Origin of the sequence: Aeromonas sp. CU5, from assembly GCF_002586745.1 — a bacterium.
Lineage (GTDB): Bacteria > Pseudomonadota > Gammaproteobacteria > Enterobacterales > Aeromonadaceae > Aeromonas > Aeromonas sobria.
In genome coordinates this window covers 3,805,001-3,861,694 of record NZ_CP023817.1, presented here as the reverse complement: position 1 = coordinate 3,861,694, position 56,694 = coordinate 3,805,001, and the positions used below count along the sequence as shown (strand labels likewise).

Below are 56,694 nucleotides of genomic sequence, written 5' to 3'. Positions count from 1 at the left end.
CTGGCGATGCAGACCGCCGCCAGCCATGTGGAGGGCGATCTGCAGCTGCAGTGGCAGGCGGCAGGCAAGACCACCTTGCCGCTGCGGGGCAAGCTGATGGTCTGCCTCGGCGATCAGCACGGTTCGGCACTGGTGCGCTATGGCCACCGCTTTGCCCAGCGTCGCCAACTGCCCTGGCTGGTGGTGCATATAGACAGCAATGGCCGCCGCTCTGCCGACGTGGAGCAGGCGCTGGCGCTCGCCTCCCACCTCGGCGCCAAGGTGCTGACCCTCTCCAGCCCGGCGGTCGCCAACACCCTGTTGGAGACCGCCGAACAGCAGCAGGTCTCCCAGCTGCTGCTCGGCAAACCCCACAAGGCGCCGTGGCGCCGCTCGCTGGTGCAACACCTGCTCAAGCAGGCGCAGGGGCTCGAAATCACTCTGGTCGATACCGAGAAACACAAGCCCAAAGTGGGGATGCACGCCCCGACGCCGAAGGATATCCACCACAGCCTGCTGGCGGTGGTGATCATGGGCATCACCTCAGCCGCCGCCTGGGGGCTCTCCTACTGGCTGCCGCCCGCCGCTCTGCCGCTGCTGTTCGTACTGGGGGTGCTGGCGACCGCCCTCACCACCAGTCTGGTGCCCGCGACGCTGGCGGCGGTGCTGGGCTTTATCGCCCACAATCTGCTCTTTACCGCCCCCTACTTCTCCCTGAGCGTCGCCAACCACAGCGACCTGCTCACCCTGTTTGTGCTGCTTATCGTCGGCATGACGGCGGGACGGCTCGCCTCCCGCCAGCGGCAACAGCTGATCGGCCTGCGCGAGACCCAGCAGCTGGGCAATGCATTGCTCTCCCTCAGTCAGGGGCTGGCCACTGCCAGCAGCCCGGAGGAGGTGCTCAGACAAGGCGCCCAGGCCATTTCGCTGGCGCTCGGTCAGCCGACCGTGGTGATCGACAAAGAGTTCAACGATCGGCTCGGCAACGAGAAGCACAGACCTGGGCAAACCGATAAGGCGGCCATCGACTGGTGTCTGGCCCAGAAGCAGAGCGCCGGTGCCCATACCGCGACCCTCAATGCCGCCGAGGCCCAGTATCACCACCTCAGCGACGATCTGGTGATCGGCATCAACCTCAGCAATCCGCTCTCCTCCTCCGCCGAACACCAGTTACAGGCGCTGCTCACCGACATTCGTGCGGCACTGGCGCGGATCGATCTCAACGAACGGCTGGCCGACAGCCAGCTGCAGGCCGAGACCGATCGGATGCGGGCGGCCCTGCTCTCCTCGGTCTCCCACGATTTGAAGACCCCGCTGGCCACCATCATGGGGGCTGGCAGTACCCTGCTGGAATATGGTGACCGGATCCCAGCCGATGATCGCAACGAACTGCTCCATTCGGTGCAGGAGGAGGCGCGCCGCCTCCACAGCTACGTGCAGAATCTGCTGGATATGACCCGCATCGGCTCCCCCGACTTCCAGCTGAAACGGGACTGGGTCGATCTGGCGGATCTGGTGGAGAGCGCCCGCAAGCGGCTCGACTCCTCCTGGCGCCAGCACAAGCTACTGATCCATTTCGATCAGCATGTGCCTCAACTCTATGTGCACGGCGCCCTGATCGAGCAGGTGCTGGTCAATATCCTCGACAACGCCTCCCGCTACTCACCGGCTGGCACCCCCATCGAGTTCAAGGTGATGCTGGCCGAGCCCGATCTCATCATCGACATCATCGATATCGGGGTCGGTATCGCCGAGTCGGATCGGGAGAAGATCTTCAATCTCTTCTACACCCAGCCGGTGGGCGATTGCGGCAGCCGTGGCACCGGGCTTGGCCTCGCCATTTCCCGCGCTATGATAGAGGCCCACGGCGGCAAGATTTGGGCCTTCTCCGGCCCCAATGGCAACGGCACCTGCATGCGCATCTCCCTGCCGCTAGCCCTCAATTCACCGGAGGTCTGATGGCTGACCGCCCGATCGGGAGCACACTCCTGTCACTCAGCCCCTCCCACCATTCGCCTCTGGAGGTTCGATGGCGCACATTCTGGTCATAGATGATGAAGCGGCGATCCGTCGCTTTCTGCGGATCAGCCTGATTGCCGAGGGGCATCAGGTGAGTGAGGCGGTAGGGGTCAATGAAGGGCTGGAGCAGTATCGCCACCTCAACCCCGACCTGGTGATCCTCGATCTCGGCCTGCCGGACGGCGATGGCATTCAGGTGTTGCAGGCCATTCGCGAGCACCACCCCAATCCGGTGCTGGTGCTGTCGGCCCGCGATTCGGAGCAGGAGAAGGTGCGGCTGCTGGATGCGGGAGCCAACGACTACATGAGCAAGCCGTTCGGCATCGGCGAGATGATGGCCCGCATCCGCGTGCTCTTGCGCCAGCGGGCCGGCGTCAGCAGCGGCGAGCGACGCCACTTCCCTCAATGCGGCCTGACGCTGGATATCAGCAGCCACAAGGTGACCATGAAGGAGGAGGAGATCCCCCTCTCCCGCAAGGAGTTCGCCCTGCTGCAGGCGCTGGTGTGCCACCCCGGCAAGCTGGTGATGCAGACCCAGCTGCTCAACGACATCTGGGGACCGAGCCACAAGGAGGACACCCACTACCTGCGCATCGTCATCGCCAGCCTGCGCAAAAAGCTAGGGGATAACCCCCAGCAACCGACGCTTATCGAGACCGAATCTGGTATCGGCTACCGCTTTGTCGGCAACTGATGTTTCACGTGGAACGACGCCCGCAGCAAATCAGTGCCAATAGACCGCAGCCACTGAGCAACAGGCCGAGATCCTGCAATCCGGCCGCCACCGCCAACCCCAGACTGAGCAGCAGGTAGTAGCCAAGCCCGAACAGGGCGCCAGCACTGCCTGCCACTTCGCGATAGGCCAACAGCGCCTGGCTCAGCACATTGGGGATCGCCACCCCATAGGCCACCACAATCCCCATCATGGGCAACAGGAACCAGAGGTTGGTCTGACTCGCCCAGACCAGCAGCCCGGCAACCAGCGCCAGAACGCAAGCCAGCCTGACCAGAGAGGACGGCAGCCACCCTCTCCCCAGCAGATGCTTGTTGAGCAGGCTGCCGAGCAGGGTCGCCAGCGCCAACAAGATCCCCGAGTAACCAAACTCGCTGGTGCTCAATCCCAATCCGGAAAACAGGAAGGGGGCCAGACTGTAGTAGCCAAACAGCATGGTGTTGAACAGCGCGACCAGCACGGCACTGCGCCAGAGCCCGCCATCCTTCATCATCCGGCACGCCAGCGGCCAAAGCGGGACTCGCTGGGTGGTGGCCGGGCGGGTTTCCGGCAGTTGCCAGCAGGCCACCAGTAGCAAGCCAACCGCCAGCACCAGCAAACCACTGAACACCCCGAGATAGCCAAACCAGCTCGCCAGCTGGCCGCCACTGAGCAGCCCCAGCACCGGGCTGAGTGAGAGTGCTATGCCCATCACCGAGAAGACCCGCGCCAGATCGCTACTCTGATAGCTGTCGCGCAGCATGGTCTGGGTCACCACGGATCCCACCGCGGCACCAAAGGCCGAGATAACCCGGGCCAGCAACAGGGTTTCAAACTGATCAGCCAGCAGTGCCAGCAGGGTGCCGACGCCATAGGTGAGCAGACCTGCCAGCATGGCGGGGCGCCGCCCGATCAGATCGCAGAGCCGTCCCCAGCAGACCACCCCCACCGCAAACGCCAGAAAATAGACCGACAGGGTCTGGGATGCCTGCCCCTCGCTCACCTGAAACTGGCTGGCGATGTGGGTCAGCACCGGGCTGTAGATAGTCTCCACGATCTGGGGAAACATCATCAATCCCACCACCAGCCAGAGCGGTGGCAACTTGTTGTTCATGACAAACCTCCTTCATAAGAGGTCGCCATTCTAGAGAGATGCCGATTGTCCGATTACAATAAGCAGGACTATAAACATCAAAAATCGGACATATGGCCTTTATTCTTCCCGATCACCCTTTTGACCCCGACCAGCTGACGGGCAGCGTGATCGGCATTGCTTCCGCCCTCGGCTGGCACGACTCGGGTTTGCATCAGCATCAGCGCCATCAGCTGCTGTTCGCCCAATCTGGCTGCATGACCATGGAGCTGGAAGGTCGGGTCTGCCTGCTGCCGCCCACCCGCGCCGCCTGGCTGCCAGCAGGCACTTCCCACCGGATCTTGATGCGCGGTGTCGTTGCCTACCGATCCCTCTACTTCCAGCCGCACCCCGAGTTGCCCAGCACGGTGGAGGTGCTGGCGGTCAATCCGCTGCTGCACGAACTAATCGAACGGATGGCGATCTGGCAGTGGGATAAACCGCAAGAGCAGCAGCAACGGACGGTAGGACTGTTTATGGAGGAGTTGGGGCTGGCGCCACGGGAGTCGTGGCAGTTGCCGCTGCCGACCGATCCCAGACTGAGCGACTGGCTACAGCAGTTGAAACGGGGAGATGCCCTGCCCGATCGGCTCAACCGGCTGGCCGAACGGGTAGGTGCCAGTGACAAGACCATTGGCCGCATCTTCATGCGGGAGACCGGCATGAGCTATCAGGCGTGGCGTCAGCAGTGGCGGCTGTTGCGCGCCATGGAGTTGCTGGCAGAAAGCGAGCCCATCAGCCGGATTGCCGCTGCGCTGGAGTTCTCCAGCGACAGCGCCTTCATCAGCTTCTTCAAACAACATACGGGGCAGACTCCCCTGCGCTATCTCAGCTCTCGGGGTGAGTCGCCACCGCCTGACTCGCCTCCACCACCAGGGTATCCAGCGCCAGCGGCTTGAGGTTGTACAGCGCATCCTGCACCACGGCATGGGATGCCTGTTGCAGCTCGCTCTGTACATCCTGCTCCAGCTGGGCACTCTCCTGCTCGGGCCGCGGGTTCTCGTTGGCCATCACGTTCAGGCTCAGGGCACTCACAATCAGGGTGGCGATCAGGCTTTTCATCTGGTTTGCTCCGGTATGGTTGAGATGACCAGATAGCTATTCCAATTGTTGTGCCACTCTTCACAAATCACATAACATGATGATTTTGTTTAAATTCACCATCTTTCGATACCAAATTGAGTCGCAAAATGCATCCTGCTCGGTCATTTTTAAACCAACAGTTGGTACTTTTAACCACGCTTAATTTTTGCACCATGTTCCACGTGGAACGTCCCGTTATTTTGATCGACACCCGCTTTTAAACTGAGCTATGGTGCTACATCTTCGTAACTGACTCTGGATCTGTCACCGAATGGAATTTTCCTTGTTCGGCGAGAAGTTCACTCGCCACGCCGGTATTACCCAACTCATGGATGACCTCAATCAGGGGCTGACCAATCCGGACGCCATCATGCTGGGGGGCGGCAATCCTGCCCCCATCCCCGCCATGCTGGAACGCTTTCAGGCCGAGGCCAAGAGCCTGCTCGACAACGGCGAGCTGGTCAAAGCGATGGCCAACTACGACGGCCCCCAGGGCAAAGACAGGTTCACCAAGGCGCTGGCCGCCCTGCTCAGCAAGGAGCTGGGATGGGATATCACGTCCCGCAATATCGCCCTGACCAACGGCAGCCAGAATGCCTTTTTCTATCTGTTCAACCTGCTGGCCGGCGAATTTGCCGATGGCCGCAAGAAGAAGGTGCTGTTCCCGCTCGCTCCCGAATACATCGGCTATGCCGACTCGGCGCTGGCGGACGACTACTTCGTGGCCTACAAGCCCACCATCGAGAAACTGCCTGATGGCCAGTTCAAATACCACGTGGATTTCGAGAGCCTGCAGGTGGGTGACGACATCGGGGTGATCTGTGTCTCTCGCCCGACCAACCCCACCGGTAATGTGCTGACCGACGAAGAGATCGAACACCTCGATCAGATCGCCCGCGACAAGGGCATTCCGCTGCTGATCGACAACGCCTACGGCGTCCCCTTCCCGGGCATCATCTTCAGCGAAGCCAAACCGTTCTGGAACGCCAACACTATCCTCTGCATGAGCCTCTCCAAGCTGGGATTGCCGGGCACCCGCTGCGGCATCGTCATCGCCGACGAGAAGATCATTCAGGCCATCACCAACCTGAGCGGCATCATCAATCTGGCGCCGGGCAGTCTGGGACCCGCCATCACCATCCCGATGATCGAGAGCGGCGATATCATCACTCTCAGCGAACAGGTGGTGAAACCCTTCTATCAGCAAAAGGCCGAGCTGGCGGTACAACTGCTGCGCGAAGCGATCCCCGACCCGCGCTTCCATATCCACAAGCCGGAAGGTGCTCTCTTCCTCTGGCTCTGGTTTGAAGGCTTGCCGATCCACTGTCAGGAACTCTATGAGCGACTGAAGGCGAAGAACCTGCTGATCGTGCCGGGGCACTACTTCTTCCCCGGCATCGATGACCCCGAGTGGCGCCACACTCAGGAGTGCATCCGCCTCAACTACTCCCAGAGCGAGGAGCTGGTGCGCCGCGGCATCGCCATTCTGGCCGACGAGATAAACGCCCTCTACGCTGGTTAATCCAATCCGGCGATACAAAAACAACAAAGGCCTGCAGATGCAGGCCTTTGTTGTTTATCGCGATCCGGTTTGCTTAACCGGGCAACGCCAGTTGCTCGGGTTTACCGATGGGGATAGCGCGGGGCTTGAGCGCCTCCGGCAGTTCGCGGGCCAGATCGATGGTCAGCAGACCATGCTCCAGCTTGGCGCCCTGCACCTCCACATGCTGGCTCAGCTTGAAGGCGAGCTCGAAGTCACGCTCGGCAATCCCCTGATGGAGGAACTGACGCTCACCGGCCGCGGCCTTGCGCCCCTTCACCTTAAGGGTGCCGTTTTCGGTCTCCAGCTCCAGCTCTTCGCGCTCGAAGCCAGCCACGGCGACTGTGATGCGATAGCCATCCTGATCGCGCTTTTCAATGTTGTACGGGGGGTAAGCGGCGGTCTTCTGCTCGAACAGACCTTCCAGCTCACGGGCCATCCGCTCGAAGCCGACGGCGTTGGAATAGAGATGAGAAAAATCGAGGTTACGCATAATCCTATCCTTCTAATAAGCAACAGGTTCAACTCTCCACAGGCCCGTCATCGGCACCCGGGAAATTTTAAAATCACAGTGAATTCAGGCTATCAGCCGTTGATCTCAATCTTGCGCGGCTTCATCGCCTCGGGGACTTCACGCACCAGCTCGATGTGCAGCAAGCCGTTTTTCAGGTCGGCCCCTTTCACCCGCACATAGTCGGCCAGCTGGAAGCGGCGCTCGAAACCACGTTCGGCGATCCCCTGATAGAGATAGTTGCGCCCGGTGTCGGCCTGCTTGTTGCCCTTCACCGTCAGCAGATTTTCCTGGAAGCTCAGCTCCAGCTCTTCCTGGGTAAAACCCGCCACCGCCATGCTGATGCGGTAGTCGCTGTCACCCAGCTGCTCGATGTTGTAGGGGGGATAACCGGCATTGCCATTGCTGGCCGCAGATTCAATGAGATTGGCCAGACGATCGAAACCAATGGCAGAACGATAGAGCGGAGAAAAGTCGATAGAACGCATAGTATTACCCTCTTGTGAGCGATAACGGATTGTTTGCCCTCCTTATGGACGGGCGCCTGGTCGAAACCTCTGTCGAGCGTTCCGGCCTTGTTACCTATATAGGGGCTCACTTTTTCCTTTCAAGGGGATTTTTTCAAATTTTTTAAATGGTCGCACTTATCACCCTATTGGCCCAATAGTGATGATAATCGACCCGTGGGCCACTGATGGCAACTCGCTCCGCACCCCATAATTGGTTGCATATCCACCAGCCAACATGGAGCCACCCCATGAAAATTACCCAGGTTCGCAACGCCACCCTGCTGCTCGACTATGCCGGCACCCGCTTTCTGATAGATCCCATGCTCTCGGCCAAGGGAGCCTTCCCCGGCTTTGAGGGCACCGCCAACAGCCAGCTGCGCAATCCGCTGGTCGAGCTGCCGCTATCGATCGATGAGCTGGTCGATGTGGATGCCGTTATCGTCACCCACGATCATCCTGACCACTGGGATGACGCCGCCAGAGCCCTGATCCCCAAGCATCTGCCGCTCTTGGTACAACATCAGAAAGATGCCGATGCCATTCGTGCCAGTGGTTTTGAGGATGTGCGCCTGCTGAGCGAACAGCCCGAATTTGCCGGCATTCGCCTGCAGCAGACCAGTGGTCAGCATGGCAACGATCAGCTGATGGCGGTGCTGGGCGAGCGCATGGGAGAGGTGTGCGGCGTGGTCTTCTCCCACCCCGATGAACAGAGCCTCTATCTGGCCGGTGATACCATCTGGCATCCCCGGGTCGAGCAAGCCCTGCAACAGCATCAGCCCGAGGTCGTCATCCTCAACTGCGGCGATGCACAGGTGCCCGGGCTCGGTTCCATCATCATGGGCAAGGAAGATGTCGCCGCCGTTTATCAGGCCGCACCGCAAGCCACGCTGATCGCCAGTCATATGGAGGCGGTCAACCACGCCCTGCTGTCACGCCAGGAGCTACGCGACTATCTGACGGAACGGGGCATGGTGGATCGGGTACAGGTGCCACAAGATGGCGAGGCGATATCGCTGTGATCCACAAGAGGGCCATGCCAGACATGGCCCTTCGGCTTTCACTGCCGAACGCTTATGATGAGAGTCCTGCGCGCAGAGAGGAGCCAACATAATGCCCACCCCGATCGTTGCCGTGGTGACCTTCGATCACTTCAGCCCTTTTCACTGCGCCGTCCCCTGCCTCATCTTCGGCGATATCCTGCCGGGCCAGCCGCTGTTCGAGCTCAAGATCTGCTGCGGTGATGGCAACCATCATTCACGCTCGGCTCAAGGCTTCACCATTCAGGCTCCCCATGGGCTGGAGGTGCTGGCCGAGGCGGAGATCATCATTATTCCCTTCTGGCACGACCCGGCTGCACGACCACCCGCAGCGCTGCTCGATGCCCTGATTGCCGCCAGAGCCAGAGGTGCCCGACTGGTCGGACTCTGTCTCGGCACCTATGTGCTCGCCTACGCCGGACTGCTCAGTGGTCGCAAGGCTTCCACCCACTGGGAGTACGAACAGGATTTCTGCCGCCGCTTTCCCTGCGTGCAGCTCGATACCAACGCCCTCTATGTGGATGACGAAGGGCTGGTCACCTCGGCAGGCACCGCCGCCGGACTGGACTGCTGCCTCTATCTGGTACGCCAGTACCACGGCTCAGCCATCGCCAACAAGGTGGCGCGGCGGCTGGTGATCCCACCCCACCGGGAAGGGGGTCAGGCCCAATTCATCGAGCAGCCGGTGCCCGCCTCCACCCGCGATGCCCGGATGAACCAGTTGCTCGACCACCTGCGAGCCCATCTGGCAGAGCCTCACACCCTGGACACTCTGGCAGATCACACCCTGATGAGTCGACGCACCTTTACCCGCCGTTTTCATCAGGCAACCGGCCTCTCGGTGGGTGAATGGCTGCTGGCGGAGCGGCTCAGGCGCAGTCAGGAGCTGCTGGAGGTAAGCGGCCATTCCATCGATCGCATTGCCGAGCTGGTTGGCTTCAAGAGTGCCACCTCCCTGCGCAATCACTTCCGTGCCCGCTTTGCCATCTCCCCCAGCGAGTGGCGACGCTCTTTTCGTGGTAGTCGGGCAACATAATCAGGCTCCACGTTTCACGTGGAACATGCTTTCAATTCCCCCAAAAACAAAAAAGCCGCTCACAAGGAGCGGCTTTTTACTATCTGTCTGACTGCGTCGATTAGACGTCGAGGTTGGCTACGCGCAGGGCGTTGGTCTCGATAAAGTCACGACGGGGCTCAACGGCATCACCCATCAGGGTGGAGAAGAGCTGGTCAGCACCGACGGCGTCGTCGATGGTGACGCGCAGCATGCGACGGGCTTCCGGATCCATGGTGGTTTCCCACAGCTGGTCCGGGTTCATCTCACCCAGCCCTTTATAGCGCTGGATGTAGATGCCGCGCTTGCCTTCGCTCATCAGCCAGTCGACCGCTTCCACGAAGTTGGCAACCGGCTTGACCTTCTCGCCGCGCTTGATAAAACCACCATCCTCAATCAGGTTGGCGATCTCTTTACCCAGCGAAACCAGTTGACGGTACTCGGAAGATTGCAGGAATTCGTAGCTGATCGGGTATTCACGATCAACACCGTGCTGACGTACCACGGCGTGCGGCACGAACAGACTGCGCTCTTCGTCGCGGCGAACCTGGATCTGGTACTGGATACCGTGATTGCTCTCGTTGAGCACGGCTTCCATGCTCTGGCACCAGGCCAGCAGATCGCTCTCGTTGGCCAGCAGTGCTTCGTGCAACTCAGGCTGATAAATCAGCTGGGTCAGTACGGCAATCGGGGCACGACGGGACATGCGAGTGATCAGATGAGAGACCGCGCGGTGCTGGTTGACCAGACGCTCCAGCGCCTCGCCACCGATAGCCGGGGCCGACTCGTTGACGTGCAGGGTTGCACCATCAAGCGCCATTGAGGTCTGATACTGCAGCAGCGCATCTTCATCTTTCAGATACTGCTCCTGCTTGCCCTTCTTGACCTTGTAGAGCGGCGGCTGGGCGATAAAGACGTAACCACGCTCGATGATTTCCGGCATCTGGCGATAGAAGAAGGTCAGCAGCAGGGTACGGATGTGAGCACCATCGACGTCCGCATCGGTCATGATGATGATGTTATGGTAGCGCAGCTTGTCCGGGTTGTACTCGTCGCGACCGATACCGCAGCCCAGTGCGGTGATCAGGGTGCCCACCTCTTGCGAGGAGATCATCTTGTCGAAACGGGCCTTCTCTACGTTCAGGATCTTGCCCTTGAGCGGCAGGATGGCCTGGTTTTTACGGTTGCGACCCTGCTTGGCGGAACCGCCAGCAGAGTCTCCTTCCACTATGTAGAGTTCGGAAAGAGCCGGGTCTTTCTCCTGACAGTCAGCCAGTTTGCCGGGCAGGCCAGCGATATCCAGCGCACCTTTGCGGCGAGTAAGTTCGCGAGCCTTGCGGGCCGCTTCACGGGCACGGGCCGCATCGATGATCTTGTTGACCACGATCTTGGCATCGCTCGGGTTTTCCAGCAGAAATTCACCCAGTTTCTCGCCCATCGCCTGCTCAACTGCAGTCTTCACTTCGGACGAAACCAGCTTGTCCTTGGTCTGGGAGGAGAACTTGGGGTCCGGCACCTTGACGGAGATAACGGCAATCAGACCTTCACGTACGTCGTCGCCACTGGCGGCAGACTTGGCCTTCTTGCTGTAGTCCTCTTTGTCCATATAGGTGTTCAGAGTACGGGTCAGCGCGGTACGGAAGCCCACCAGGTGAGTACCACCATCCCGCTGCGGAATGTTGTTGGTGAAGCAGTAGACCCCTTCCTGATAGGCGTCGTTCCACTGCATCGCCACTTCCACGCCAATACCATCGTGCTCGGTGGTGAAGTGAAATACCTTCGGATGGATCGGGGTCTTGTTCTGGTTCAGGTATTCAACGAACGCCTTGATGCCGCCCTCGTAGCAGAAATGCACCTCACGGCCATCACGCTCGTCATGCAGACGAATGGAGACACCGGAGTTGAGGAAGGAGAGCTCACGCAGGCGCTTGGCCAGGATTTCGTAGTGATACAGGGTATCGGTAAAGATGGTCGGGCTCGGCCAGAAGCGTACCTCGGTACCCGTACCTGAGCTGTCACCGATCTGCTTGAGTGGCGCCTGCGGCTCACCCAGGTGATAGGTCTGCTCGTAAACATGACCGTTACGACGAATGGTCAGCAACAGCTTGTCAGAGAGGGCGTTAACCACGGAGATACCCACACCGTGCAGGCCACCGGATACTTTATAAGAGTTGTCATCGAACTTACCGCCAGCGTGCAGCACGGTCATGATAACTTCGGCGGCGGAACGGCCCTCCTCTTCATGCATGTCTACCGGGATGCCCCGGCCATTGTCACGCACAGAGACAGAACCATCGGAATGGATCTTGACCAAAATATCGGTGCAGTAACCAGCGAGCGCTTCGTCAATGGAGTTATCGACCACTTCGAACACCATGTGGTGCAGACCCGAGCCATCATCCGTATCGCCGATATACATCCCCGGGCGCTTGCGGACCGCATCCAGGCCCTTCAGTACCTTGATATTCGAGGAGTCGTAAGTATTCTCAGTCATAGCTTACTCTCTGCCTTCTCTAACGTTTCGGAGACCTTGCCTTGTTCCACGTGGAACAACTTGCAGTCATTCGCATCCATCATGTCTGCGAGCTGACCGGTGTCGATGGCGGTGATAAACACCTGGGACGCACACTGCTTCAGCCTTGCGGCCAGCAAGCGGCGCTTGTCGACATCCAGTTCAGAGGCAAAATCGTCAATTAAAAAAATACAGCCACGGCTGCTATGTTGATTCAAATAGAGCCCTTGAGCCAAGCGCATGGCGCAGACCAGCAACTTCAGTTGACCCCGGGACAAAATATCTTGAGCGGGCACCCCGCTCGCCTTGAGGCGGACATCGGCCTTCTGTGGCCCGACGCCGGTATAGCCCAGCGCCCGATCCCGCTCAAACCCCGCCTCCAGCAACTCATTGAGGGGAGTATCTTTCTCCCAGCCCCGATAAAAACCGAGACTGATATCGAATTCCGGCAGAAAATCCGCCGTCATCTCCTTGATCAGGGGCGTAATGGCCTGACAATAACTGGCGCGAAACTCGGCCAGTTCACCCCCGAGCCGCACCAGCTCCTGATCCCAGAACGCCAGCTGGCGATACTGGGTGCTCTGGCGCAGCAGCGCATTGCGCTGTTTCAACAGCCGCCGAACTCGTCCCCAGAGGGAAAAAAAGGTCGGTTCCTGATGGAAGACGCCCCAATCGAGCCAGGCACGACGGGCTTGAGGCCCGCCAGTCAGCAGGTTGAAGCCATCGGGATGGATCAACTGCACCGGCAACAACTCGGCAAGGTCGGCCAGACGTTGCGCCTGAGTACCGGCAATCTTGAGTTGGGTCTCGCCACTCTTGTCCTTGGCAAGGCCAATGGGAACCTGACGCCCCTCCAGTTCGCACTGGGCAAACAGGGTGAAGGCTCGCTCCCCCTGACGGATAACCCGTCCGGTCAAATGAGTGCGAAAGGAACGCCCCAAGCCAAGGTAGTGGATAGCTTCCAGCACGCTGGTCTTGCCGCTGCCATTGCGCCCGACCAGTATATTGAGGCCGGGCGACAGCTTGAGACTGGCTTGCTGGATATTGCGAAAGTCGCTGAGCTGGAGTTTGACCAGAGACACGACTAGATCCGCATCGGCATCACCACGTACTGAGCATCCTGATGTTCAAAATCCTCAATAATGGCACTGCTGATCGAATCGCTCAGGCTAATCCGGATTTGGTCACATTTTAACGTATTCAGCACGTCGAGCACATAAGAGACGTTAAAGCCGATCTCCATCTCGCCAGCGGCATATTGTACGTCAAGCAGCTCTTCGGCTTCTTCCTGTTCCGGGTTGTTGGCGGTGATACGCAGCAGGTTTTCCTGCAGATTGAGACGCACCCCACGGAATTTCTCGTTAGAGAGGATTGCTGCACGGGCAAACGCCTGGCGCAGATCCTCACGACCGGCGATCAAGGCTTTGTCACTGTTGCGCGGAATAACCCGGCGCCAGTCAGGGAAGCGACCATCCACCAGCTTGGAGGTAAAGATGAAGCCATCGAGGGCAGCACGCAGATTGCTGCGGCCGATCTGCAGCCGTACCGGCTTGTCGTCAGCTTCCAGCAAGCGCACCAGCTCCAGCACCCCTTTACGGGGCAGGATAACTTGATGATCGGGTAGCGATTCTGCAACCACCTCACGGCGGCAAGTGGCCAGACGGTGACCGTCGGTTGCCACGGTACGCAAACCGTGCCCCTCGCTCTCGAACAACATGCCATTCAGGTAATAACGCACATCCTGACTGGCCATGGAGAACTGGGTGGCGTCGATCAGCTTTTTCAGTTCCAGCTGGCTGATATCGAACTCGAGCACGGATTCCCAATCCTCGATGTTCGGATACTCGGTCGCTGGCAGGGTCGAGAGGTTGAAGCGGGAACGACCTGATCGGATGATCAGGCGCTCACCTTCGGTATTGAAGCGGATCTCGGCACCTTCTGGCAAACCACGGCAGATATCCAGCAGCTTGCGCGCTGGCACCGTGGTGCGGCCATCCTGGCTGTCACTATTGAGATAGACCTGACCGATCATCTCAACTTCGAGGTCGGTCCCGGTCAACGACAGCAGACCGTTGCTGACATCAAGCAGCACGTTGCCGAGGATCGGCAGGGTCGGTCGGCCACCCAGAGCACCGGACACCAGTTGCAGAGGACGTAACAGGGCCTCACGGCTAATTTCGAGCTGCATCTGTGCTCTCCGTTGTTATTGGGAGGAAAGGGTTCGGATCAGGTTGGAATATTCACACTGCATCTGTCCACTCCGTGCTGTTATCAGGACGAAAGAGTACGGATCAGGTTGGAATAGTCCTCCTTGATGTCGTGACTCTCCTCCTTCAGCTGCTCAATCTTGCGGCAGGCATGAAGAACGGTAGTATGGTCACGGCCACCAAAGGCATCACCTATCTCCGGCAAACTGTGGTTGGTCAGCTCTTTGGCCAGCGCCATCGCCAACTGGCGTGGGCGGGCAACCGAGCGGGAACGACGCTTGGAGAGCAGATCCGCCAGCTTGATCTTGTAATACTCCGCCACCGTCTTTTGAATATTGTCGATGGTGACCAGCTTCTCCTGCAGTGCCAGCAGATCACGCAGCGCTTCGCGCACGAAATCGATATTGATGGCACGGCCGGTAAAGTTGGCGTTGGCGATCACCCGGTTGAGGGCGCCTTCCAGTTCACGGACGTTGGATCGCAGACGTTTGGCGATAAAGAACGCCACTTCATCCGGCAAATGGACCTGGTTCTCGTCCGCCTTGCGCATCAGGATCGCGACGCGGGTCTCCAGCTCCGGTGGTTCGATCGCTACAGTCAGGCCCCAGCCAAAGCGGGACTTGAGACGATCCTCAACACCGTTGATCTCCTTCGGATAGCGATCCGAGGTCAGGATGATCTGCTGATTACCTTCAAGCAACGCATTGAAAGTATGGAAGAACTCCTCCTGGGAGCGCTCCTTGTTGGCGAAGAACTGGATGTCATCGATGAGCAAGGCGTCGACACTGCGGTAATAACGCTTGAACTCTTCAATGGCGTTATTTTGCAGCGCTTTTACCATGTCCTGAACAAACCGCTCGGAGTGCATATAGATGACTTTTGCATCTTTTTTGCCCTCTTTGATCGCATTACCAACCGCGTGCAACAGGTGGGTTTTACCCAGACCAGTACCGCCATAGAGGAACAGCGGGTTGTATGCACCACCCGGATTGTCCGCTACCTGACGGGCAGCCGCACGCGCCAACTGGTTAGACTTACCCTCGACGAAATTCTCGAAGGTATAGTTCACGTTGGTGTTGCTCTTGTGGTTCGGCTCGGGCTTGGTTTCAGCCTTGCGTTCCCAGCTCTTCTGCAAGTTATTCACAGGCGCGGCACCCTGTACTGGCGCTCTGGCGACAGGGACAGGATGAGGACGATTGCCTATATCAAAACGCAGGGCGGGGCCGTCGACCCCATAGAGTTCATTGATGATGCCATTAACCCGGATGAGATACTTGTCTCGTACCCAGTCCAGAACAAAGCGATTCGGTGCATACAGGGTCAGAGTATTGTCACTCAACTCCGCTTGAAGCGGCCGGATCCACATGCTGAATTCTGCCGAGGGCAACTCATCTTGCAGCCGGTTTAGGCACTGCTGCCATAGCGAAGCAGTCACTCTAAGCTCCTGTCGATTGATTAACTAAAGACCGGCTATTCTACGTTTTTAGCGATCTGATCTCCAGCCATCGCCCGGTGGATCCAGCAAATAAGATCCTTGACTTTCAAGGATCCCACGGCTTTGGATCAGATTTCATCCCCAAAGTTACCCACAGCTTGATCCACTATCCAGATTGGCGGATCGCCCCCATCTCTTCTCGTTATTTAATATAACTAAATGTCATTTATTAATTAGGTTTTATTCCAATAGCATGCGTTGCAACGTAGTGATTACAACTACAAATACAAGACATTGAGAGCGAGAAACACCATGAGCAGATCCATCAAACTGATTTCCGGCGCAGCCATCCTGCTGGCCACCCTGTCTGGTCAAGCGATAGCCCAGGAGACCATCAAGGTCGGCATGTCCGGCAAGTATTTTCCGTTCACCTTCGTCAAGCAGGACAAGCTGCAGGGCTTTGAGGTGGATATGTGGAACCAGATCGGTGAGCGTACCGGTTACAAGGTCGAATTCGTGACCGCCAGCTTCTCTGGCCTGTTCGGCATGCTGGAAACCGGTCGCATCGACACCATCTCCAACCAGATCACTATCACTGACGAGCGCAAGGCCAAATACGCCTTCTCCCAACCCTACGTCTATGACGGCGCCCAGATAGTGGTTCGCAAGGGCAACAGCACCATCCACGGCATTCAGGATCTGGCTGGCAAGAAGGTTGCCGTTAACCTGGGTTCCAACTTCGAAGAGCTGCTGCGCAAGAACGATCCAGCCAAGAAAATCGATATCCGTACCTATGATTCCAACTTCGAACAAGATGTCGCGCTGGGCCGTATCGATGCCTTCGTGATGGACCGCGTCTCCACCGCCCAGTTGATCAAGGAATCCAAGCTGCCACTGCAACAGGCCGGCGCACCGTTCGAAACCATCGAGAACGCCCTGCCCTTCCTGAAAACCCCGGAGAAACAGGCTGTGCTAAACAAGGTCGACGGTGCCCTGACCGCCATGCGTAAGGATGGCTCCCTGCGTCAGATCTCCGAAAAATGGTTCGCCTCCGACATCACCGACAAATAAATGATGGAATTTGATCTCGAATACACGCTGGGGCTGTTTCCCATCCTGCTCAAGTATCTGGGCACCACGATGGAGATGGCACTGTGGGGATTCGTGCTGGCACTCGTGCTGTCGCTGGCTCTGGCGATAGTGCGGGTGTTTCGCATCCCCGTCATTCACTGGCTGGCAATGCTCTATATCTCGTTCTTTCGGGGTACACCGCTGCTGGTCCAGCTATTCCTGCTCTATTACGGGCTACCGCAGCTGTTCCCAATCTTCGTGGGGATGGATGCCTTTACTGCCGCTATCGTCGGCCTGACCCTGCACTTCGCCGCCTACATGGCCGAGTCGATCCGGGCCGCCATCCTCGGCATTCACAAAAGTCAGATGGAAGCGGCGCTCAGTATCGGCATGAGTCGCTATCAGGCGATGCAGCGGATCATCCTGCCACAAGCAGCACGTATCGCCACCCCATCGCTGATGAACTACTTCATCGACATGATCAAGAGCACCTCACTGGCATTCACCCTGGGGGTGGCCGAGATCATGGGCAAGGCACAGATGGAGGCCTCCTCCTCCTTCAAGTTCTTCGAGAGCTTTATGGCGGTGGCGCTGGTCTACTGGGGGGTTGTTATTATCTTTACCCGCTTGCAGCATCTGCTGGAAGTTCGCCTGAATAGGGCCTACTAACGGAGGTCAGCGATGATCAAACTCACCGGCCTCACCAAGGCTTATAACGGCAATCAGGTACTTAACAGCATCGATCTGGAGGTGAAAAAAGGGGAAATTGTCGTCATCATCGGCCCCTCCGGCACCGGCAAATCGACCCTGCTGCGCTGCCTGAACCTGCTGGAGACCCCGGATGCGGGCACCCTGGCCATCGACGACCTTGCGCTGAATCTGGCCAAAGCCAGCGAGCAACAGGCAATCGAGTTGCGCAAGCGCACCTCCTTCGTGTTCCAGAACTACGCCCTGTTTGCCAACAAGACGGCGCTGGACAACATTGCCGAAGGGCTGATCACCGTCTGGAAGCAACCGAAGGCAGAAGCACGCGCCACCGCGCTCGGCATCCTCAAAGAGATAGGTCTTGCCGACAAGCAGGATGCCTATCCGGCGTCACTGTCCGGCGGTCAACAACAACGGGTCGGCATTGGCCGCGCCATGGCCGCCCACTCCAAAGTGATTCTGTTCGATGAGCCCACCTCCGCCCTAGACCCCGAGTGGGTAGACGAGGTGCTGGGGCTGATGAAAGCATTGGCTCGTCGACACCAGACCATGGTGGTGGTGACCCATGAGATTGAATTTGCTCGCGATATTGCTGATCGAGTGATCTTCATGGAAGGGGGGAGGATCGTCGAACAGGGGCCGCCAGATCAGATATTGGTTGATCCCAAGGATCCCCGCACCCGGGAGTTCTTGCGAAAAGTTCTGAAATAGCCCCCGCTTTCGCAGCTTGACCACCTTTTTTATTGAAGGATCCCTTGTTTAACCCCGGGTTGCCAGTATAATCCGGAGCCCTCGATCCTCTGGATCCTTACACTCGGCAGTGGCCTTTCAAGACCATCGCAGGATGAGAGGGAACGGCGGATTGACTAAAAGCCGAACTCTGTTTAGAATTCGGCCTCTTTTGCTAGTCGTCACACGCTATAGCTGGCGCGTCGGCTAAGTGTGACATCAAAACTGTACAGAAATACGGAATCGAATCATGAAACGTACTTTTCAACCGTCCAACCTGAAGCGCAAGCGCTCTCACGGTTTCCGCGCCCGCATGGCAACTGCCAACGGTCGTAAAGTTCTGGCCGCTCGTCGTGCCAAGGGTCGTGCCCGCCTGGTAGTCTAATGCCTACCCAGCACACCTTCTCTCGGGAGTTACGTCTGTTAACTCCCGAACACTTCAAACGCGTTTTCGCTGAGCCTGTCCGGGCTGCTTCCCCGCAAATTACGCTTCTCGCCTGCCCCAATTCACTCGAACACTCTCGTCTTGGTCTCGCTGTGCCCAAAAAAGCACTCAAGCGTGCCGTCTGGCGTAACCGTGTCAAACGGGTGGTCCGGGAAAGTTTCCGCCTCCAACAACATAAGCTGCCCGCTATCGATATCGTGGTGATCGCCAAGGCTGGTGTGAAAGAGATGGATAACGAGGAACTGTTCAAGTTACTGGAAAAGCTATGGCGCACTCTGTCACGCCGTTGCAATGGGTAGCTATCAAACTGATACGCCTGTATCAGCTAATCATTAGCCCTCTGCTCGGGCCGCGCTGCCGTTTTACTCCAACTTGTTCCCAATTTGCGATAGAAGCCATCCGACTTCACGGTTTCATAAAAGGCGTTTGGCTAGCTAGCAAACGTCTATTAAAATGCCACCCCTTATCCGAGGGTGGTTATGACCCGGTTCCGCAACCAAAGCGAAGAAACTGAAGACTATGGAATCACAACGCAATCTACTTCTGATCGGTTTGCTGTTCGTGAGCTTTTTGCTCTGGCAACAGTGGGAGTCCGACAAGGCTCCGAAGCCGGCCCCGATTACCGTGGCCCAAACCGAACATTTCGTACCTGAAGCCGGTCAAACCGGTGACATTCCTCAGGTTTCCGAGCAAGCCAACGCGACTGCCGCACGCAAGCTGATCACCGTCTCCTCTGACGTGCTCAAACTGACCCTGGATACCCAGGGTGGCGATATCGTCTCTGCCGAACTGCTGGCCCACAAGCTGGAAGAAGGTAAAGAGCCGTCATTCGTGCTGCTGACCAATGTGCCTGATCGCCTCTATGTCGCCCAAAGCGGCCTGGTGGGTCGTGATGGTCCTGACAGTCAACCTCAGGGCCGTCCTACCTATGACGCCGCCCAGACCAGCTATCAGCTGGCCGATGGTCAGGATCAAGTCGTCGTACCGATGACCTGGACCGACAGCAAGGGCGTGCTCTTCACTAAAGAATTCGTGCTCAAGCGTGGCGACTATGCCATTGGTGTTGATTACAAAATCGACAACAAATCTGCCGAGCCGGTTCAGGTGCAGTTCTATGGTCAGCTGAAGCAGACCGTAGCAACCCCGAAAGACCAGGAAGGTCATGCCATGGTAGCGAGTGCTTACCGTGGTGGTGCTTTCTCCAGCGAAGAGACTCGCTACAAGAAATACACCTTCGACGAAATGAAGGATGCCGACCTGAACAAGACCACCAAGGGTGGTTGGGTCGCCATGCTGCAACACTACTTCGTCTCCGCCTGGGCACCCAATGCCGACGATACCAACAGCTTCTACAGCCGCGTGACCCCTGGCACAGGCCAGGCCATCATTGGCTATAAAGCGCCCTTGGTAGACGTGGCCGCTGGCCAACAGGCCGAAGTGACCAGCAAGCTGTGGGTCGGTCCCAAGCTGCAAGACCAGATGGCCAAGGTGGCTAACCACCTCGACCTGACCGTCGACTACGGCTGGCTGTGGTTCATCGCCCAGCCACTGCACTGGCTGCTGACCGTGTTCCACGGCTTCGTCCAGAACTGGGGTGTGGCCATCATCATGCTGACCATGCTGGTGCGCGGTATCATGTTCCCGCTGACCAAAGCCCAGTACACCTCCATGGCCAAGATGCGCATGCTGCAGCCCAAGATTGCAGCCCTGCGTGAGCGCTTCGGCGAAGATCGCCAGAAGATGTCTCAAGGCATGATGGAGCTGTACAAGAAGGAGAAGGTCAACCCGCTGGGTGGCTGTCTGCCGATCCTGGTACAGATGCCGATCTTCATCGCCCTCTACTGGGCCTTGATGGAATCCGTCGAGCTGCGCCATGCGCCGTTTGCCCTGTGGATCTCTGACTTGTCAGTGAAGGACCCCTTCTTCGTGCTGCCAATCCTCATGGGTGCCTCCATGTGGTATCTGCAGAAGATGAGCCCGACCACTGTCACCGATCCGATGCAACAGAAAGTGATGCAGTTCATGCCGATCATCTTCACTTTCATGTTTCTCTGGTTCCCGGCTGGCCTGACTCTGTACTGGTTGGTGAGCAACGTCATCTCCATTACCCAGCAGACCATCATCTATCGTCAGCTGGAGAAGAAAGGCCTGCACACTCGCAATTGATGCGCAGCTAATCTTCCCGTGATGACAAAAGAGGCGGCCTTCGGGCCGCCTTTTTTATTACAATGTCTCCCACTACGTTTTCCTATCAGCGAACAAACGAGCCAAGCAAGATGACAACAGATACGATCGTGGCCCAAGCCACCGCGCCAGGCCGTGGCGGCGTTGGCATAGTCCGGGTCTCCGGCCCCGCCGCCGAACAGGTCGCCGAGATAATGCTCGGCAAGCTCCCGCGGGTGCGCTACGCCGAATATCTGCCGTTCAAGGATGAGCAAGGCCAGGTACTGGATCAGGGCATCGCCCTGCTGTTCAAAGCCCCCAACAGCTTCACCGGCGAGGATGTGCTGGAGCTGCAGGGGCACGGGGGTCCCGTCATCATGGACATGCTGATCCGCCGCATTCTGCAGATCGATGGCATTCGCCCTGCCCGTCCCGGCGAGTTCAGCGAACGCGCCTTCATCAATGACAAGCTGGATCTGGCCCAGGCCGAGGCCATCGCCGACCTGATCGAAGCCTCCAGCGAACAGGCCGCACGCAGCGCCATGCACTCCCTGCAGGGGCAGTTCTCCAGCAAAATTCAATTGCTGGTCGAGAGCCTGATCCGGCTGCGCATCTATGTGGAAGCGGCCATCGACTTTCCCGATGAGGAGATCGACTTCCTCTCCGACGGCAAGGTTGCGGGCGATCTCTACGCCATCATGGCCGAGCTGGATGGGGTACGCGGGGAAGCCAAGCAGGGCGCCCTGCTGCGGGAAGGGATGAAGGTGGTGATCGCCGGTCGCCCTAACGCCGGTAAATCGAGCCTGCTCAACGCCCTGGCAGGCCGCGAGTCCGCCATTGTCACCGAGATCGCCGGTACCACCCGCGACGTGCTGCGCGAACACATCCACCTCGATGGTATGCCGCTGCACATCATCGACACCGCCGGTCTGCGCGACACGCAAGATCAGGTGGAAAAGATCGGCATAGAGCGCGCCTGGGCAGAGATAGAACAAGCCGATCGCGTGCTGTTTATGGTGGATGGCACTACCACTGACGCCATCGACCCGCGGGAGATTTGGCCGGAATTTGTTGATCGGTTGCCAAAAAACATCGGCCTCACCGTCATTCGCAACAAGGCCGACCTGACTGGCGAGGAGCTGGCACCGAGTCAGGAGCTAGGTCACGCCGTCTACCGCATCTCCGCCAAGACCGAGCTGGGGCTGCCCGCCCTGCGTGAGCACCTGAAAGCCTGCATGGGCTTCCAGGGCAATACCGAGGGGGGCTTTATGGCCCGCCGCCGCCATCTGGATGCGCTGGAGCGCGCCGCCGAGCGGCTACTGATCGCCAAAGACCAGCTGGAAATCTATGTCGCCGGGGAACTGGTGGCCGAAGAGCTGCGCCTCGCGCAGGAGTCCCTCTCCGAGATCACCGGCGAATTCAGCTCCGACGATCTGCTGGGCCGCATCTTCTCCAGCTTCTGCATCGGCAAGTAAGTCGGTTCGGCAGACAACAAAAAGCCCGGGATGAACCCGGGCTTTTTGTTGTCTGTTTTTTGTCCGCACACCTAGAGACGGCGCAGACACCACATGAAGTAAGCGCCACCTAACAGGGTGGAGACCAGACCGACCGGCACCTCCTTCGGGAAGAGGACCTGCTGGCCGACCCAGTCCGCCGATACCATCAACAGGGCGCCGGAAGCGGCAGCCCCGAGCAGGTGCCAGCGTGCCCGCACCAGCCCCATCAGCTTGGCCATGTGTGGCGCCAGCAGACCGACGAACGAGAGCGGCCCCACCACTAGGGTGGCACTGGCAGTGAGCACGGCCACCAGCAGCAGGATGGCGAGCTGGGCACGGTTGAGGCGAATGCCCAGCGCGGTCGCCATCGCAGCTCCCATCGGCAGCAGATCGAGCCAGCGGCTGACAAGCAGGCAGGCGGCCAGCATCAACAGCACCAGCCCCACCAACCCATAGGCCACCGGCAGGGTGACGTAATAGGTGGAACCGGACATCCAGGAGAGCAGTTGCTGCACCCGCATGTCACCGTTGGCCAGCGCGATGGCCTGCAGCGGCTCAAACAGTGCCGTGATGGCAATACCTGAGAGCAGGATCCGCTCCGGCTGGAAGCCGTGCTTGCGATTGACTACCACCAGCAGCAACAGGCAGCCGAAGGCACCGAGCAAGCCACCGGCCAGCATCAGCGGCAGGGGCAACGCGGGCAGCAGCAGCGCTGTGGTAATCACCCCCATAAAGGTGCCGCCACTCACCCCCAGCAGCTCCGGGCTCGCCATCGGGTTGTTGCTGACGCGCTGCAACAGGGTACCCGCCAGCGCCAGCAGCACACCGGCCGCTCCCGCCGCTAGTGCGCGCGGCAGCCGCCACTCCAGCTGGGCCTGCCAGCGGAGCCAGCTTGGCCAGCTCCAGCCCGTCATCCCCTGACCAAACAGCAGGGAGGCGACCATGGCCAGCAGCAGCCCAACCAGCAACAGGCCGACAAGGCGAGCCGGAGCCGGATGGCGGGCCACCAGCAGAGCGGAGTTTGCCTTCGGCGCACCCGACTTGATGCCAAGGCGCGGAATAAGCCAGAGCAGCAGCGGCGCGCCCAGCAGGGCGGTCATGGCGCCGGTGGGGATCAAGACTGGCCAGAAGCGGCTCAGGCTCTGCAGCAGCAGATCGGTGGCCGCCAGCAGCAGGGCGCCGAGGATCGGTGCCCACAATAGCCGTTGGCCAAGCTGGCGGATCCCGAGCAGCCGCACCATGGCGGGGGCGGCCAGCCCGATAAAGCCGATCAGCCCGACCACGCTCACCACGCAAGCGGTGACAAATACCGCCAGCCCGAGTCCGGCAAAACGCAGATGCTGAAGGGATACACCCAGACTACGGGCGCTGGCATCATCCAACTCCAGCACTGCAAGCGGGCGTACCAGCACAGCGGCCAGCGCAGCGGCTGCCAGCAGGCGAGGCAACAGGTAACTCACCCCGCTCCAGCTGTTCTGCACCAAAGAGCCACTGCCCCACACCAGCAAGCCTTTCAGCTCCTCCTGAAAGAACAGCAAGAGCCCCATGCTGATGGCCGCCAGATAGAGGTTGATCACCAGCCCGGCAAAGACGATGACCACCGGATTGAGCTGACGACGCCAGGCCAGGGCGAACACCAGCGCCATTGCAAGGCTGCCACCGGCCATGGCGATCCACTCCCGCCCCAACAGCAGCCAGGAGGGGGCAAACAGGGTCACCATCATCAATGCCAGTTGGGCACCGGAGGCCACCCCAAGCGTGGTGGGTGACGCGAGCGGGTTGCGCAGCACCTGCTGCATCAGGGTACCCGCCAGCCCGAGTGCAGCTCCAGCCAGCAGGGTGACCACCAAACGGGGCAGCCAGCTGAAATGCACCACCGCTTGGCTGACATCATCCAGATTGGGGGCGAAGAGGCTCTGCCACCAGAGCGCACCGGGCAGCTGGCGAGCCAGCTCCCAACACGCGAGCGAGAGGGTCAACCCCAGCAGGATCGAGACCGGCCGCAGCAGCGGCGATGTGAGCAGTCGCTTCATCGGCTCGCCTCCATACGCTCGACATCTTGCAGCAATGCATCGCTGAGCAGACTGGCGAAACGGCGGGCGGCCAATACGCCGCCAAAACTCCAGACCGCAGGCAGATGCAGCACGGGGGCTTGGCGTACCAGCGGCAGATGCTGCCACAGCCCAGGCTCCTGCAGCCGTTCGCTCACTCCGACCGGGATGGGATCGACCACCACCAGCCGCGCGGTTGGCAAGGTCATAAACTGCTCGATGCTGACCACCGAGAAACCCCAGTCATTGGTCTGATTCTGCCAGCCATTGCGCAGCCCGAGCCGCGTCATCACCGCATCGAACAGGCTGTGGCGACCAAACACCCGCACATGGCGCTCATCGATAAACTGCACCACCAGCAGGGGCGGCAGATCCGCAGGCAATCTGGCCTTCATACTGGCCAGTTCCTGATCCAGCCCGGCCAGCAGCCGTTCGCCCTCGGAGGTTTTGCCCACCATACGGGCGAGGGTCAGGGTCACATCGTGCAGCCGCTGCCACAGATCGGTTTGCCCATCATAGAGGGCAATAGTGCTCACCGGTGCAATGCGGGAAAGAGTTGGTGCCAGCGGAGCCGCTAGCGGCGAGATGAGGATGCGATCGGGTTTGAGCTCCGCCAGCAGCTCGCGGTTGGGCTGGGTGCGCAGGCCGATATCCACCACCCCGGCGGGCAGCCGTGGCTCGCCGACCCATGCCTGATAGGGACCAGCATCCCCCACAGCCAGCGGTGTCACCCCGAGTGCCAGCAGGGTCTCGGCTATGGTCCAGTCGACGGTAGCGATACGGGGTAGCGGCACAGAAGCGATCGGGGATGTGTCGGCCTGCGCCGCAAGTGGCAGCAGGCTAATAAGGCAGGGTGCCATCTTCTTCAATAAACGGTTCAAGAGAGCCCCCCGGTCAGACGATGGCGATGGGATGAGCATGAGCCGGGTGGCGAATGACCTCCATCGGGATGCCATAAATGGCGTTCAGGGTCTCGCTGGTCATGATCCCCTCAGGTTCGCCGTGGATGAGCAGGCGGCCAGAGTGGAGCGCCACCAACCGATCACAGAAGCGGGAGGCCATATTGATGTCGTGAATGACGATGATGACCCCAAGGTTTAGCTGACGGCTCAACTGCTTGACGAGCGTGAGCACCTCCACCTGATGGGCCACATCCAGCGCGGCCAGCGGCTCGTCCAGCAGGATGAAGCGGCTCTCCTGGGCCAGCAGCATCGCCAGCCAGACCCGCCCCCGCTCGCCGCCGGAGAGGGTATCCACCAGCCGATCGGCAAAGCGTTCGGTATGGGTAAGGGCGATGGCCCGATCGACCTGAAGGTGATCCTCCGCCCCCATCCGGCCCAACAGGCCGCGCCAGGGGTAGCGGCCCATCTCCACCAGCTCCCGCCCGAGCAGATTCTCGGCGCTCGGCAGATGCTGGGGCAGATAGGCTACCTGACGGGCAAACTCCCGGTTGCCCCAGTCGGGCAGCGGTTTGCCATCGAACAGGATCTCGCCGTCGCTCAGGGGTTGCTGGCGAGCCAGCAGCTTGAGCAGGGTAGATTTGCCGGAACCATTGTGGCCGATGAGGCCATAGACCTGTCCCTGCTCGAAACGCAGGTCGGTGGGGTGCAGCAGCGTGCGGTCATTGACCGTGAAGCTGGCTGATTTCATCTCGAACATAAGCAATTCCTGTGCTGGCTTGCCGCCAGTCTCATCGGTGCCGGCATCAAGCCGGCACCTCGCAATCCAGATGGGCGATCGCATCGCGGCTCACTGCGGCACGGCGCACGCCGATCAGTTCAGTGAGCTGGCCCTGACGCATCTCCAGCAGGCGATCGGCCAGCGGGAAGTAGTGATCGTCGTGGCTGATGGCGATCACCGTCTTGCCCATCTCCCTGAGGCGTGGCAACAGCAGCTGATAGAAGATGCGGCGGAACTGGGGATCCTGATCTGCGGCCCACTCGTCAAACAGCATCACCTCGCGCTGCTCGGCTAGCGCCAGCAGCAGAGCAACCCGCTTGCGCTGCCCCTGAGAGAGTTCTATATCGGCAATAAAGCCATCCTCGATGGTGAGCTTGCTGCCCATCTGCAGCCGCTCCAGCCACTCGGCGACCAGCTCATCCTTGGGTTCCGGCCCCAGCAGGTGCTGGAACAGGTGATAGTCGGTGAAGATGGCGGAGAAGAGCGCCAGATAGCCGTTGCGATCGGTGATCGGCTCGCCATCCAGCAGGATCCGGCCCGATACCGGCTGATAGAGGCCGGTCAGCAGCATGGCCAGCGTCGACTTGCCGGATCCATTGCCGCCGATGATGAATATCTGCTCACCTTTTCCGATGACCAGATCGATGGGGCCGACGGCAAAGCCGCCCTCCCCCTGATAGTGAAAGCTCACCCGCTCCAGCTCGATACGCTGCCAGGGGCGGATGGCGGGCGGCAGCGGAAAGTCCGCGTCCGGCTCTGCCAGATTGAGGGCGGCGATCTTGTCGAACGCCACCTGAGCGGCAAGCAGGGTCGGCAGGGCGCCAATCCCCTGCAACAGCGGGGTGCGCAGGAACAGCAAGGTCAGCGCAAAGGTAGCCGCCACATTGGTGTTGGCCCAGCCAAGGCCGTTGGCCAGAAAGAAAACCAGGCCGATGGCCCCCAGCATCATGATATTCGACCAGTTCACCGCGCTCAGGTGATAGGTGTCGGCGCGGATGATCTGCTGGCGGTAGTCACGGGCATTCTGCTCATAGAGCTGGTGGTAGACGAAGTGGGCCCGCTCGCGGTTGAGTGCCAGCTCCTTGCTGCCGGCGATGATGGCCTGATAGTTCTGATAGAGCCGATCTTCGGCCTGACGCATTTGGGAGAGATGGCGATAAACACGGTTCACCAGCAGCCAGCCCACCACCATAGTGACGGTAACCCAGAGCGCGGTAACCCCGAGCAACGCAGGAGAGAGCCAGCCGAGGTAAAGGGCAGAACCCAGCGTGAGCACCAGCCCCTGCACCAGCTCCGGCAGACGCACGAAGGCGATGGTGATCTGGCCGATATCGCTGGAGAGAGAGGCCAGCAGCGGCCCCTGACCAATCTGGCGGATGCGGGCGACATCGGTATCCAGCAGTTGCTTGAGCAGACGGCTACGTAACCGGTAGACAAAATGGTGACCGATAGTGGTCAGGGCCAGCTGAGAGCCGAGCGTGATCACCAGCAGCAGCACTATCAGGCCGACCAGCTGACCGAGGATCGGCAGCGGATCACCTATAGATTCGATAAGAGACTGATTAATAAAAGCAATGACGCCAATCCCGCTGACGGCACTGAGCAGACTGAGCAGGGTAATGGCGATAAAGGGCCAACGATATTGGCGATAAACCAGAGACAAGAGTTCCATGACAGGCCGCTATGCAGAGAAATGTTCAGATCAATGAACGGGGAAAAGGGGGCGAAGGCCAAGGCCCTCGCCCGCCCTCTGTTACCAGCGGTAGTTGATGCTGCCCACTACGCTGCGCGGCTCGCCGTAGTAGCAGTAATAGTCACAACTGGCCACGTAGGTTTCACCCAGCAGGTTGTTGACGTTGAGCTGGGCACGCCAGTTCTTGGCAAAGTCATACCCGATCATCGCATCCCAGACGGTATGGGCTGGCACCTCGGCAGAGCCGTAGATGGGGGTATAGTCCGCATTCACGGCGCCAATACCCACGCTGGAACCGATATAACGCACACCGGTACCCAGCTCCAGACCCGAAGCCACCCCTTGCTGCACCTTGTAGTTACCCCAGAAGGAGGCCTGGTGGCGCGGGATCAGGCTGGCACGGCGATCGCCACTGCCGGTGTCGTTGGTTTTGGCATCGGTGTAGGTATAAGCAGCGGTCAGACGCAGCGCATCTGTCACCTGCACGCTCCCTTCCAGCTCAACCCCCTGAGAGGTCACTTCACCCGCCTGGGTCTGCTGGCCGGAACCGGTAGAGACCAGCGAGTTGGTCTGGGCCAGATCGAACAGCGCCAGATTGATGTAACCGTCGAGGAAGGCAGGCGCATACTTCACGCCGGTCTCGTAGAGCTTGCCCTTGAGCGGCTTGTAGGAGTTTCGGGTGTTAGGATCGATCCCCGGCAGCACCTCGAACGACTCGGCATAGGCAAAGTAGGGAGAGAGGCCGTTGTCAGCCAGATACATCAGGCTGCCCGAGAGGGAGAGCTCGTGATCGTACTGGCGCTCGTCCTTGCTGGTATTGGTGTTGTGGGTCTCCACATAGTCGAAACGGCCACCGCCAGTCAGCAACCAGCGGTCGTCCCAGCGGATCTGGTGCTGGGCATAGAGGCCGCTCTGGCCCTTGGCGCTCTTCTGGTGAGTAGCAGTCGAATCGTCAAAACCGGGGAAGCCGCTGTAATCCGGGTTCATGGTATTGATGGAGCCCATGGCGTAATTGTCGGCCTCGACACCTTCATTGACATGGCGCTGCAGATCCACCCCCAGCAACAAGGTTTGCTCGGTGCTGTCGGTGTTCCAGTAGCCCACCATCAGGTTATCCATGGTGGCACTCTTGGTATTGCCATCGCGGTAAACCAGACCGCGGTAGGCGGTCGTGCCTTCATAGGTCGGGAAGATATAGGTCTGGCGCAGCAGCAGATCGTTGTAGTTGAAGCGGACGTTCTGCTTGAACTCCCAGGTCTGGTTGAGCTGGTGGGCCAACTCGTAACCGGTGGAGATCTGGGTATTTCGATTGCGATCGTAATCCGGCTGGCTCAGGTTGGTGGAGGGATCGATCTGGCCACCCGAGGTGTTCAGGGTGCCATAGACCGGGAAGAAGCCGTTGGTCGGGACCCCTTCGTCGTGCAGGAAACTGGCCAGCAGGGTCAGGCTGGTACGATCCGAAAGATCGAAGGTGACGCTGGGCGCCAGATAGACCCGATCGTTATAGGTGCCGGTGAGCACGCCATCACGCTCTTTATAAAGAGCAACCATGCGGTAGCGGCTGTTGTCGGAAAGCGCGTCAGATACATCCACCCCGACCTGACGATGATCCCGGCTGCCAAGTTGCAGATCCACCTGCCCTTGCGGCGTGGCGGTCGGTCGCTTGCTGATGGCATTGATCACCCCGCCCGGAGGCGCCTCACCGTAAAGGATCGAGGCTGGCCCCTTCAGCACTTCCACACTCTCCAGACCGAACGGTTCCGGAGTCCAGACATAATAGCCGGTGCCAAACAGCCGGTTGCCATCCAGATAAGAGGCGGCATCAAAGCCACGCACCTTGAACCAGTCGGTGTTGTTGTCGGAGCCATAGAGGCCGGTCAATACGCCGGAACGGTAGCGAATCGCTTCATCCAGCTGCAACACGGCGTGCTGATCCAGCTCCTCCCGGTTAACCACGGAGACGGCGCGAGGGGTCTCGGCCATCGGCACTTCCACCTTCATGGCAGTACCGGTCACCACCATGGTTTCGCTGGCTTTGGGCAGCTCAGCGGCGGCCTGTTCGGCCATCAGCGGCAGGGAGACGAGCAAACCGGAGAGTGAAAGCACGCCGAAGGCGCCCTTCTTGCCGGGTCCTGTAGTGTATTTTTGCGCAATCATATTAAAGTCTCGTCTATCAATGAGTTATGTTGTTTTAATTGTTATTTTTGGTCGTTTTTAACGACATCACCCTGTTCCATGGGCGAATAAAGCAGCGCAATCCTACTACAGGAGCCGTGATCGAATCGATTCAATAATTGCTAATCATTTGCATCTGCATTGTTATCTATCTGCATCATTGGCTGGATTTTACGGGGGATGGGAGTCATAAGGAGAGCCATTTGCGGAGAAAAAAATGAAGGGGAATATAAGAAGCAGAAAAAAGATCGGCTGGATGGATCCGGCGGCATTACCTGACTAGAGCCATTATCCCCAAGCTTTATCCATATTTATCCACACCCTTTGGCGGTAGAATCCGGCTTTGCGTTTCTTTGTCTGAAATCAGGATCCATTCCATGGCCAAACTCAATATCGTCGTCGGCTCTATGCTGGGCGCTGCCGAATATGTCGCAGACCACGTCGCCAACCTGCTGGAACAGGCTGGCCACCAGACCCGGATCCACAACCCGGCCAAGCTTGCCGAGGTACTGGATGATGCGGGATCCATCCTGCTGGTGGTCACCTCTACCCACGGTGCCGGCGATGTTCCCGACAATCTGCAACCCTTCGCCAAGGATCTTGCCGAGCAGCATCCAGATCTTAACTCACTGAAATATGGCGTGATCGCTCTGGGAGACAGCAGTTATGACACCTTTTGCCAGGGTGGCAAAACGCTGGATCAGCTACTGGCCGAGTGCGGTGCCAGCCGGATCGGCCAGCGGCTCGATATCGATGTGACCCAGCACGAGATCCCGGAAGATGCCGCCGAAGTGTGGATCAGCGACTGGATGGCGATGATCGCCTGATCAAGGGGTGGAAGATCCTGAAAAAATACTTGATCTTCCCACTTATCCCCAGATCAACTATCCACTGGGTTATTAACAGATTGATCCGAATGAGTTGTTCTACATGGTTACCCACAACGCCCAGGGTGATTGTGCATAACTACAGTGTAAAGCTCTGCAAAACCTATAGTTATCCATGTATGAGATCCAACGGCCAACTGCCCTGTGTATAAAAGTGCTGGTTATCCCCCTGTTCACCGAGCCAGGATCCAAGCTTTTCCACAAGCTAGGATCGCTCTTAAATTAATGATCTTTATGATCAAAAAGCGCTTATCAACAGAAAGGGTGGATCCTAATAGTAGATCCAATAAAAGATCGATCTAAAGATCCTTAAGATCTAATTACCGGATCCTCCCTTCTTACTGAACGTTAAGTAGACGTTCCCCTCAGGGCGCGAAACAGATAGAATGTTTCGCCCTTTAGCCCAGGCAAATAATGATCTTCAGGCGTGCAGATCAAGGTGATCCCAATGCAATACCATGAACAATTTGATGTGATCGTCGTCGGTGGCGGTCATGCAGGAACCGAAGCAGCAACAGCGGCAGCCCGAATGGGCATGAATACCCTGCTGCTGACCCACAATATCGATACGCTGGGGCATATGTCCTGTAATCCGGCGATCGGCGGGATCGGCAAGGGACACCTGGTCAGGGAAGTTGACGCACTCGGCGGGATCATGGCGCGTGCCACCGATCTTGCCGGGATCCAGTTCCGTACTCTCAACTCCTCCAAGGGGCCAGCAGTACGAGCTACCCGCGCTCAAGCGGATCGTCTGCTCTACAAGGCGGTTGTCCGGGATATGCTGGAGAACTATCCGAACCTGAAGATCTTCCAGCAAGCCTGCGATGATCTGATCATGGACGGGGATCGTGTAGCAGGCGTGGTGACCCAAAGCGGGATCCGCATCAGCGGCAAGACAGTCGTACTGACGGTTGGCACCTTCCTGAACGGTTTGATCCACATCGGGATGCAAAATTACAAAGGCGGTCGTGCCGGGGATCCTCCCTCGATCGCGCTGGCTCAACGCTTGCGTGAACTGCCGCTGCGCATCGATCGCCTTAAAACCGGTACACCACCGCGGATTGATGCCCGTAGCGTCGATTTCTCGCTGATGCAGGCCCAGCATGGCGATGATCCTCGTCCGGTCTTCTCGTTTATCGGTAATGCCAGCCAGCACCCACGTCAGGTGCCCTGCTACGTCACCCACACCAACGAGCGTACCCACGAGGTGATCCGCAACAACCTGGATCGCAGCCCGATGTACGCCGGGGTGATCGAGGGGATCGGCCCACGCTACTGCCCGTCGATCGAGGACAAGATCACCCGTTTTGCCGACAAGACGGCACACCAGATTTTCGTTGAGCCAGAAGGGCTGACCACTCACGAACTCTATCCGAACGGGGTATCCACCAGCCTGCCGTTTGATGTGCAGGTGCAGATCATTCGCTCCGTTCGTGGTTTTGAAAATGCTCACATCACTCGTCCTGGCTACGCGATCGAATATGATTTCTTCGATCCGCGGGATCTCAAGGCCAACATGGAGAGCAAGTGCATTCCAAACCTGTTCTTCGCGGGCCAGATCAACGGTACCACCGGTTACGAAGAAGCTGCTGCGCAAGGTCTGATGGCTGGCTTGAATGCCGCATTGCGTGCCCAGGACAAGGATCCTTGGCATCCCCGCCGGGATCAGGCCTATATGGGGGTGATGATGGACGATCTCTCCACCCTGGGTACCCGCGAGCCTTACCGCATGTTCACCAGCCGCGCCGAATATCGCCTGCTGCTGCGGGAAGATAACGCGGATGTCCGTTTGACTACCGTCGGTCGCGAACTGGGTCTGGTGGATGATGAGCGCTGGAGCAAATTCAACACCAAGATGGAACAGGTTGAGCTGGAACGTCAGCGTCTGCGATCGACCTGGATCCACCCGCAACACCCGTCACTTGCGGCGGTGAATGCGCTGGTTACTACCCCGCTAAGCCGTGAACAGAGTCTGGAAGAGCTGCTGCGTCGCCCCGAGGTGACCTATGATGCGCTGATGGCCATCGAAGGGGTTGGCCCCTCGGTGACCGATCATGCCGCCGCAGAACAAGTTGAAATCCAGATAAAATATGCAGGTTACATCGAGCGTCAGCATGATGAAGTAGCCAAGCAGCTACGTAACGAGAACACCCTGCTGCCGCAGGATATGGACTATCACCAGGTGAACGGCCTCTCCAACGAGGTGAAAGCCAAGCTCAGCGATACCAAGCCACAGACCATTGGTCAGGCCTCGCGGATCTCCGGCATTACCCCGGCGGCCATCTCCATTCTGCTGGTTCACTTGAAAAAACACGGCCTGCTGCGCAAAACCGCCTGAGGATTCTTACCGTTGGAAAACATGCTGGAAAGATTGAACGGCCTGCTCAAGCAGGCCGAAATTGTTATCACTGATACTCAAAAGAACCAACTGGTGCAGCTAGTCGAGTTGCTGCACAAGTGGAACAAGGCTTACAATCTCACCTCGGTCCGTGAACCGGACGCCATGCTGGTCAAGCACATCCTCGACAGCCTGGTGGTGAGTCCCCACTTGCACGGTGAGCGCTTCATCGACGTGGGGACCGGCCCTGGCTTGCCAGGCTTGCCGTTGGCGATCATCAATCCGGACAAGCAGTTCGTGTTGCTCGACAGCCTGGGCAAGCGGATCAACTTTATCCGTCAGGTGATCCAGGAGCTGGGTCTGACCAATGTCACGCCAGTCAAATCTCGGGTTGAAGAGTATCAACCGGACATCGGGTTTGATGGGGTACTGAGTCGGGCCTTTGCCTCGCTGGAGGACATGTTGAGCTGGTGTCATCATCTGCCATCCGAGCAGGGTTGCTTCCTGGCGCTCAAGGGGCAATATCCCGAGCAGGAGCTTGCCCAGTTGCCTGCCAATATCCGTCTGGTTGCCTGCCATGAGTTGCGGGTGCCGGAGCTGGAAGGCGAACGTCATCTGCTGGAATTCAAACATATCCAGCCCGAATAGGGTCGCAGTTTTATTTAGGGGATAGTGTGGGAAAAGTCATCGCCATAGCCAACCAGAAGGGTGGTGTGGGTAAAACCACCACCTGTGTGAATCTGGCCGCCTCCATGGCTGCCACCCGGCGCAAGGTGCTGGTGATTGATCTGGATCCGCAGGGCAATGCCACCATGGGCAGTGGTGTCGATAAATACGATGTCGAGCGCACTGCCTATGAACTGCTGATCGAAGATGCCCCCGTTGCTGAGGTGATCATTCGTGAAACCTCCGGTGGTTATCACCTGATTGCCGCCAACGCCGACGTGACCGCGGCAGAAATTCGTTTGATGGAGTTCTTTGCTCGCGAGATCCGCCTGCGCAATGCGTTGGCCTCGGTGCGGGACAAATACGACTACATCTTCATCGACTGCCCCCCCTCTCTCAACATGCTGACCGTGAACGCCATGGCTGCCGCCGATTCTGTGCTGGTACCGATGCAGTGCGAATATTATGCGCTGGAAGGGCTCACCGCCCTGGTCGACACCATCAGCAAGCTGGCTGCGGTGGTCAATCCGCAGCTCAAGATCGAAGGGGTGCTGCGCACCATGTTCGATCATCGCAACCGGTTGGCCAATGATGTGTCCGATCAGCTTAAACAGCACTTCGGCGACAAGGTCTACCGCACCATCATTCCCCGCAACGTTAGACTGGCGGAGGCCCCGAGTTTTGGCGCCCCGGCCATGCACTACGACAAATCATCGGTGGGCGCCAAGGCCTATCTGGCGCTGGCTGGCGAGATCCTCCGTCGCCAGGAGCAAGAGTGTCAGCTGCCCATCGCAGACCGAGAGAGCATATGACGCCAAAGAAACGCGGACTGGGCAAAGGGCTGGACGCCCTGCTCAGTACCAGTACGGCTGCCCGCCAAAAACAGGTGATGAGCGATCAGCGCACCGAGCAGGCCATGGCCCCTACCAATCAGGGCGAACTGCGCAAACTGCCGGTGGAGTGGTTGCAGTCAGGCAAGTACCAGCCCCGCAAGGACATGTCCCAGGACGCATTGGAAGAGCTTGCCAACTCGATCCGTACTCAGGGGGTTATTCAGCCCATCGTCGTGCGCCCGCTCGGCGAACAGTCCTTCGAAATTATTGCTGGTGAGCGGCGTTGGCGCGCTTCCCAGCTGGCCCGTCTCGACGTAGTGCCGTGCATCGTCAAGGATGTCCCTGATGAGGCTGCGGTGGTCATTGCGTTGATTGAAAATATTCAGCGGGAAGATCTCAATGCCATCGAAGAGGCAGTCGCTTTACAAAGATTGCTGACCGAATTCGAACTCACCCACCAGCAGGTGGCCGAGGCGGTGGGCAAGTCGCGTACGACAGTGACCAACCTGCTGCGCCTCAACCAGCTCAACGATGACGTGAAGCGCTTCGTTGAGCACGGTGACCTCGATATGGGTCATGCCCGTGCTCTCCTGACGCTCAGTGGTCAGGCTCAGTCCGATCTCGCCAAGCTGGTTGCCCAGAAGGGACTGACTGTACGGGATACCGAAAAACTTGTGAAAAAGGCACTCGAACCGGCCAAAGCCAAGCTGGAACTGGTCACGGATCCCCAAATTGGTTATCTGGAACGTCAGTTGGCAGAAAAAATTGGCTATCAGGTACAGCTTCAGCCTGGCAAGCGGGATAGCGGTAAGTTAGTAATAAGTTACGAGAACTTGTCCGATTTGGACCGCATATTGGGCTATTTTGGCGTGTCGGAATCGTGATTTTTACGCTTTTTGTAGTAATAAAACATCCATTACTTTTGATATGAACGTAACCTTAATTCTCTGCGGAAGGCCGCAAAAAATAAGGATTTTTGTCATATTGCAATAGCTGCCCTCAAGGGTATAATTTGACCGGCTTTAAGAGCTGTTAACATGGGGTCTTCGGATCCCGATTTTTTACAGTTCTGTAATGTTCAGGGGTCGGTTGGTGAAGCAGAAATTAGCCTTGGAAGGTTTGACACTGGCCTTGGTTATGCTCGTTTGTCAGCTCATCCTGATCCTGGCGATGAGTGCCGTCTGGTTTTACCTGACTGGTGCCAGCGCCGGTTATTCCGCCCTCTACGGAGGGGGGATGTACTGGGTTCCTCAAGCCTTGTTTACTGTCTGGGTGTTGCGCCGCAAGGTGACAGCCGAGAGTGTAGGCCTGGTTTTGCGGGACTTTTATGGTGGGGCTGGGATTAAGCTCATTTCGACGGCGGGCCTGTTTGCCCTGCTGTTCGGTGCGGGAGTCGAGGTCGTTACCGTCTCGTTTTTTGCCACTTATATCCTCGCCCTCGTTGTACAGTGGATGGTCTCATTCACGCTTAACAACCACTATTAGGAAAACTCATGTCTGCAACCGGAGAAGTCCTGACTCCTCAGGGATATATCTCCCACCACCTGACCCACCTTCAAGTCGGGTCCGGGTTCTGGACGGTCAATATCGACTCAATGATATTTTCCGTCGTGCTAGGCGCCCTGTTTATCCTGTTGTTCCGCCGTGTAGCAGTCAATGCTACCAGTGGTGTACCAGGTAAGCTGCAGTGCTTTGTGGAGATGCTGGTCGAGTTTGTGAATGGTAACGTCAAAGACATCTTTCACGGTCGCAACAAGGTCATCGCACCTTTGGGACTGACAGTGTTTGTGTGGATCTTCCTGATGAACTTCATGGATCTGATCCCCGTTGACTTTATCCCTCACGCTGCACAATTGATGGGTGTCCCCTATCTGCGTGTGGTTCCCTCCGCTGACGTTAACATCACCATGTCCATGGCTTTGGGCGTGTTCTTCTTGATCCTGTACTACAGCATCAAGGTAAAGGGTATCAGTGGGTTTGTGAAGGAGCTGACGCTTCAGCCTTTCAACCACCCGGCTGCCATCCCGGTTAACTTCATCCTGGAAACTGTTACGCTGATTTCCAAACCTGTTTCTCTGGGTCTTCGACTGTTCGGCAACATGTATGCTGGCGAACTGATCTTTATCCTGATTGCGGGTTTGTTACCCTGGTGGTCACAGTGGATCCTGTCCGTGCCTTGGGCAATTTTCCACATCCTGATCATCACTTTGCAGGCATTCATTTTCATGGTTCTGACCATCGTCTATCTGTCGATGGCGCAGGAAGACCATAATTGATGCAACTCAAATAATCCTTTTTATACAATCAATTACATCTAAATAACTGGAGATCCTCATGGAAAACTTGAACATGGACCTGCTGTACATCGCTGCGGCAATGATGATGGGTCTGGCTGCTATCGGTGCTTCCATCGGTATCGGTATCCTGGGTGGTAAGTTCCTGGAAGGTGCTGCGCGTCAACCTGACCTGATCCCGGTTCTGCGTACCCAGTTCTTCATCGTAATGGGTCTGGTGGATGCGATCCCGATGATCGCCGTTGGTCTGGGTCTGTACGTGATGTTTGCGGTTGCTGGCTAAGTCGTTGCGACTCATCCAGGCATAACCCATTAACTAACTTAAGAGGACATCGGCTGTGAATATCAACGCCACCCTCCTCGGCCAAGCAATTGCTTTTTTCTTCTTCGTTGTGTTTTGCATGAAGTACGTATGGCCGCCGTTGATTGCTGCCATCGAAACCCGTCAGAAAGCTATTGCTGACGGTCTCTCTTCTGCCGAACGTGCCAAGAAAGATCTGGATTTGGCCAAGGCCAACGCCACCGATCAGCTGAAAGAAGCCAAGCTGCAGGCTGCTGAAATCATTGAACAGGCTAACAAACGTAAAGCCCAGATCATTGATGAAGCTGCCGTAGGTGCTCAGACTGAGCGGGAAAAAATCCTGGCTCAGGGCCGTGCCGAGATCGAAGCTGAACGTCATCGTGCCAAAGAAGAACTGCGTAAGCAGGTTGCTGCTCTTGCCATTGCTGGTGCAGAGAAGATCCTGGCGCGTCAAATCGACCAGGCTGCCAACAGCGACATCGTCGACAAACTGGTAGCAGAACTGTAACGGGAACGGGGCTATGTCTGAACTGACTACAATCGCTCGCCCCTACGCCAAGGCTGCTTTCGAGTTTGCCGTTGAGCACAAGGCGGTTGACCAGTGGCTGGGTATGCTCGGTTTCGCTGCGCAAGTAGCGGAAAACGAAACCATGCACAACCTGGTAAACGGCTCTGTGGCTGCCGAAGAACTGGCAACGCTGTTTGTCGGTATCTGCGGTGAGCAACTCGACGAGCATGGCCAGAACCTGATCAGGGTGATGGCCGAGAATGGTCGCTTGGGTGTGCTGCCGGCGGTCGTTGCTGAATTTTTAGCGTTCAAGGCTGAACTGGATAAAGAAGTTCAGGCTGACGTGATTTCGGCGATCGAACTGACCGACCAGCAGAAAGCCAATATTCAGGCTTCTCTGGAACAACGTCTCGCGCGCAAAGTGAAGCTGAATTGCAGCATGGATGCGTCCTTGATGGCCGGGGTGCTCATCAAGGCCGGTGATCTGGTAATCGACGGCACAGTCCGCGGTAAGCTGGATCGCATGGCTGACGCGCTGCAATCTTGATTGGGGTATTAGAGCATGCAACTGAATTCCACTGAAATCGCCGAGCTGATCAAGCAGCGCATTGCGCAGTTTGATGTCAAAAGCGAAGCGCGTAACGAAGGTACTATCGTCTCTGTGAGCGACGGTATCATTCGTATTCACGGCCTGGCCGATGCCATGCAGGGTGAGATGATCGAGCTGCCGGGCAACCGCTTCGCTCTGGCATTGAACCTGGAGCGTGACTCCGTCGGTGCGGTGATCATGGGTTCCTATGACGGTCTGTCAGAAGGAATGAAAGTAAAAGGTACTGGCCGTATTCTGGAAGTGCCGGTAGGTCGTGGTCTGTTGGGCCGGGTGTTGAACACCCTGGGTCAGCCGATCGACGGTAAAGGTCCGATCGACAACGACGGCTTCTCGCCGATCGAAGTGATCGCACCGGGCGTTATCGAGCGTAAGTCTGTTGACCAGCCGGTCCAGACCGGCCTGAAAGCCATCGATGCCATGATCCCGATTGGTCGTGGCCAGCGTGAGCTGATCATCGGTGACCGTCAGGTTGGTAAGACCGCCATCGCGATCGACACCATCATCAACCAGAAAGATTCCGGCATTAAGTGTGTCTACGTTGCGATTGGCCAGAAGGCCTCCACCATCGCCAACGTGGTGCGCAAGCTGGAAGAGCACGGTGCCTTGGCCAACACCATAGTGGTGGTTGCCTCTGCCTCCGAAGCTGCTGCTCTGCAGTACCTGGCTCCGTATGCCGGTTGCTCCATGGGTGAGTACTTCCGTGACCGCGGTGAAGACGCGCTGATCATCTATGATGACCTGTCCAAACAGGCCGTAGCTTATCGCCAAATCTCCCTGCTGCTGCGCCGTCCGCCAGGACGTGAAGCTTACCCGGGCGACGTTTTCTATCTGCACTCCCGTCTGCTGGAGCGTGCTGCTCGCGTTAACGCCGAGTATGTAGAGAAGTTCACCAATGGTGCCGTGAAAGGCCAGACCGGTTCTCTGACCGCCCTGCCAATCATTGAAACCCAGGCTGGTGACGTATCTGCGTTCGTTCCGACCAACGTGATCTCCATCACCGATGGTCAGATCTTCCTGACTTCACAGCTGTTCAACTCCGGTATTCGTCCGGCTGTTGACCCGGGTATCTCCGTATCCCGTGTAGGTGGTGCTGCTCAGACCAAGATCGTCAAGAAGCTGTCCGGTGGTATCCGTACCGCATTGGCCCAGTATCGTGAACTGGCGGCATTCGCCCAGTTCTCTTCCGATCTGGACGAGGCGACTCGCAAGCAGCTGGATCACGGTGTGAAAGTGACCGAGCTGATGAAGCAGAAGCAGTACTCTCCGATGAGCGTTGCCCAGCAGTCGCTGGTGCTGTTCGCCGCCGAGAAAGGCTATCTCTCCGATGTCGAGCTGAACAAGATCGTCGACTTCGAAGCCGCTCTGCTCTCTTACGCCAATACCCAGCATGGTTCGCTGATGGCTGAAATCAATGCCAAGGCCGATTACAACGACGCGATCGTTGGCAAGCTGACTGCGTTGCTGGATGACTTCAAGGCAACCCAGACCTGGTAAGCGTGTGTGGCAGCGCGAGCTGCCACCTGATGGAGAGTAAGAGATGGCCGGCGCAAAAGAGATACGTAACAAGATCGGGAGTGTGAAAAACACTCAGAAGATCACCGGCGCTATGGAAATGGTGGCAGCAAGCAAAATGCGCCGTGCGCAGGAACGCATGTCTGCCAGCCGTCCGTACGCTGAAACCATGCGCAAGGTGATCGGCCATATCGCTCAGGGGAACTTGGAATACAAGCATCCCTACCTCATCGAACGTGAGGTCAAGCGAGTGGGTTACATCGTCGTCTCCACCGACCGTGGCCTGTGTGGTGGTCTGAACATTAACCTGTTCAAGGCTGCCCTCAATGATATGAAGCAATGGAGCGCGAAAGGTGCCAAGGTTGACCTGGCATTGATCGGTAACAAGGCCTCCAACTTCTTTGAACGGCACGGCGCCAAGGTGAAAGCTCATGTCGCAGGACTGGGCGATAACCCGAGCGTCAATGACCTGATTGGTTCAGTCAAGGTCATGCTGAAGGCTTACGACAACGGTGAGATTGACAAGCTGTATCTGGTGTACAACAAGTTCGTCAACACCATGGTGCAGCAACCACGAGTCGATCAACTGCTGCCTTTGCCCATAACTGAAGACAGCAAGCTCGCCAAGAAACACCACTGGGATTACCTCTATGAGCCGGATCCCAAGCAACTGCTGGATACCCTGCTGATTCGCTACGTCGAGTCCCAGGTGTACCAGGGGGTAGTGGAAAACTTGGCAAGTGAACAGGCAGCCCGAATGGTTGCCATGCAAGCCGCGACTGACAACGCCGGCAACCTGATTAACGATCTGCAACTGGTGTACAACAAGGCCCGTCAGGCCAGTATTACCCAGGAACTTACAGAGATCGTATCCGGTGCTGCTGCGGTGTAAGGCAAGGGTTATCAAAGGTTTAGAGGATTTGACATGAGTAACGGTTTCATCGTCCAAATCATCGGCGCTGTGGTGGACATCGAGTTCCCGCAGAATGCCGTGCCCCAGGTGTACGATGCAGTGACAGTCGTCAGCGAAGGTCAAGGTCAGGGTCTGGTGCTGGAAGTTCAGCAGCAGATCGGTGGCGGCGTCGTTCGTTGCATCACTATGGGCTCCTCCGACGGTCTGCGTCGTGGGTTGGAAGTAATGAATAGCGGTAAATCCATCCAGGTGCCGGTCGGTGTATCGACTCTGGGTCGGATCATGAACGTACTGGGCGAGCCAATCGACGAAAAAGGTCCGATCGGTGAAGAAGAGCGTTGGTCTATCCACCGCGCTGCTCCCAGCTACGAAGATCAGTCCAACAGCAACGATCTGCTGGAGACCGGCATCAAGGTTATCGACCTGGTATGCCCGTTCGCCAAGGGTGGTAAAGTGGGTCTGTTCGGTGGTGCCGGTGTAGGCAAAACCGTAAACATGATGGAGCTGATCCGTAACATCGCGATCGAACACAGTGGTTACTCTGTATTCGCCGGTGTAGGTGAGCGTACCCGTGAGGGTAACGACTTCTACCACGAGATGATGGAGTCCAACGTACTGGACAAAGTATCTCTGGTTTACGGTCAGATGAACGAGCCGCCCGGAAACCGTCTGCGCGTGGCGCTGACCGGCCTGACCATGGCCGAGAAGTTCCGTGACGAAGGTCGTGACGTGCTGTTCTTCGTGGACAACATCTACCGTTACACCCTGGCCGGTACTGAAGTATCCGCACTGCTGGGCCGTATGCCTTCCGCAGTAGGTTACCAGCCGACTCTGGCCGAGGAGATGGGTGTTCTGCAAGAACGTATCACCTCCACCAAGACTGGTTCCATCACCTCCGTTCAGGCCGTTTACGTCCCTGCGGATGACTTGACTGACCCGTCTCCGGCGACCACCTTCGCCCACCTGGATGCGACCGTTGTACTGTCCCGTCAGATCGCGGCACTGGGTATCTACCCGGCCGTTGACCCGCTGGACTCTACCTCTCGTCAGCTGGATCCGCTGGTAGTTGGCAAAGAGCACTACGAGACCGCTCGTGGCGTTCAGACCGTACTGCAGCGCTACAAAGAGCTGAAGGACATCATCGCCATCCTGGGTATGGATGAACTGTCAGAAGAAGACAAACTGACCGTAGCCCGTGCCCGTAAGATCGAGCGTTTCCTGTCCCAGCCGTTCTTCGTAGCAGAAGTGTTTACCGGTTCTCCGGGTAAATACGTGCCGCTGAAAGAGACCATCCGTGGTTTCCAGGGCATCCTGAAAGGCGAGTATGACGATCTGCCCGAGCAGGCGTTCTACATGGTTGGCGGTATCGACGAAGTCGTCGAGAAATCCAAGAAACTGTAAGCCTCGACAGGAGGGCCCATGGCAGAGATGATCTCCTTTCACCTGGATGTGGTGAGCGCCGAAGGAAAACTGTTTTCCGGTCGCGTGCAAACTGCTCAGGTATCAGGCTCCGAAGGTGAGTTGGGTCTCCGCCACGGTCATGCTCCGTTGCTGACTGCCATCAAGCCGGGCCTGGTCCGCTTGGTGAAGCAGAACGGAACTGAAGAGGTGCTGTACATCTCCGGCGGTATGCTGGAAGTACAGCCTGAATCCGTGACCGTGCTGGCGGACACCGCGATTCGTGCTGACGACTTGGATGAGGCGAAAGCCCAGGAAGCCAAGCGCGCAGCCGAAGAGCGGATCCACAGCTCCCATGGTGATATCGACTACGCCCAGGCCGCCACCGAGCTGGCCAAGGCGATGGCCCAATTGCGGGTTATCGATATCGTCAAAAAGAATTACCGCTAATAACGGTGATGTAAAAAGCGACCTTCGGGTCGCTTTTTTTTTACCCGTTCGATAGACTCCGCCGAGTATTTCTCATGTTCCAAAGGCCAATTTATGTCCCTCAACGTCGTGATCCTGGCTGCGGGTAAAGGTACCCGTATGCGTTCCGTTCTGCCCAAGGTGCTGCACCCGGTAGCCAACAAACCCATGGTTTCCCATGTGATCGATACCGCCCGTCAGGTCGGTGCCGAGCAGCTGCATCTGGTTTATGGCCACGGTGCCGAGCTGCTGCAAGAGCGGATCGTAGCCGCCGACGTGAACTGGGTGCTGCAGGCGCAGCAGCTGGGTACCGGTCACGCCGTCGCCCAGGCCATCCCGTTCTGGAAGGATGAAGACGACGTGCTGGTGCTGTACGGCGATACCCCGCTGATCCAGCCAGAGACCCTGCAACGACTGCTGGCTGCCAAGGCAAGCGATGGCATGGCGCTGCTGACTGTGGTGCTGGACAACCCCACCGGCTATGGCCGCATCGTCCGTGAAAACGGTCAGGTGGTCGGTATCGTCGAACAGAAAGATGCCAACGCCGAGCAACTGACTATCCGCGAAGTGAACACCGGCGTGCTGGTGGCCAACGGCGGTCAGCTGCGCAGCTGGCTGTCGCGTCTGGACAACAAGAATGCTCAGGGCGAGTTCTATCTGACCGACGTGATCGCCATGGCGCACGGCGATGGCTGCCCGATTGCAGCGGTACATCCGGATCATGCTGCCGAGGTGGAAGGGGCCAACAACCGGGTGCAGCTGGCTGCCCTTGAGCGCAGCTATCAGCAGATGCAGGCCGAGAAGCTGATGATCGCCGGTGTCACCCTGATCGATCCGGCTCGCTTCGATCTGCGCGGTACTCTTGAGATCGGTGAAGAGGTGGTGATCGACGTCAACGTCATCATCGAAGGCAAGGTAACTCTCGGCAACCACGTCCGCATCGGTGCCGGTGCAGTGCTGAAGGATTGCGTCATTGGCGATCACACCGAGGTGAAGCCCTACTCCGTCATCGAAGGTGCCCAGATTGCCGATCAGTGCTCGGTCGGCCCGTTTGCCCGTCTGCGTCCGGGGGCCGTGCTGGAGCAGGATGCCCACGTCGGCAACTTCGTCGAGATGAAGAAATCCCGGCTGGGGGTTGGTTCCAAGTGTGGTCACCTTACCTATCTGGGTGATGCCGAGGTGGGTGCCAAGGTGAATATCGGTGCCGGTACCATCACCTGCAACTACGACGGCGTGAACAAGTTCCAGACCATCATCGAAGATGATGTGTTCGTCGGTTCCGATACCCAGCTGGTGGCACCGGTGCGCATCGGCAAGGGGGCGACTCTGGGGGCGGGTTCCACCATTACCAAGGATGTGGCCGAGAATGAGCTGGTGATCACCCGGGTGCCCCAGCGTCACATCAAAAACTGGGCTCGCCCGGTCAAGAAGAAGTGATGCCCGATCAATAAAATAGAACCGGCGCCTGATGGCGCCGGTTTTTTTTGGCTTATGACTTATGGCTGGTGTCACTGCTCGATGGTTGGGGAGCTGCCCATGTGGTGACGGGGGTGCTGGAGTCCATCACCTGATACCAGTCGAGCTTGCGGGTCAGCAGCATGATCAGAGCCAGGGTGGCGAACAGCAGCAGGGCGCCGAGCAGCAAGGCGATCTCTTCGGCCTGCAGCAGGCTGTAGAGGATGGCATAGACCAGCCCGAGCAGCGCCGCGAAGCCGATCCCCTGTTTCGGGCCGCCCAACACATGGCTCAGATAGAAGCCGTTGAGCAGTACGCTGGCCAGCGCGGCCACCAGATAGGCCCAACCAAAGCCGAGGTGCTCGGTCAGTGCCAGCAGTACCAGATAGAAAATGGCCAGTCCTATGCCCACCAGCGCGTACTGGATCGGGTGGACCCGCAGCCCCTTGAGCAGCTCGAACATGAAGAAGCTGATAAAGGTGAGGCCGATAAACAGCAGGGCATATTTGGCTGCCCGCTCATTGAGCTGATAGTGATCCACCGGCTGCACCAGACTGACGCTGAAGGTGGAGAGATTACTATCGCCCCCGTTCATCATCCGGTTAAAGCGAGTCTCCATGTCGCTGGCGAACCAGCTGGTTTGCCAGTTGGCCTCAAACCCTTGCGAGTTCAGGGTGCGACTGCCCGGCAGAAAGTCGCCGATAAAGTTGGGATGGGGCCAGTTGCCCGCCAGCAGCAGGGTGCTCTCCTTGCCCAGCGGTACTATGTCGAGGGCGTTCATCCCCTGCAGATTGAGCTCCAGATGAAAGGTGCCATCCTGTTGGGGCAGGCTGTCGAGCGGGGCATGGATACCCGCCAGTGCGTCACCAAGGCGGGCGCCGGGGGCAAACGGGATCCGCTGGGTGCCGAGCTGCAACTCGGGGACGCTGTTGATACCGCGGGCATCGGAGAGCACCAGACTGAGGTAGGGTTTACCCGCCACCAGCTCGGCCGCTTCATCAAGCGGTGAGGTCGCGTTATCCAGCAGACTCTGTCGGGTGGGCAGGCGGCCCGAGAGGGTGAGCCGGGTCTGGTAGACCTGCGCCTGATAGATGCCCAGCTTGCGCGGGGTCACCTCCATGTTGGCCTTGATATCCAGTTGCTCCGGCAGCAGGTAACGGTAGATCTGCTCCTGACGGACGAAGCGTTTTCCCTCCTGTTCAACTGTTACCGAGCGGGTATAGGGCTGCACCAGGATGGGCCCCATCAGTCGCTGCGGGCCGCTGCTGCTGGCCATGATGCTGTGAATGGCCTGACTGCGGTAAGCCTGACGCTCCCGGTTCAGCTCCATGATGGATTGCACTGGTACCATCAACAGCAGGCTGAGCAACAGCAGCAGAAAGATCTTGTGGGTGAATATCTGTTTGACCATGACACGTCTCCTTGTTGGATGGAGCGAGTTTGTCTGTGCGACGTGAAGGGGTGATGGGCTTGTGTGAAGTGGTGGTGAAGGGGGATAAAAAAACCGGCATTGCGCCGGTTTCTGGGGGAATTACAGGGTCTTCAATTTTCCGGGCAAGGCGGCCAGCACCTCTTCTTTCGCCTTGAGGGAGGCGAACTGCTTGCCGGGTTTCTGCACCACGGTATGAACGAAGATCAGCTGCTTGCCCGGTTTGCTGGCCCAGCCGACGAACCAGCCGATCTGCTGATCGCGGTTGAGGCTGCCATCCAGCTTCTTCGGGTAGCCCATGCCGGTCTTGCCGTGGATCTGCCAGCCGTCGATCTCGCTCACTTTGAGGATATTGGCGGTGTACTGCAGGGTTTGCGCCGAGACCGGCAGTTTGCCACTGAGCATCTTGCCGAGGAAGCGGGCCTGCTCCTCCGGGCTGATGGCGAGGCTGGAGCTGAGCCAGGCCTGGGTCAGGCCGTCATGCTTGCCCGGATTGCCGGAAAGATCCCGGTTGCCGTAGTCGAAGCGGTCGACGTATTGCTGGAAGCGCTCCATCCCCAGCCATTCGGTGATCTGCTGGGAGAACCAGACCACCGAGTAGGTTTCCCAGCGGCGCGGGGTGGTGGTTTCGCGCCAGGCGGGCAGCCAGCCATCGTAGCTCGGCTTGTAGGGCAGCGCCGGATGCTCTTCATCCACCAGAAAACCGCTGTCGTAACCCATCAGCGCCAACGGGATCTTGAAGGTGGACGCGGGCGGCAGCTGGCTGGAGCAGTCCCCTTCGCGGGAGAGGGTCTGGCCGTTGCCGTCAGCATAGAGAAAGCAGCCGCTGGCGGCGGAGGCTGGCAGGGCTACGAGCAGACCGGTAGCCAGCAGGCTGGAGAGAAGCAGGCGGGACATAGCATTTCCTTGAGCAAATGGATGAGGCTAATCAATAAGATAAGGCGGCAGTTTAACGCCGCTTTGTGTGGGGAATGTGAAGTTGTGGGGAGGTGGCTAGGCGAACGGCAGCCAGAGTTCAGCCAGCGCGCCCCCTTCCGGTCGGTTGGCAAGGGTCAGGCGGCCGCCATGCTGGTGGGCCACTTCATGGGCGAAGCTGAGCCCCAGACCACTGCTCTTGCCTTTGTCCGGGCGCGGCAGCGAGTAGAAGCGCTCGAAGATGCGTGGCAAGGCGTAGTCGGGAATGCCGGGGCCGCTGTCGGTGACCCGAAAACAGTAACCCTCTTCTTGCAGGCTGCCGCTCAGGGTGACCTGCCCGTTGGCGGGAGAGAAGTCGATGGCGTTATCCAGCAGGTTGCCGATGGCCTGCTCCACCAGCAGCGGATCCCACTTCTGTTTCGGCGCACTGGCCAGTTCGGCCGTCAGCATTACCTGACGGCGTTGGGCGATGATCTGGCGAGCATCGAGGGTGCGCTTGCCCAGTTTCGCCGGCTCCACCGACTGGCGATCCAGCCCCTGCCCCGACTCCAGCCGCGCCAGTTGCAACATTCGCTCGATCAGCTGCTGCATGCGGGCGGTTTCCAGATTGATGTTGCCGATAAACCGTTTGGCCACCTCGGGGGGCGGGGTTTCGGCCAGGAGTTCCCCTGCCCCGCGAATGGCGGCCAGCGGGCTCTTCAACTCGTGGGTCAGGCTATGGACGTAGTCCTCGATGTAGCTCTTGCCATCGAGCTGGTGGCGCATAGTCTCCAGCGAGCGGCCGAGCCGATCCAGTTCGACGGTGTGCAGCCGTGGCAGGGTTGCCGCCTCCCCCTTGCTGACAGAGTCGGCGTAGTGCACCAGTTTGCCAATGGCGCGGTTGAGCCACCACACCAGCAGGCTGCCGATCAGCAGCGAGATGAGCAGCATCTGGCCGCCGGCTCGCAGCAGCTGCTGTTCCCCCCGCTCGATGGCGGGCATCAGGGTGCGATTGGGTTTGGCGACGGTGAGGGAGCCGATGATTTCGGCCCCTTCCCGCAGCGGGGCCGCCACATACATGGTCGAGCTGGTGGCATCATCGGGATCGGTGCGGGTGCTGCGGGCGCCATATTGGCCGCGCAGGGTGCGGTAGACATCGTTCCAGCGTGAATAGTCCTTGCCCAGATCTGTACCGTCCGAGTCGTAAATCACCATGCCTTGCCGGTCGGTCACATAGATGCGGTACTCCGCCTGCTGCTTGAGGTGGCCGTCGATCATCGCATTGATGGGATTCTGGTTGAGGCGGGCGAAGGCGCTGGCCAGTCGCCCGTTCATCATATTTCCCTCTTGCAGATCATCGAGCGCCAGCGGTGCCAGCAGCTGGGTCATATCCACCAGAGTATCCTCGGTGGCGCTGCGCACCCCGGGTTTGATCTCCTCGACGAAGATCTCCAGCACGAACCAGGCGGCCAGCGCGAAGATCAGCAGCAGCCCGCACAGCAGTTGCAGCCCGAGTCTCATGCCAGCTCCAGGCTGTAGCCCAACCCGCGGTGGGTGAGGATCAGGTTGGCCTCGGGATCATGCTCGCGCAGCTTGGCGCGGATGGTCTTGATATGGGTATCGACGGTGCGATCCAGGCTCTCCTCCGCATCCTGCCACACCAGATCCATCAGCTGCTGACGGGAGTAGACCCGCCCCGGCGCCTGCATCAGGGTCTTGAGCAGCAGATATTCGTAACGGGTGAGGGCCAGTGGCTGGCCGCGAAAATGGATGCGGGCCCGCTCTTCATCCAGTACCAGCAGGGCGCTGGGCTGGGGGGCGACGGGTTGGCTGCGGCGCAGGATGACCCGCACCCGGGCGCACACTTCCCGTGGCGAGAAGGGTTTGGCCACATAGTCGTCGGCCCCTATCTCCAGCCCGATCAGCCGGTCTATCTCCTCGCTGCGGGCGGTGAGGAACATCAGGGGAATGTCGGTCAGCGCCCTCACCTGCTTGCAGAGTTCGAAGCCGCTGATGTCGGGCAGCCCCACATCGAGGATCAGGAAGTCGGGTCGCGCCTGTTCCAGTCGTGTCAGCAGTTGTTGGCCCAGCATGAACCACTCCACCTCAAACCCGTCGGTTTGCAGGGCGTAAATCAGGGTGTCGGCGATGCTGGCCTCATCCTCCACCAGCCAGATGACTCTCTTTTGCATGGCATCCTCGTCGCAAATTGGCCCCCCATTCTGGCATCGAACCAAATCGGATCCTATTTGCTGTTTTATTTTTCCGAAAAAGGGGCTAATATTTCGATGTTCTTTCGAATCGAAACTTAAAAATGACCAAACGTAATACTCAACAACGCCGCCACACCATAGTGACTCTGGTACAAGAGCAGGGTGAAGTGAGTGTCGACGCCCTCGCCAAACACTTTGCTACCTCTGAAGTGACCATCCGTAAAGATCTGGCGGTACTGGAGACCGGCGGCCTGCTGCTGCGCCGTTACGGTGGCGCCGTACCCTTACCCAGCGAGATGGTGGTCGAGGCCAATCCCGAACAAGTTTCGAACCGAAAGTTAGCCATTGCCCGAGCCGCAGCCGAGCGGATCCGCGATCACAATCGCATCATCATCGATAGCGGTAGTACTACCAGCGCCATGATCCCCATGCTGGGCAACAAGCGCGGCCTCATCGTGATGACCAACTCCCTCAATGTGGCCGGTGCCCTGCGCGAGCTGGAAAATGAGCCTACCCTGTTAATGACCGGTGGCACTTGGGACCCTCACTCCGAATCCTTCCAGGGTCAGGTGGCGGAACAGGTGTTGCGATCTTACGACTTCGACCAGCTTTTTATCGGTGCCGATGGCATCGACCCGGAGCGTGGCACCACTACCTTTAACGAGCTGGTGGGCCTGTCGCGGGTGATGGCCGAGGTGTCGCGGGAGGTGATTGTGATGGTCGAGTCGGAAAAGATCGGCCGCAAGATCCCCAATCTCGAACTGCCCTGGTCCAGCATTCAGACCGTCATCACCGATGATGGTTTGGCCAGCGAAGCCAGAGAACATATTCAGGCTCAGGGCATCCAGCTTATCTGTGCCCCGCTCGCCTGCTGATATAGAGCACGGAACATAACCGAATCAACGTTTTTGCATCTCAAGGAGAAGTGTATGTGTGGCATCGTCGGGGCTGTAGCCCAACGTGATGTGGCTGAAATTCTGGTAGAGGGCCTGCGCCGTCTGGAGTACCGCGGTTATGACTCTGCCGGTGTGGCCGTGTTCAGCGCCAACCAGCCGCTGCAGCGGGTTCGCCGTCTGGGCAAGGTGGCCGAGCTTGCCAAGGCGCTCGACGAGCAGTCCGTCCATGGTGGTACCGGCATCGCCCATACCCGCTGGGCTACCCACGGCGAGCCCTCCGAGCGCAACGCCCACCCCCACGTCTCCGAGCATATCGTGGTGGTGCACAACGGCATCATCGAGAACCACGAAGAGCTGCGGGCCGAGCTGCAAGGGCTGGGTTATGTGTTCAGCTCCGACACCGACACCGAGGTGATTGCCCATCTGGTGCATCACGAGCTGAAATCCGCCCCCAGTCTGCTGGTGGCCATGCAAGTTGCAGTGAAGCAGCTGCGCGGAGCCTACGGCACAGTCGTGATGGACAGCCGTGATGACAGCCGCGTGGTGGTGGCCCGCTCCGGCTCACCGCTGGTGATCGGCCGTGGCATCGGCGAGAACTTCATTGCCTCTGACCAGATGGCGCTGCTGCCGGTGACCCGCCGTTTCATCTTCCTGGAAGAGGGTGATGTGGCCGAAGTGACCCGCCGCGACGTGCATATCTTCGATACCAACGGCAACGCCGTGGTGCGTGAAGAGAAAGAGTCCGAACTCTCTCACGATGCCGGTGACAAGGGCGAATACCGCCACTACATGCTCAAAGAGATCCACGAGCAACCCAAAGCGATCACCAACACCCTGGAAGGGCGTCTGGGCAGCGATCACGTGGTGGTCGAATCGTTCGGCAACGGTGCCCGTGCCATCTTCGATAAGGTCGAGCACATCCAGATCGTCGCCTGTGGCACCTCCTATCACTCCGGCATGGTGGCCCGCTACTGGTTCGAAGAGATCGCTGGCGTCTCCTGCGATGTGGAGATCGCCTCCGAGTTCCGCTATCGCAAATCGGTAGTGCGCCCCAACAGCCTGCTGGTGACCCTCTCCCAGAGTGGCGAGACCGCCGATACCCTGGCGGCACTGCGTCTGGCCAAGGAGTCCGGCTACATGAGCTCGCTGGCCATCTGCAACGTGCCGGGCTCCTCGCTGGTGCGTGAATCGGATCTGGCTTTCATGACCCGCGCCGGTGCCGAAATCGGCGTGGCCTCCACCAAGGCGTTCACCACCCAGCTGGCTGGTCTGCTGATGCTGGTGGCCTCGGTCGGTCACTGCCGTGGTCACCTGAGTGCGGCCGCCGAAGCCGAGCTGGTCAAGGCGCTGCAAGCCCTGCCGCTGCGAATTAAAGAGAGCCTGGCGCTGGCCAAGGATATCGAAACCCTGGCCGAAGAGTTTGCCGACAAGCAGCACAGCCTGTTTCTCGGCCGTGGCAGCCAGTACCCCATCGCCATGGAGGGGGCGCTCAAGCTCAAAGAGATCTCCTACATCCACGCTGAAGCCTACGCCGCTGGCGAGCTGAAGCACGGCCCGCTGGCGCTGATCGATGCCGAGATGCCCATCATTGTGGTGGCACCGAACAACGATCTGCTGGAGAAGCTCAAGTCCAACGTGGAAGAGGTGCGCGCCCGTGGCGGTATCCTCTACGTGTTCGCCGATGCTGATACCGGCTTCAAGAGCGACGAGACTATGCGGGTCATGAACCTCAACCATGTGGAAGAGGTGATCGCCCCCATCGTCTATACCGTGCCGTTGCAGCTGCTCTCCTACCACGTAGCCCTGATCAAGGGCACCGACGTCGACCAGCCGCGCAACCTGGCAAAATCGGTGACCGTTGAGTAAGTCACTATCTGATAAGTAACTTTCTGAAATGAAAAAGAGCCGCAATTGCGGCTCTTTTTGTTTCGGCTGAGGGTTACGACAGCCGCAGGTTGGTGATGGTTACCTCGTCGAGGGAGGGCACTATGATGCCGCTGGTGATCCCTTTGGCGATGGCCTGACTGCGGTTTTTCGAGTCGGTCTTGTTGGTCACCTGGGTCAGGTGAAAGTTGACCGTCCGCTCACTGATACCGAGGATGGTGGCGATCTCCCAGGAGGTCTTGCCCTCACTGGCCCAGAACAGGCACTCCTTCTCCCGATCCGACAGTTCGGTCAGGTATTTCATCATATCCGGTCTGCTTTTGATCAGTTGCAGCGCGGAGTTGAAGATGTAGCTGGCGCAAAACGACAGCAGCGGGACATTTTCAAACATCAGGTCGGAGTTGGATTTGTCCTTGGTGATGAATGACAGGATGCCGTGCTCCCCCTGCGGGGTGTGCAGCGGAAAGGAGACGCCATTGCGCACTCCGAAATCGGCCGCCAGATTCATCACGTCGCGGCTGGCGCTGGGTAGCCAGGGTGAGTCGCAGTCGAGCTTGTTCCAGAAGATCGGCTGGGTCTGTTTCAGCCCCAGATAGACCACTGGATCCTGAGTCAGATACTGATTCTCGCTGTAGGCGTCAAACCAAGCCACCGGGCAGTTATTGAACAGCGCTACATGGGATTTCTGCATGCTGATGGGAAAAATAATCAGCAGACGAAAGTAATCAAAGCCCATTTGATGACTGAAGCCTTCCAGCAGCTGTTGGATATCGCTGGTTTTAGTTGCCTTGGTGAACTTGTCTATATGTTCCCAGATCGCATCGTTGAGCATTACTTTCTCCTTTTTCGATCTCTATCACACTGATCGAAAAGATTTTTCTCGTTATTTATATTTGTGTGGTGGCTATTGGCGCCACTTATTCCGTGCCTGCTTAAAAATTATCCTGTTTTTGTGCATAAAGGCCAAGGAAATCCTCTCGTTGCCAGTCTGCGCTGCATTTGAGATAATGATAATAGTTATCATTAATAAGATGCGTTTCAATGAACAATTTATGGGGTATGGCCCTGCTGCCACTGTTAGTCCACTTTGCTGCCATCGGGGATGAGCTGGTTGCTCCCGCCCTCAACAACAGCATAGCTGCCGGGAAAGCCTCCCAGCAGCGGGTGGAAAAAGCCGCCGATGCCGCCGTTGCCGCACGACTGGAGCTGCAAAATGCCCAGCTGCAACTGCGCGATCTCGAAGCCTACAACCGCTACATGCAATCTCTGGTGGCCGATCAGCAAAATGAGCTGGGCAAGCTGAGTCAGCAGCTGGATGCGGTGCAAGAGACCCGTCAGGGCTTGATCCCGCTGATGCTGCAGATGCAGGCAGATCTGGAACAGCTGGTGCAAAACGACATCCCGCTGCGTAAGGAAGATCGTCTGGCGCGGGTTGAACAGTTGAAAGCGACGCTGGCCCGCGCGGACGTGAGCGAGGCGGAAAAATTCCGTCAGCTGCTGCAGGCATATCAGATCGAAGCCGAATACGGCAGCCGGATGGACAACTATTCCGCCGAGCTGGAGCTGGACGGTGCCCCGCGTCGGGTCGATGTACTGGCGCTGGGTCGGGTCTCCCTGCTGGCGATGACAGCCGATCGCAGTCAGGCATGGCGCTGGTCCGCCGAGGCAAAGCAGTGGCAAGCCCTCGACAGCGGGTGGCTCTCCCCCATCGCCGAGGCGCTGGATGTGGCCGCCGACAAGAAAGTTCCCCAGTTGCTCAATGTCCCCCTCTCTGTCAGCCGCAGTCAGGAGGCCCAATCATGAGAGTCACCATGAAGTGGTTTCCCCTCCTTATTGCCCTCTCCTGCGGTACCAACGCCGCTATCGCCAATGATGAGTGGCAGCAGCAGGAACAGGCTCGCGAACAGCAGGCTCAGCAAGATTTGGCGACCGTTGCCAAGGAGCTCGGTAGTGCCCGCACCAGACTGGCTGAGGCCCAGCGCCTGAGCAAGGAGCTGGCTGGCAAGTTCGCCAGCAATGAAAAGCAGCTGGTGGAGCTCAACGCCCAGTGGGAGCAAGCCTCCGGCGACATGAACGAGATCTTCGCGGTCACCCGTCAGGGCGCCAGCGATGCGGTCAAGCTGCTGAGCGAATCCGCAGTCGAGGGCCAGTACCCGGAGCGCCTCGCTCCGCTGAAAACCATGGCACAGGATAAACAGGTGCCGGATCGCGCCGCCCTCGCTCTGTTGCCCGCTACCCTGTTGCAAGAGATCCGCGAATCGGGCCGGATTACCCAGTTCAGCGGCAAGGTGCTCGATGCCCAGGGGGCTGCCAGCGAGCAGTCGCTGACCCGGGTAGGCAGCTTTGCCATGCTGGGGAGAGACGGCTTCCTGCAGCCGACCGCCGAAGGTTTGAGCCCGGTACTGGGTCTATCCGGCAGCGTGCTCTCTGCTGTCGCCGCTTATCAGGGTCAGGAAGGGGAAGCGCTGCCGCTGGATCCTTCTCATGGCACTTTGCTGGCGATGCTGGCACAGGCACCCACCTTCTGGCAGCAGGTACAGCAAGGTGGTCAGGTTGGCGCCATTATCGTGCTGCTGGCTGCTATCGGTCTGGGAATTGCGGCGGTACGGCTGTGGAGCCTCTCCCGCGAACTCACGCTGGTGCGTCGCCAGCTCAAGAGCGGCGAATATCATGCCGACAACGCCCTCGGTCGGGTGCTGACGGTGGCGGACAAACACCCCGAGCTGAGCATGGAGACCCTAGAGCTGCGTCTTGATGAGGCGATCCTGCAGGAGACCCCTCGGATGGAGCGCGGCATTGGCATGGTCAAGGTGATCGCAGCCATCGCCCCCATGCTTGGTCTGCTCGGTACCGTGACCGGGATGATCGGCACCTTCCAGGCCATCACCCAGTTTGGTACCGGCGATCCCAAGATCATGGCGGGCGGCATCTCCATGGCGCTGGTCACCACGGTACAGGGTCTGGTAGCGGCCATTCCGCTGATCCTGGCCCACAGCCTGCTGCAGTCCCGCTTCACCGAGCTCTCCAATGTGCTGGAGCAGCAGGTGGCCGGCATTCTGGCCGAGCGTGCCGAGCGCAATAACGGCGGGATGGAGCGAGCAGCATGATGCTCGACATCTGGCAACAGCTGCAGAGCTTCATGGGCCGTGGCGGCCCGGTGCTCTGGGTCATTCTGGCCCTGCTGGTGCTGATGTGGATTTTGATGATCGAGCGGCTGCTCTACCTCAATCTGGGGTTTGCCCCGCTGCAGCAACAGCTGCTCGGCCGCTGGCAGGCTCGCCGCGAGCGCCATAGCTGGCACGCTCGCGCGATCCGCAGTCGCTGGCTGGCGCAGGCGGAGCTGGAACTGAACCGTCATCTGATCTTCATCCGCACCCTGGTGGTGCTCTGCCCCATGCTGGGGTTGCTGGGCACAGTGACCGGCATGATCGGCGTATTCGATGCGTTGGCTGCGGCCAACCGCTTTAACCCGGAGAGCATGGCGGGCGGGATCTCCCGCGCCACCATCCCCACCATGGCAGGCATGGTGGTGGCGCTCTCCGGCGTGTTGTTACTCAGCCGGCTCGAGAGTCAGGCCAAGCGTGCGCTGGCCAAGACCCGGGACGGCCTGCGAGAAGAGAAGGTAATGCAATGAGACGGCAATCCAAGCGCCAGCGTGACGAAGTGCAGATCGACATGACCCCCATGCTGGATATCGTGTTCATCATGCTGATCTTCTTTATTGTCACCACCTCCTTCGTGCGCGAAGCCGGGCTCGAGGTACACAGACCTCAGGCCAGTCAGGCCAAGGCGCAGAAATCTTCCAGCATCATGCTGGCGATCGGGGCTCAGGGTCAGATCTTCCTCGACCGCAAGCAGATCGATGTGGAGCGGGTACAGGCCACCATCGCCCGTCTGCTGGCGGAGCAGCCCGATGCCAGTCTGGTGATCCAGGCCGACGAGCGGGTGCCCCACGGCAAGGTAGTGCGGGTGATGGATGAGGCCAAGGCGGCGGGTATCGCCAATATCGCCGTGGCGGTGGCGCCGAAATGAAATACAAGCTGATGAGCCTGGGGCTGGGGATCGCCCTCAGTCTGGGCATCCTGCTGTTTATGGCTACGCTGGTTGAACCGCCCCGAGGCGAGAAGGTGGCGAGTGAGCAAAAATCCATAGTCATCAATATGCAGAACGAGGTGACCGAGGTGCAGGTGCGCGAGCGCCCGGTGCCGCAGGAACCCGAACCCTTGCCCGAGCCCCCTGCCGCGCTGGCGGCAACGCCTCTGCCAATGCCAGCTACTGCGCCGCTTTCGCCGGCGCAACCAAGTCTGGATCTGGTTTCCAGCCTCAGTGCAGTGCAGGTTTATGCCCCCGGTGTGGCGACCAGCACCACTCCAGTACTGAGTGGCAACTACCACGGCCAGCAGCAGGGAACTGGCATTGGCGTTGGTGACATGCTGATGCCGTTGCAACGGATCGAGCCGGTCTACCCCTATCGTGCTCAGCAGGCGGGGATCGAAGGCGCCGTGACCCTGCGCTTTAGCGTAGATGCGGAAGGACGAGTACAGGATGTAGAGGTCGTTGAGGCCAAGCCCAAGCGTCAGTTCGAGCGGGCGGCCATTCAGGCGATCAACAAGTGGCGCTATCAGCCAAGGCCGGGCGCCAGCGACAAGCTGGTGCAGGTCATCACGCTCAAATTCAAACTGGAGTCATAACAATGTTGCGGATCTGGATCTGTCTGCTGGCCCTGGTCAGCCAAGCCTGTTTGGCGATGGAGGTCAGCCCTCACTTCTCTCGCCAGCTTGAACCCGTGATGAAGCACTATCAGTCCGGCCAGTGGCAACAGGCCCAGAGCAAGGCGTCCGGCCTCAAACCAAATAGCGATGCCGAGCGTGCCTGGCTGGCCCAGCTGCAAGCCTCGCTGGCGGCCAATCTGCAACAGACCGCTCAGGCGAGCCGTTACGTCGAACAAGCCCTTGCCTATAAAGAGTGGCCCGAGCAGCAACAGCTTCAGCTGCTGCGACTGCGCGGCGATATTCAGGCCCAGCAATCCAACTGGTCCGGTGCCATCGCCAGTTACAAGGCGGCGCTGGCGCTCAAGCAAGACGATGGGCTGCGCCTGCGTCTGGCCGGCCTCTATTACCACAACAAGCAGTACGGTGACGCCGCCAGCCAGAGCGAACAGTTGCTGAAGAAGGGTTGGCAGAAGCAGGCCGCTATTATTCGTCTCTCTGCCCTTACCGCTCAGCAACGTTATGGTGTTGCGGCCGATCAGGCAGCC

Annotated in this window: 55 protein-coding genes (2 of these 55 only partly in view); 37 read left to right on the top strand and 18 right to left on the bottom strand. The window is 58.6% G+C overall.

Annotated elements, in window-relative coordinates; all coding sequences use genetic code 11:
• Positions 1–1,938, top strand: partial view of a sensor histidine kinase KdpD gene (locus CK911_RS17365; RefSeq protein ID WP_098971513.1) — the 3' portion only. Its footprint begins 651 nt before the window's first position; the window shows 1,938 of its 2,589 coding nt (coding positions 652–2,589); its start codon lies beyond the left edge, outside the window; the stop codon is at positions 1,936–1,938.
• 70 nt (positions 1,939–2,008) lie between these two features.
• Positions 2,009–2,692 carry a response regulator gene (locus tag CK911_RS17360; RefSeq protein WP_042022976.1) on the top strand — a complete coding sequence of 228 codons (684 nt, stop codon included), beginning with the start codon at positions 2,009–2,011 and terminating at the stop codon, positions 2,690–2,692.
• A gap of 4 nt (positions 2,693–2,696) precedes the next feature.
• On the opposite strand, the gene CK911_RS17355 is transcribed toward CK911_RS17360, so the two are convergent.
• Positions 2,697–3,824 carry a multidrug effflux MFS transporter gene (locus CK911_RS17355; RefSeq protein ID WP_098971511.1) on the bottom strand — a complete coding sequence of 376 codons (1,128 nt, stop codon included), beginning with the start codon at positions 3,822–3,824 and terminating at the stop codon, positions 2,697–2,699.
• A gap of 92 nt (positions 3,825–3,916) precedes the next feature.
• Between CK911_RS17355 and CK911_RS17350 the strand changes: the two genes are divergently transcribed.
• Positions 3,917–4,741 (top strand): helix-turn-helix domain-containing protein, encoded by an 825-nt coding sequence (locus CK911_RS17350; protein WP_098971509.1) that lies wholly within the window; start codon positions 3,917–3,919, stop codon positions 4,739–4,741.
• On the opposite strand, the gene CK911_RS17345 is transcribed toward CK911_RS17350, so the two are convergent.
• Entirely contained in the window at positions 4,671–4,904 is a 234-nt protein-coding gene (locus CK911_RS17345; protein WP_098971507.1) for a hypothetical protein, read from the bottom strand. The genes CK911_RS17350 and CK911_RS17345 overlap by 71 nt on opposite strands.
• A 292-nt stretch (positions 4,905–5,196) precedes the next feature.
• Here CK911_RS17345 and CK911_RS17340 point away from each other — a divergent pair, with 292 nt between their 5' ends.
• Entirely contained in the window at positions 5,197–6,447 is a 1,251-nt protein-coding gene (locus tag CK911_RS17340) for a valine--pyruvate transaminase (protein WP_098971505.1), read from the top strand.
• 73 nt (positions 6,448–6,520) lie between these two features.
• Here CK911_RS17340 and CK911_RS17335 read toward each other — a convergent pair whose 3' ends face one another.
• Positions 6,521–6,958: an Hsp20 family protein gene (locus tag CK911_RS17335; RefSeq protein ID WP_098971503.1), complete on the bottom strand. Its 438-nt coding sequence runs from the start codon at positions 6,956–6,958 to the stop codon at positions 6,521–6,523.
• A gap of 92 nt (positions 6,959–7,050) precedes the next feature.
• Complete coding sequence (locus CK911_RS17330) at positions 7,051–7,464, bottom strand: Hsp20 family protein (protein ID WP_040098225.1); 414 nt, start codon at positions 7,462–7,464, stop codon at positions 7,051–7,053.
• A 269-nt stretch (positions 7,465–7,733) separates the two neighbouring features.
• On the opposite strand from CK911_RS17330, the gene CK911_RS17325 reads away from it, so the two are divergent.
• Positions 7,734–8,504 (top strand): MBL fold metallo-hydrolase, encoded by a 771-nt coding sequence (locus tag CK911_RS17325; protein WP_098971501.1) that lies wholly within the window; start codon positions 7,734–7,736, stop codon positions 8,502–8,504.
• 91 nt (positions 8,505–8,595) lie between these two features.
• On the top strand, positions 8,596–9,558 hold the full coding sequence (locus CK911_RS17320; protein WP_098971499.1) for a helix-turn-helix domain-containing protein: 963 nt from the start codon (positions 8,596–8,598) through the stop codon (positions 9,556–9,558).
• Between the two features lie 100 nt (positions 9,559–9,658).
• Here the strand turns inward: CK911_RS17320 and gyrB are convergent, their stop codons facing one another.
• From gyrB to dnaA, 4 genes are all read right to left on the bottom strand, one after another.
• A complete protein-coding gene (gene gyrB, locus CK911_RS17315; protein WP_098971497.1) occupies positions 9,659–12,070 on the bottom strand; it encodes a DNA topoisomerase (ATP-hydrolyzing) subunit B in 2,412 nt (803 codons plus the stop codon).
• A complete protein-coding gene (gene recF / locus CK911_RS17310; protein WP_042022967.1) occupies positions 12,067–13,170 on the bottom strand; it encodes a DNA replication/repair protein RecF in 1,104 nt (367 codons plus the stop codon). The genes gyrB and recF overlap by 4 nt, the downstream gene beginning before the upstream one ends.
• Positions 13,171–13,172: 2 nt before the next feature.
• Positions 13,173–14,276 (bottom strand): DNA polymerase III subunit beta, encoded by a 1,104-nt coding sequence (gene dnaN, locus CK911_RS17305; protein ID WP_042022966.1) that lies wholly within the window; start codon positions 14,274–14,276, stop codon positions 13,173–13,175.
• 83 nt (positions 14,277–14,359) lie between these two features.
• Positions 14,360–15,730: a chromosomal replication initiator protein DnaA gene (dnaA, locus tag CK911_RS17300; protein ID WP_042022965.1), complete on the bottom strand. Its 1,371-nt coding sequence runs from the start codon at positions 15,728–15,730 to the stop codon at positions 14,360–14,362.
• Positions 15,731–16,042: 312 nt separating this feature from the next.
• On the opposite strand from dnaA, the gene CK911_RS17295 reads away from it, so the two are divergent.
• From CK911_RS17295 to mnmE, 8 genes are all read left to right on the top strand, one after another.
• Positions 16,043–16,801 (top strand): amino acid ABC transporter substrate-binding protein, encoded by a 759-nt coding sequence (locus tag CK911_RS17295; RefSeq protein WP_098971494.1) that lies wholly within the window; start codon positions 16,043–16,045, stop codon positions 16,799–16,801.
• Entirely contained in the window at positions 16,802–17,470 is a 669-nt protein-coding gene (locus CK911_RS17290; RefSeq protein WP_098971492.1) for an amino acid ABC transporter permease, read from the top strand.
• A gap of 12 nt (positions 17,471–17,482) precedes the next feature.
• The gene (locus CK911_RS17285; RefSeq protein ID WP_098971490.1) at positions 17,483–18,217 is read left to right on the top strand and encodes an amino acid ABC transporter ATP-binding protein; all 735 of its coding nucleotides are present in this window, start codon (positions 17,483–17,485) and stop codon (positions 18,215–18,217) included.
• A 268-nt stretch (positions 18,218–18,485) separates the two neighbouring features.
• Positions 18,486–18,620, top strand: coding sequence for a 50S ribosomal protein L34 (gene rpmH, locus CK911_RS17280; RefSeq protein ID WP_005307156.1), 135 nt, complete (start codon positions 18,486–18,488; stop codon positions 18,618–18,620).
• Entirely contained in the window at positions 18,620–18,979 is a 360-nt protein-coding gene (gene rnpA, locus CK911_RS17275; protein WP_042022962.1) for a ribonuclease P protein component, read from the top strand. The genes rpmH and rnpA overlap by 1 nt, the downstream gene beginning before the upstream one ends.
• Positions 18,946–19,194: a membrane protein insertion efficiency factor YidD gene (yidD, locus tag CK911_RS17270; RefSeq protein ID WP_010672280.1), complete on the top strand. Its 249-nt coding sequence runs from the start codon at positions 18,946–18,948 to the stop codon at positions 19,192–19,194. Before rnpA ends, yidD begins: the two co-directional genes overlap by 34 nt.
• Before the next feature lie 5 nt (positions 19,195–19,199).
• A complete protein-coding gene (gene yidC, locus CK911_RS17265) occupies positions 19,200–20,846 on the top strand; it encodes a membrane protein insertase YidC (protein ID WP_042022961.1) in 1,647 nt (548 codons plus the stop codon).
• Positions 20,847–20,956: 110 nt separating this feature from the next.
• Positions 20,957–22,318, top strand: coding sequence for a tRNA uridine-5-carboxymethylaminomethyl(34) synthesis GTPase MnmE (mnmE, locus tag CK911_RS17260; protein WP_042022960.1), 1,362 nt, complete (start codon positions 20,957–20,959; stop codon positions 22,316–22,318).
• Between the two features lie 71 nt (positions 22,319–22,389).
• On the opposite strand, the gene fhuB is transcribed toward mnmE, so the two are convergent.
• The 5 genes from fhuB to CK911_RS17235 all read right to left on the bottom strand — a co-directional run bounded on the left by fhuB (position 22,390) and on the right by CK911_RS17235 (position 29,920).
• Positions 22,390–24,372: a Fe(3+)-hydroxamate ABC transporter permease FhuB gene (gene fhuB / locus CK911_RS17255; protein ID WP_098971488.1), complete on the bottom strand. Its 1,983-nt coding sequence runs from the start codon at positions 24,370–24,372 to the stop codon at positions 22,390–22,392.
• On the bottom strand, positions 24,369–25,250 hold the full coding sequence (locus CK911_RS17250) for an ABC transporter substrate-binding protein (RefSeq protein ID WP_098971486.1): 882 nt from the start codon (positions 25,248–25,250) through the stop codon (positions 24,369–24,371). The genes fhuB and CK911_RS17250 overlap by 4 nt, the downstream gene beginning before the upstream one ends.
• 34 nt (positions 25,251–25,284) lie before the next feature.
• Positions 25,285–26,049, bottom strand: coding sequence for an ATP-binding cassette domain-containing protein (locus CK911_RS17245; protein WP_098971483.1), 765 nt, complete (start codon positions 26,047–26,049; stop codon positions 25,285–25,287).
• Between the two features lie 46 nt (positions 26,050–26,095).
• On the bottom strand, positions 26,096–27,742 hold the full coding sequence (locus tag CK911_RS17240; RefSeq protein ID WP_098971481.1) for a multidrug ABC transporter permease/ATP-binding protein: 1,647 nt from the start codon (positions 27,740–27,742) through the stop codon (positions 26,096–26,098).
• 81 nt (positions 27,743–27,823) lie between these two features.
• Positions 27,824–29,920 (bottom strand): TonB-dependent siderophore receptor, encoded by a 2,097-nt coding sequence (locus tag CK911_RS17235; RefSeq protein WP_098971479.1) that lies wholly within the window; start codon positions 29,918–29,920, stop codon positions 27,824–27,826.
• A 395-nt stretch (positions 29,921–30,315) separates the two neighbouring features.
• Here CK911_RS17235 and mioC point away from each other — a divergent pair, with 395 nt between their 5' ends.
• From mioC to glmU, 15 genes are all read left to right on the top strand, one after another.
• On the top strand, positions 30,316–30,765 hold the full coding sequence (gene mioC / locus CK911_RS17230) for an FMN-binding protein MioC (protein ID WP_172954042.1): 450 nt from the start codon (positions 30,316–30,318) through the stop codon (positions 30,763–30,765).
• A 508-nt stretch (positions 30,766–31,273) separates the two neighbouring features.
• The gene (gene mnmG, locus CK911_RS17225; protein WP_098972759.1) at positions 31,274–33,163 is read left to right on the top strand and encodes a tRNA uridine-5-carboxymethylaminomethyl(34) synthesis enzyme MnmG; all 1,890 of its coding nucleotides are present in this window, start codon (positions 31,274–31,276) and stop codon (positions 33,161–33,163) included.
• Positions 33,164–33,184: 21 nt separating this feature from the next.
• Positions 33,185–33,811, top strand: coding sequence for a 16S rRNA (guanine(527)-N(7))-methyltransferase RsmG (rsmG, locus tag CK911_RS17220; RefSeq protein ID WP_042023014.1), 627 nt, complete (start codon positions 33,185–33,187; stop codon positions 33,809–33,811).
• A 26-nt stretch (positions 33,812–33,837) separates the two neighbouring features.
• On the top strand, positions 33,838–34,641 hold the full coding sequence (locus tag CK911_RS17215; protein ID WP_042022953.1) for a ParA family protein: 804 nt from the start codon (positions 33,838–33,840) through the stop codon (positions 34,639–34,641).
• A complete protein-coding gene (locus tag CK911_RS17210) occupies positions 34,638–35,546 on the top strand; it encodes a ParB/RepB/Spo0J family partition protein (protein WP_098971475.1) in 909 nt (302 codons plus the stop codon). The genes CK911_RS17215 and CK911_RS17210 overlap by 4 nt, the downstream gene beginning before the upstream one ends.
• A gap of 190 nt (positions 35,547–35,736) precedes the next feature.
• Positions 35,737–36,147, top strand: coding sequence for an ATP synthase subunit I (locus CK911_RS17205; protein WP_042022951.1), 411 nt, complete (start codon positions 35,737–35,739; stop codon positions 36,145–36,147).
• Positions 36,148–36,155: 8 nt separating this feature from the next.
• Entirely contained in the window at positions 36,156–36,938 is a 783-nt protein-coding gene (atpB, locus tag CK911_RS17200) for a F0F1 ATP synthase subunit A (protein ID WP_042022950.1), read from the top strand.
• A 58-nt stretch (positions 36,939–36,996) separates the two neighbouring features.
• The gene (gene atpE / locus CK911_RS17195; RefSeq protein ID WP_005307205.1) at positions 36,997–37,239 is read left to right on the top strand and encodes a F0F1 ATP synthase subunit C; all 243 of its coding nucleotides are present in this window, start codon (positions 36,997–36,999) and stop codon (positions 37,237–37,239) included.
• A gap of 55 nt (positions 37,240–37,294) precedes the next feature.
• On the top strand, positions 37,295–37,765 hold the full coding sequence (gene atpF, locus CK911_RS17190) for a F0F1 ATP synthase subunit B (RefSeq protein WP_042022949.1): 471 nt from the start codon (positions 37,295–37,297) through the stop codon (positions 37,763–37,765).
• Positions 37,766–37,778: 13 nt separating this feature from the next.
• The gene (gene atpH, locus CK911_RS17185) at positions 37,779–38,312 is read left to right on the top strand and encodes a F0F1 ATP synthase subunit delta (RefSeq protein WP_042022948.1); all 534 of its coding nucleotides are present in this window, start codon (positions 37,779–37,781) and stop codon (positions 38,310–38,312) included.
• Between the two features lie 15 nt (positions 38,313–38,327).
• Positions 38,328–39,869 (top strand): F0F1 ATP synthase subunit alpha, encoded by a 1,542-nt coding sequence (gene atpA / locus CK911_RS17180; RefSeq protein WP_042022947.1) that lies wholly within the window; start codon positions 38,328–38,330, stop codon positions 39,867–39,869.
• A gap of 43 nt (positions 39,870–39,912) precedes the next feature.
• On the top strand, positions 39,913–40,779 hold the full coding sequence (gene atpG / locus CK911_RS17175) for a F0F1 ATP synthase subunit gamma (protein WP_042022946.1): 867 nt from the start codon (positions 39,913–39,915) through the stop codon (positions 40,777–40,779).
• Positions 40,780–40,812: 33 nt separating this feature from the next.
• Complete coding sequence (gene atpD / locus CK911_RS17170) at positions 40,813–42,201, top strand: F0F1 ATP synthase subunit beta (RefSeq protein ID WP_042022945.1); 1,389 nt, start codon at positions 40,813–40,815, stop codon at positions 42,199–42,201.
• Positions 42,202–42,219: 18 nt separating this feature from the next.
• The gene (locus tag CK911_RS17165) at positions 42,220–42,648 is read left to right on the top strand and encodes a F0F1 ATP synthase subunit epsilon (RefSeq protein WP_005342354.1); all 429 of its coding nucleotides are present in this window, start codon (positions 42,220–42,222) and stop codon (positions 42,646–42,648) included.
• Between the two features lie 93 nt (positions 42,649–42,741).
• A complete protein-coding gene (gene glmU, locus CK911_RS17160; RefSeq protein ID WP_098971472.1) occupies positions 42,742–44,103 on the top strand; it encodes a bifunctional UDP-N-acetylglucosamine diphosphorylase/glucosamine-1-phosphate N-acetyltransferase GlmU in 1,362 nt (453 codons plus the stop codon).
• A gap of 52 nt (positions 44,104–44,155) precedes the next feature.
• Here glmU and creD read toward each other — a convergent pair whose 3' ends face one another.
• The 4 genes from creD to blrA form a co-directional block, all read right to left on the bottom strand.
• Positions 44,156–45,532 (bottom strand): cell envelope integrity protein CreD, encoded by a 1,377-nt coding sequence (gene creD, locus CK911_RS17155; RefSeq protein WP_098971470.1) that lies wholly within the window; start codon positions 45,530–45,532, stop codon positions 44,156–44,158.
• Positions 45,533–45,652: 120 nt separating this feature from the next.
• Positions 45,653–46,447, bottom strand: a complete 795-nt coding sequence (gene blaOXA, locus CK911_RS17150; protein WP_098971468.1) for an OXA-12 family class D beta-lactamase — start codon at positions 46,445–46,447, stop codon at positions 45,653–45,655.
• Positions 46,448–46,543: 96 nt separating this feature from the next.
• On the bottom strand, positions 46,544–47,965 hold the full coding sequence (blrB, locus tag CK911_RS17145) for a beta-lactam sensor histidine kinase BlrB (protein ID WP_098971466.1): 1,422 nt from the start codon (positions 47,963–47,965) through the stop codon (positions 46,544–46,546).
• Complete coding sequence (blrA, locus tag CK911_RS17140; RefSeq protein ID WP_098971464.1) at positions 47,962–48,636, bottom strand: beta-lactam response regulator transcription factor BlrA; 675 nt, start codon at positions 48,634–48,636, stop codon at positions 47,962–47,964. Before blrA ends, blrB begins: the two co-directional genes overlap by 4 nt.
• A 122-nt stretch (positions 48,637–48,758) precedes the next feature.
• Between blrA and CK911_RS17135 the strand changes: the two genes are divergently transcribed.
• Together CK911_RS17135 and glmS are read left to right on the top strand one after the other, a co-directional pair.
• Positions 48,759–49,532, top strand: a complete 774-nt coding sequence (locus CK911_RS17135; RefSeq protein WP_098971462.1) for a DeoR/GlpR family DNA-binding transcription regulator — start codon at positions 48,759–48,761, stop codon at positions 49,530–49,532.
• 54 nt (positions 49,533–49,586) lie between these two features.
• Positions 49,587–51,419 carry a glutamine--fructose-6-phosphate transaminase (isomerizing) gene (glmS, locus tag CK911_RS17130; protein WP_098971459.1) on the top strand — a complete coding sequence of 611 codons (1,833 nt, stop codon included), beginning with the start codon at positions 49,587–49,589 and terminating at the stop codon, positions 51,417–51,419.
• A 73-nt stretch (positions 51,420–51,492) separates the two neighbouring features.
• Here glmS and CK911_RS17125 read toward each other — a convergent pair whose 3' ends face one another.
• Entirely contained in the window at positions 51,493–52,269 is a 777-nt protein-coding gene (locus CK911_RS17125; protein WP_042021995.1) for a LuxR family transcriptional regulator, read from the bottom strand.
• A gap of 209 nt (positions 52,270–52,478) precedes the next feature.
• Between CK911_RS17125 and CK911_RS17120 the strand changes: the two genes are divergently transcribed.
• The 6 genes in view from CK911_RS17120 to CK911_RS17095 are tightly spaced (at most 2 nt apart) and all read left to right on the top strand, a layout consistent with a single transcriptional unit that may run on beyond the window.
• Positions 52,479–53,240 carry a DUF3450 domain-containing protein gene (locus tag CK911_RS17120; protein ID WP_172954041.1) on the top strand — a complete coding sequence of 254 codons (762 nt, stop codon included), beginning with the start codon at positions 52,479–52,481 and terminating at the stop codon, positions 53,238–53,240.
• Positions 53,237–54,544, top strand: coding sequence for a MotA/TolQ/ExbB proton channel family protein (locus tag CK911_RS17115; RefSeq protein ID WP_098971457.1), 1,308 nt, complete (start codon positions 53,237–53,239; stop codon positions 54,542–54,544). The genes CK911_RS17120 and CK911_RS17115 overlap by 4 nt, the downstream gene beginning before the upstream one ends.
• Positions 54,541–55,071 carry a MotA/TolQ/ExbB proton channel family protein gene (locus tag CK911_RS17110; RefSeq protein ID WP_098971455.1) on the top strand — a complete coding sequence of 177 codons (531 nt, stop codon included), beginning with the start codon at positions 54,541–54,543 and terminating at the stop codon, positions 55,069–55,071. The genes CK911_RS17115 and CK911_RS17110 overlap by 4 nt, the downstream gene beginning before the upstream one ends.
• Positions 55,068–55,469 carry a biopolymer transporter ExbD gene (locus tag CK911_RS17105; protein ID WP_005339369.1) on the top strand — a complete coding sequence of 134 codons (402 nt, stop codon included), beginning with the start codon at positions 55,068–55,070 and terminating at the stop codon, positions 55,467–55,469. Before CK911_RS17110 ends, CK911_RS17105 begins: the two co-directional genes overlap by 4 nt.
• The gene (locus tag CK911_RS17100; RefSeq protein WP_098971453.1) at positions 55,466–56,128 is read left to right on the top strand and encodes an energy transducer TonB; all 663 of its coding nucleotides are present in this window, start codon (positions 55,466–55,468) and stop codon (positions 56,126–56,128) included. The genes CK911_RS17105 and CK911_RS17100 overlap by 4 nt, the downstream gene beginning before the upstream one ends.
• Positions 56,129–56,130: 2 nt before the next feature.
• Positions 56,131–56,694, top strand: partial view of a hypothetical protein gene (locus CK911_RS17095; protein ID WP_098971451.1) — the 5' portion only. 615 nt of this gene lie beyond the right edge of the window; 564 of the gene's 1,179 nt are visible here — the first part of the coding sequence; it begins with the start codon at positions 56,131–56,133; its stop codon lies off the right edge, out of view.

What these genes read in the sequence shown, in the direction of transcription:
- creD (WP_098971470.1), bottom strand. Translation starts at nt 45,532, where the DNA reads ATGGTCAAACAGATATTCACCCACAAGATCTTTCTGCTGCTGTTGCTC.
- CK911_RS17285 (WP_098971490.1), top strand. Translation starts at nt 17,483, where the DNA reads ATGATCAAACTCACCGGCCTCACCAAGGCTTATAACGGCAATCAGGTA.
- CK911_RS17110 (WP_098971455.1), top strand. Translation starts at nt 54,541, where the DNA reads ATGATGCTCGACATCTGGCAACAGCTGCAGAGCTTCATGGGCCGTGGC.
- blaOXA (WP_098971468.1), bottom strand. Translation starts at nt 46,447, where the DNA reads ATGTCCCGCCTGCTTCTCTCCAGCCTGCTGGCTACCGGTCTGCTCGTA.
- CK911_RS17325 (WP_098971501.1), top strand. Translation starts at nt 7,734, where the DNA reads ATGAAAATTACCCAGGTTCGCAACGCCACCCTGCTGCTCGACTATGCC.
- atpE (WP_005307205.1), top strand. Translation starts at nt 36,997, where the DNA reads ATGGAAAACTTGAACATGGACCTGCTGTACATCGCTGCGGCAATGATG.
- atpH (WP_042022948.1), top strand. Translation starts at nt 37,779, where the DNA reads ATGTCTGAACTGACTACAATCGCTCGCCCCTACGCCAAGGCTGCTTTC.
- CK911_RS17210 (WP_098971475.1), top strand. Translation starts at nt 34,638, where the DNA reads ATGACGCCAAAGAAACGCGGACTGGGCAAAGGGCTGGACGCCCTGCTC.
- CK911_RS17120 (WP_172954041.1), top strand. Translation starts at nt 52,479, where the DNA reads ATGAACAATTTATGGGGTATGGCCCTGCTGCCACTGTTAGTCCACTTT.
- CK911_RS17105 (WP_005339369.1), top strand. Translation starts at nt 55,068, where the DNA reads ATGAGACGGCAATCCAAGCGCCAGCGTGACGAAGTGCAGATCGACATG.
- mnmG (WP_098972759.1), top strand. Translation starts at nt 31,274, where the DNA reads ATGCAATACCATGAACAATTTGATGTGATCGTCGTCGGTGGCGGTCAT.
- CK911_RS17245 (WP_098971483.1), bottom strand. Translation starts at nt 26,049, where the DNA reads ATGTTCGAGATGAAATCAGCCAGCTTCACGGTCAATGACCGCACGCTG.
- rnpA (WP_042022962.1), top strand. Translation starts at nt 18,620, where the DNA reads ATGCCTACCCAGCACACCTTCTCTCGGGAGTTACGTCTGTTAACTCCC.
- atpD (WP_042022945.1), top strand. Translation starts at nt 40,813, where the DNA reads ATGAGTAACGGTTTCATCGTCCAAATCATCGGCGCTGTGGTGGACATC.
- CK911_RS17135 (WP_098971462.1), top strand. Translation starts at nt 48,759, where the DNA reads ATGACCAAACGTAATACTCAACAACGCCGCCACACCATAGTGACTCTG.
- CK911_RS17115 (WP_098971457.1), top strand. Translation starts at nt 53,237, where the DNA reads ATGAGAGTCACCATGAAGTGGTTTCCCCTCCTTATTGCCCTCTCCTGC.
- yidD (WP_010672280.1), top strand. Translation starts at nt 18,946, where the DNA reads ATGGCGCACTCTGTCACGCCGTTGCAATGGGTAGCTATCAAACTGATA.
- glmS (WP_098971459.1), top strand. Translation starts at nt 49,587, where the DNA reads ATGTGTGGCATCGTCGGGGCTGTAGCCCAACGTGATGTGGCTGAAATT.
- CK911_RS17330 (WP_040098225.1), bottom strand. Translation starts at nt 7,464, where the DNA reads ATGCGTTCTATCGACTTTTCTCCGCTCTATCGTTCTGCCATTGGTTTC.
- dnaN (WP_042022966.1), bottom strand. Translation starts at nt 14,276, where the DNA reads ATGCAGCTCGAAATTAGCCGTGAGGCCCTGTTACGTCCTCTGCAACTG.
- mnmE (WP_042022960.1), top strand. Translation starts at nt 20,957, where the DNA reads ATGACAACAGATACGATCGTGGCCCAAGCCACCGCGCCAGGCCGTGGC.
- CK911_RS17125 (WP_042021995.1), bottom strand. Translation starts at nt 52,269, where the DNA reads ATGCTCAACGATGCGATCTGGGAACATATAGACAAGTTCACCAAGGCA.
- CK911_RS17345 (WP_098971507.1), bottom strand. Translation starts at nt 4,904, where the DNA reads ATGAAAAGCCTGATCGCCACCCTGATTGTGAGTGCCCTGAGCCTGAAC.
- yidC (WP_042022961.1), top strand. Translation starts at nt 19,200, where the DNA reads ATGGAATCACAACGCAATCTACTTCTGATCGGTTTGCTGTTCGTGAGC.
- CK911_RS17250 (WP_098971486.1), bottom strand. Translation starts at nt 25,250, where the DNA reads ATGGCACCCTGCCTTATTAGCCTGCTGCCACTTGCGGCGCAGGCCGAC.
- CK911_RS17335 (WP_098971503.1), bottom strand. Translation starts at nt 6,958, where the DNA reads ATGCGTAACCTCGATTTTTCTCATCTCTATTCCAACGCCGTCGGCTTC.
- atpG (WP_042022946.1), top strand. Translation starts at nt 39,913, where the DNA reads ATGGCCGGCGCAAAAGAGATACGTAACAAGATCGGGAGTGTGAAAAAC.
- CK911_RS17290 (WP_098971492.1), top strand. Translation starts at nt 16,802, where the DNA reads ATGATGGAATTTGATCTCGAATACACGCTGGGGCTGTTTCCCATCCTG.
- CK911_RS17295 (WP_098971494.1), top strand. Translation starts at nt 16,043, where the DNA reads ATGAGCAGATCCATCAAACTGATTTCCGGCGCAGCCATCCTGCTGGCC.
- CK911_RS17355 (WP_098971511.1), bottom strand. Translation starts at nt 3,824, where the DNA reads ATGAACAACAAGTTGCCACCGCTCTGGCTGGTGGTGGGATTGATGATG.
- mioC (WP_172954042.1), top strand. Translation starts at nt 30,316, where the DNA reads ATGGCCAAACTCAATATCGTCGTCGGCTCTATGCTGGGCGCTGCCGAA.
- CK911_RS17350 (WP_098971509.1), top strand. Translation starts at nt 3,917, where the DNA reads ATGGCCTTTATTCTTCCCGATCACCCTTTTGACCCCGACCAGCTGACG.
- CK911_RS17240 (WP_098971481.1), bottom strand. Translation starts at nt 27,742, where the DNA reads ATGGAACTCTTGTCTCTGGTTTATCGCCAATATCGTTGGCCCTTTATC.
- CK911_RS17205 (WP_042022951.1), top strand. Translation starts at nt 35,737, where the DNA reads ATGTTCAGGGGTCGGTTGGTGAAGCAGAAATTAGCCTTGGAAGGTTTG.
- rsmG (WP_042023014.1), top strand. Translation starts at nt 33,185, where the DNA reads ATGCTGGAAAGATTGAACGGCCTGCTCAAGCAGGCCGAAATTGTTATC.
- CK911_RS17165 (WP_005342354.1), top strand. Translation starts at nt 42,220, where the DNA reads ATGGCAGAGATGATCTCCTTTCACCTGGATGTGGTGAGCGCCGAAGGA.
- CK911_RS17100 (WP_098971453.1), top strand. Translation starts at nt 55,466, where the DNA reads ATGAAATACAAGCTGATGAGCCTGGGGCTGGGGATCGCCCTCAGTCTG.
- blrA (WP_098971464.1), bottom strand. Translation starts at nt 48,636, where the DNA reads ATGCAAAAGAGAGTCATCTGGCTGGTGGAGGATGAGGCCAGCATCGCC.
- atpB (WP_042022950.1), top strand. Translation starts at nt 36,156, where the DNA reads ATGTCTGCAACCGGAGAAGTCCTGACTCCTCAGGGATATATCTCCCAC.
- CK911_RS17235 (WP_098971479.1), bottom strand. Translation starts at nt 29,920, where the DNA reads ATGATTGCGCAAAAATACACTACAGGACCCGGCAAGAAGGGCGCCTTC.
- glmU (WP_098971472.1), top strand. Translation starts at nt 42,742, where the DNA reads ATGTCCCTCAACGTCGTGATCCTGGCTGCGGGTAAAGGTACCCGTATG.
- fhuB (WP_098971488.1), bottom strand. Translation starts at nt 24,372, where the DNA reads ATGAAGCGACTGCTCACATCGCCGCTGCTGCGGCCGGTCTCGATCCTG.
- CK911_RS17340 (WP_098971505.1), top strand. Translation starts at nt 5,197, where the DNA reads ATGGAATTTTCCTTGTTCGGCGAGAAGTTCACTCGCCACGCCGGTATT.
- gyrB (WP_098971497.1), bottom strand. Translation starts at nt 12,070, where the DNA reads ATGACTGAGAATACTTACGACTCCTCGAATATCAAGGTACTGAAGGGC.
- blrB (WP_098971466.1), bottom strand. Translation starts at nt 47,965, where the DNA reads ATGAGACTCGGGCTGCAACTGCTGTGCGGGCTGCTGCTGATCTTCGCG.
- CK911_RS17360 (WP_042022976.1), top strand. Translation starts at nt 2,009, where the DNA reads ATGGCGCACATTCTGGTCATAGATGATGAAGCGGCGATCCGTCGCTTT.
- atpA (WP_042022947.1), top strand. Translation starts at nt 38,328, where the DNA reads ATGCAACTGAATTCCACTGAAATCGCCGAGCTGATCAAGCAGCGCATT.
- CK911_RS17320 (WP_098971499.1), top strand. Translation starts at nt 8,596, where the DNA reads ATGCCCACCCCGATCGTTGCCGTGGTGACCTTCGATCACTTCAGCCCT.
- rpmH (WP_005307156.1), top strand. Translation starts at nt 18,486, where the DNA reads ATGAAACGTACTTTTCAACCGTCCAACCTGAAGCGCAAGCGCTCTCAC.